Source organism: Mycobacterium sp. Soil_C_30, from assembly GCF_057656995.1.
On record NZ_JBDGJH010000010.1, the window covers coordinates 153119 to 210261 of the forward strand.

The window sequence follows — 57143 nt, forward strand, 5'->3', positions numbered from 1 at the left end:
TCACCCCGCGGGGTTTGACTGCGGGGTTCCTCCTCGGGTCGCGGCTCCGCCGAGCGACCCGCATCGGTCACCCCGCGGGGTTTGACTGCGGGGTTCCTCCTCGGGTCGCGGCTCCGCCGAGCGACCCGCATCGGTCACCCCGCGGACGCGCAGATCGTCAGGCCCGTGCCCGACCTCTCCCGCACCTGAGTGCCATCCACCGATACCGTGCACGTCACCTCGCGGCCCACGTTCAGCACCGTCACGCTCGCGGCGTTCAACGCCGGCGACGACAAGCTCACTTCCTTGGTCCACGGCAACACCACGTTGAACTCCATTTGCAGCACACCACCGGCGTCGACGTAGGTGATGCTGATGGCCCGGCCTTCGCCGGAGACGGTGTACACCACCGGTTCGCTGACGCCCGGTTCGGAGCTGGTGGGCGGAAGCAGCGGTGCCGAGGTCGACGGCGTCGTCGTGGACGGCGACGTACTGGTCGACGGGGTGCTGGTGGTGGTGGGCGTGCGCGAGGTCGTGGTGGGTGGCGCGGTGGTCGCCGGTTCCTGCTGCATCGGCGGCAGCGGCGCCACCACGGTGTCCTGCTTGGCGTTGGTGTCGGCGATCACGAGCGCGATCACCATGCCCACCACCAAGAGCACCGCCGCGGCGGCGGCCAGCCACAACCACCGCGGCGAGCGGGGCGGCTCCGGCGGCTCACCGCCGGGAGGCGGCTGCATCGGTTGTTGGGTCTGCGTCCAGTACGGGGGCAGTTGCTCGGTGGGGTTCGGTGGGGTGTAGCCGGGGTAGCCGTACTGACCTGCATAGGCAGGATCGCTGTAGGGCCCGTTGCGATTGCCCATTTGCTCCGTGGGCTGTGACCAGCCGCGGCGATATGGATCAGACCCGTCGGGTCGGCGTGGATCAGTCATGCCCACCTCATCCCTGCAGGCTACCCGCGCAGGCACGCATCCCAAGCAACACACCCGGGTACAAACCGATACGGTGTCGGCGGACGACCTCGGTTCGGCCGACGGTCATTGAAACGACGAGCAGTTGGAGGAGCGTTCGGTGGGACCGCGAGTGCGCGCGATCTACGGCGCGTCACTGTCACCGGACGCGACGGCATTCGCGCACATCGTCGACGACGGCGGCTACCCCCGCGCCGTTCAGCGATTCCTGCGCGGTTGGCGGGCCAGCTCGTCCCGCGATGTCGAATTGCCGGTTGACGGTCCCGTCACCCGCGTCATCCACTCCGCCGACGGGCATTGGCTGGCGTGCGAAGTGGCACCCGACGGAGCCTCCCGCACCCAGATCTGGGTGGTGACCACCGACCCCGATGACCGTGATGCGCGCCGGATCGACGGCCTCGGCTCCGAGACCGACGACGCGACCGCGGAGTTGATCGGTTGGGACGGCACCCAGGTGGCTGCGATCATCACCGGCCAGGACGGTGTGGGCGAGTCCTGCCTGATCGATCCGGCCACAGGCAATCGTCTTGTGCTGGACCGGCGCTCGGCCGGCCGGCTGGTCGACTCGTGGGCCGGGGCTGCCCTGGTGCGGGTCGGCCCGCGCGGATACCGCGAGCTGCTGATGTTGCGTGGCCTCACCGAGATCTCGTTGCTGCCCTACGATCCCGGATCCGTCACCGACGCCGGCGTGATTCTCGACGATCACGGACCCCGCCGCCTGCGCTCCGGCCCCGAGGGCGAGGACATGAAGCTGTACCAGCCCGCGAGTACCTACGGGCTCAACAGCACCGAGGGATTCGTCCGTGCGCTCATCCGCTCCGACAACGGGGCCGACCACGCCCGGTTGATCGAGGTGACCGTCACCGAGGACGGCGTGTCCTATCACGTGGTAGCCGAGAAACCGGGGTACGAGCTCGACGAGTTCGTGGTCAGCGATGACTTGTCGACGGTGGCGATCCTGTGGAACATCAACGGATGCAGTGAATTACAGATCCTGCAGTACGCCGACAACACGTTGTCGCCGGCCATCCCGCTGCCCGGCCTGGTGGCCAGTGAGCTCTCCATCAGCGCCGGCGGCTCGATGGTCGCCATGACGGTGGAGAGTCCCTGGCAGCCGCGCACCGTGGAGCTCGTCGACACCCGCACCTTGGAATGGGAACCGGTGGATCGCACGCCCATGTCGGGCCCGCTGGCCGCCGCCCCCACCCTGGACACCCTCACCGCCCGCGACGGAATGACGTTCACCGCATGGCGATACTCGCCGCCGCCCGGCGTGGAGGACATCGGCGCGCTGATCTACCTGCACGGCGGGCCGGAAGGCCAGTCGCGCCCCGGTTACAGCGAAGTGTTCCCTCAACTGCTCAATGCCGGTATCACGGTGCTGACCCCCAACGTGCGCGGCTCGGGCGGTTTCGGGCGGTCGTTCATGCACGCCGACGACCGCGAGCGCCGGTTCGCTGCCATCGATGACGTCGCCGACTGTGTCGCACATCTGCTGGACCACGGCTTCGCGTCGCCGGGGTGTATCGCGGTGGGCGGCTGGTCCTACGGTGGCTATCTGACGCTGGCGGCCTTGACCTTCCATCCGGAACTGTTCGCCGCAGGCGTCAGCATCTGCGGTATGAGCGACTTGAGCACGTTCTACCGCAACACCGAAGCCTGGATTGCTGCAGCCGCCTATCCCAAGTACGGCCACCCGATCAGCGACCGGGATCTCCTCGACCAGCTCTCACCCCTGCTGCGGGTGGATTCGCTGACTGCCCCACTGCTTCTGGTGCACGGCGGCAACGACACCAACGTCCCGGTGGGCGAGTCGGATCAAATGGCGCAGGCCCTTCGGGAACGGGGCCGTACGGTGCGCTACCTGGTGTTCGATGACGACGGCCACGAGATCGCCAAGCGGGAGAACCGAGCTGCCCTGGCGAATGCGGTGCGCGACTGGCTCAGCACCGCCTTCGCCACCGCGCGTTAACTGGGCGGTTGTTCGCGGGGCGCTGCCAAAACGCCACCAAAACGTCATGTTTGGGATTTTTGCGCTCGGGTAAACCTGTGCTCGCCAGGTAGTGGGAAGTCGAACGGAGGCTCTAGATGCGACGCGGCGGTCTGATCGGCGTGATTGTTCTGGTCTGGCTTCTGATCGGAGTGTTTGCCGCCTTCCAGCGGGGGTACTTCGAGAACACTGAAACCAACTGCGCAACAGCGGGTTCCATCGCACTCACCGTGGTTGTGGGCCCGTTGAATTACGCAGGCGTCAATCCAACGGTGGAGAGCTGCAACCTGCCGCAACCCAGCGCATAGACCCCTGCAAAAGAGTATTCAGTTCACTGAAAGGTAGGAATCATGATTGTCCTCGGAGCGATCCTGCTCATTCTGGGCTTCGTGTTGAATATCAGCATCCTGTGGACCATCGGCATCATCTTGCTGGTGATCGGCGCGGTCTTCTGGATCCTTGGTGCCGTCGGCCGTCCGGTCGCCGGACGCAAGGCCTGGTATTAACCCAGACCTAGTGGTCTTCGCCAGCCCAGCGTAGTGCGGCGACGGCCATCGCACGAAGTACTGCACGAGAGTGCGGTTTGGAGCCGGCCGGGTTACCCCCGGCCGGCTTCGTGCTGTATGGGGTCGAGTTGATCAACCCGAACGTCGCATGCGCGGTCAAGCGTGCATCGGCCTCGTCGAGCCCGGGATGGACATCGCGCAGCACCGCCACCCATACCTCGACATACTGACGCTGGCTGCGCCGCACCTGCCGCCGTGCGGGCGCCGGCAACTGGTCGAGATCGCGGTCCTGGATTCGGATCAGGTCCGGCTCACCCAAGGCGAAGTCGAGGTGGAAATCCACCAGCCCGGACAGCGCGGCCTCCGCGTCGCCGTCGGCCTTCTCCACCACCGCCCGTCCGCCGTCGTGCAACCGGGTGCTGATGCCCACCAGCAACTCCACCAGCATCGCTTCCTTGTTGGGGAAGTGCCGGTAGATCGCCGGGCCGCTGACATCGGCGGCGGCGCCGATGTCCTCCAGACGCACGGCCAGGTAGCCGCGCTCGGCGAACTGGCGTTCGGCGGCCCGCAGCAGGAGCGAGCGGCGGTCGGACTTGAGCTGACTACGCCGGGTCGACTCGGTGGGCATCTCGCCTCCTCGCCTGGACAATGTCGGTTAATGGCGATTAACATACCATTGTCGCCGTGAACGTCGGCGTAATGCCATCCGTAGGCTACCGTCGATGTGCCGAGAGATGCTGTGGCGCAGCTTCTTCGGGGTCAGAGGTCCAGCGCGCGGCTCCGGGCAGGTGGCGGTCCGACGATGACGACGTCCAGGTCGGCGGTATTGGCGGCCATCCGCTCACGGAACCTCTCCGGGCTGACCAACCCTTCGGTGTACACCAGATCGTCGGTGTGGAAGCCGGTCCTGTCGAAGAACGGTTCGAAGATGTCGGTGGTCAGGATTCCGAGCAGCCGGGTGTCGTGCCGGTCGATCGCGAACGTGTGCACGGTGCCCGCCGGGGCGTGGACGAAGTCGCCGGGAGTCAACAGAACTTCGTCGCCGTTGGCGTACAACCAGACTCGGCCCGCCATGCAGAAGAAATTCTCCGTGTGTTGCTGGTGGAAGTGCCGGATGAAGTAGGGCTGCGGGGCAGCGGTGGTCAGCACCGAGAAGTAGCGGCCGCCGGTGTTGCGGCCACGCGCCTCGTAGGCGTTGATCGCGTCGGGCCATTCCACTCGGTCGCCGGTTCCGGCTCGCAGGAAATACGGCTCGGCACCCGGGGGAAGCGTGTCGTCCCACTGCGCGCTGGGCGAGACGAAGGGAAGGTCATGCCGGTGTGCGCCTCGGGGCAGGAGCAGATCCTCGGTGGCCGCGCCCGCATCGCCTCGGGGGGAGTACATGTGGGCGTCCACCCGGGCATGGGCCACTGCCTCTTCGTCGAGGAGGACGTCCAGCGCTCCGCCCGGTGCCGAGAAGAGCAGCATGCGACTGCCGTGTCCGAGCATCCGGTAAGCGACGGGCACCCCTGGCGGGACGTGTATCGAATCACCCTGCGTCAGAACACGACTCTGCCCCGGCAGCCAGAACTGCACACAGCCGTCGAACACCTGATAGCTGCGCTGGTGTGCGGGCAGGCTGTGAAACGGCGCCTGGGCACCGCGGGGCCCCGAGATGAACGCGGCGTCGAAAGAACCGCCGGTGTCGGCGGGGCGGGCGATGACTGTCCAGAGTTGTCCGCCGATCTCGTACCGCAGGCCCTCACCACTGGCCAGGTAGTACGGCGCAGGCTCTCCGGGGAGTTGGTTCACGAGCGGGCGGGTGCGGTGCATGGACTCGAGATCGATGGTGGTCACGCAGTGGGTCCTTTCAGCAGATGGCGCACGAAGAAGTCGCCGATGTCGTCGAAGGCAAAAGTCGTCGGGGTGTCCGTCAGGTCGGCTCCGCGAACTCGGGCAGACGTGTGCACTTCTCGCTCCAACCGCCCGTCGTCCATGTACCTGCCGAGATCGGCGTCGATGCGCCCGCTGGGGTTGAGGAACCCGTGGCGGTAGCCCTCTACCAGGTAGAGCGTGCTGTCCGCCCCCGCCTCGACGAGCGCGCGGTGAAGCCGTTCACTGTGGTCGCAGCCCACCACCGGGTCGGCGGTTCCATGTGAGATCTGAAACGGCGGCGCCGCGCCGGTCACCTGGTACACCGGGCTGGCTGCGCGGGCGGCAGCGGCCAGATGCGTCGGCGGGCCGCCCAGCAGCGCCGCCTCAGGGCTGGGCCCGCCGCCGCGCCAGGTGGACGGCGCATCGAGCAGATCGGCGGGGCCGTACGACTCGGCGACCGCCGAAACCGAAGCGTCGCCTCGTTCTGACTCTCCGGGCAGCTGGTCCAGGTGGCCGGTCAAGCCGGTCAGTGCGGCCAGGTGCCCGCCCGCCGACGACCCCCACACGCCGATGTGATGCGGGTCCAGGTGCCAGCCGGCGGCCCGGGAGCGCAGGAAGCGGATGGCCGACCGGACGTCGTGCAGTTGGGCCGGGAACGTCGCGACATCACTGAGCCGGTACTCGATAGAGGCCATCGCGATGCCGCGGGCTGCGAACCACCGCCGCAGATCGGGGGCCAGCGTGCGATCACCGGTGAGCCAGGCGCCGCCGTGTAACCAGATGACCACCGGCGTCGGCTTCACCGCCTCCGCGGGCGTGTACAGGTCGAGCAGCAGCGCGCCGGTGGAGCGGTCGGCGAAAACGATGTCACGAGACACCGCGGTGGTGTGGGGCATACACCCGATTCTTCGGCTGAACCGCGCGATCTACCAGCGGGAACATCCGAAGGATCATCCGGTGACGCCGGATGATCCGGCCACCCGGGCGGCGAGTCTGGTGAACCGGCGGATGGCCGCGCTCGATCGTCCCTTGGCCACGCACAGATACGTCATCCGGTCTTCGAGATCGGAGATCGGCACGAACCGCACCCCGGGGCGCTGGTAGATCTCCGCCCCGGAGGCTCCCGCCACGTTGACGCCGACTCCGGCGGCACACAGTTCGAGCACCTCGTCGAAATTGCGCGCGATGGGCAGCGTGCGCGGCGCATCCCGCAGCACCGAGCCCAGCCAGTGCGCCGAGGTCGACGCATCGCCCACGGTGATGAACGTTTCGTCGAGCAACTCAGAGACCCCGACGGCGGTCCGGTCTGCGAGTCGATGAGTCTCCGCCACGATCAGCACGCACGAGTCGGCCCACAGCGGCGTGGCGAGGATGCGACGCGGAAGCGGCGCGGCGGCCGGAATGAGGGCGCAGTCCACGTCGCCGTCCAGGACCGCGCGAAAGGGATCGGCGAAACCCAGCTGGGTGATCTGCCAGTCGATTTCGGGCATACCCTGATGTGCGGCGGCGTAGATGGCGCGAAACTGCGTGCTGAAGACAGCCAGGCCGACGCGGATCGAGGTCCGTTCGGCATCCGACTTCGCCCACGCCACCACCTCGTCCATGGCGCTGACGGCACGTTGCGCCAACGGCAGCAGGCGCACACCGTCTTCGGTCAACGTCACGCTGCGCGACGTCCGGTTGAAGAGGGTCTTGCCGATGCGGTGTTCCAGTGTTGCCAGGTGCTCGCTGATCGACGACGGGCTCACGTGCAATTTCTCGGCAGCGCGGCCGAAGTGCAACTCCTCGGCGACCGCGAGGAAGCTGCGCAGATGCGCTGCCGTCAGGTCCACCACCTGAGGATAGTGGGGGCACATCGGTGCGATGCGCCCTCACTTGTGCGCCCGCCTCTGGACATTTCGGTTAATCACGATTAACGTCTGGCTTCAGTTAGTGCGGATTAACCCAGCGCAGGAGACCCCGTGAAACACGCCGTGTCGCACCGCCACGATCATCTGGCGCTTGTCGAGACCTTGCGTTCGAAATTGGACCGCGCCCGGCTGGGCGGCCCGGAGAAGTCCCGTGAGCGCCACGTGGCGCGCGGCAAGCTGTTGCCGCGCGACCGGGTGGACGGTCTGCTGGATCCGGGCAGCCCACTGCTGGAGGTGGCGCCATTGGCCGCCGACGGCATGTACGACGACGAATGCCCCGGTGCGGGAATGATCGCCGGGATCGGCCGGGTTTCGGGACGCGAGTGCATGATCGTCGCCAACGACGCGACCGTCAAAGGCGGCACCTACTACCCGATCACGGTCAAGAAGCATCTGCGGGCCCAGGAGATCGCCGCCCAGAACCGGCTTCCGTGCATCTATCTCGTCGACTCGGGCGGGGCGTTCCTGCCTCGACAGGACGAGGTGTTCCCGGACCGCGATCACTTCGGTCGTATCTTCTACAACCAGGCGACCCTGAGCGCTCAAGGCATTCCGCAGATCGCGGCGGTACTCGGATCGTGCACCGCGGGCGGGGCATACGTGCCGGCGATGAGCGATGAGGCCGTCATCGTGCGCAACCAGGGCACCATCTTCCTCGGCGGCCCACCGCTGGTGAAGGCCGCCACCGGTGAGGTGGTGACGGCCGAGGAGCTCGGCGGGGGAGACCTGCACTCGAAGACGTCGGGGGTCACCGATCACCTGGCTCACGATGACCGCGACGCCCTGCGGATCGTGCGCCGCATCGTGTCCACCCTCGGACCACGTGAACCGGTGCCCTGGGAGGTGCGACCCACGGTGGAGGCAATCGCCGACCAGTCCGAGCTCTATGACGTCGTACCCACCGACGCGCGGGTGCCCTACGACGTCCACGAGGTGATCACCCGCATCGTCGACGGTGGCGAATTCAGTGAGTTCAAGGCCGAATACGGGTCGACGCTGGTGACGGGTTTTGCGCACATCCATGGTCACCCGGTCGGCATCATCGCCAACAACGGCGTGCTGTTCGCCGAATCCGCCATGAAGGGGGCACATTTCATCGAGTTGTGCGACAAGCGCATGATCCCGCTGGTGTTCCTGCAGAACATCGCCGGTTTCATGGTGGGTCGCGACTACGAGGCCGGTGGCATCGCCAAACACGGCGCCAAGATGGTCACCGCGGTGGCGTGCGCGCGGGTGCCGAAGCTGACGGTGGTTATCGGCGGCTCGTACGGCGCCGGCAACTACTCGATGTGCGGGCGGGCGTATTCGCCTCGGTTCCTGTGGATGTGGCCGAACGCCCGGATCTCGGTGATGGGCGGCGAGCAGGCGGCCTCGGTGCTCGCGACAGTGCGCGGTGACATGACACCGGAGCAGGAGGAACAGTTCAAAGCGCCGATCCGCGAGCAGTACGAGTCGCAGGGCAACCCGTACTATTCGACGGCCCGGCTCTGGGACGACGGGGTGATCGACCCCGCCGACACCAGAACCATTCTGGGGTTGGCTCTTTCAGTGGCAGGGAACGCACCGGTGCAGCCGGTGTCCTACGGCGTCTTCCGGATGTGAGCGTGATGAACTTCCAGACAATTCTCGTCGCCAACCGCGGGGAGATCGCGGTGCGCGTGATCCGCACGTTGCGGTCCCTGGGAATCCGGTCGGTGGCGGTGTACAGCGAGGCCGATGCCGGTGCCCGCCATGTCGCCGAGGCGGATACGGCAGTGTTGATCGGACCGGCACCGGCGCGGGACAGCTACCTCAACATCGCGGCGATCGTCGACGCGGCGCAGCGCACCGGCGCCCAGGCGGTGCACCCCGGTTACGGATTTCTCTCCGAGAATGCGGATTTCGCCGCAGCTTTGGCGGAGGCGGGCATCGTGTTCATCGGGCCGCCGGCCTCGGCGATCGCCACGATGGGCGACAAGATCACCGCCAAGCAGACGGTGTCGCAGTTCGACGTCCCGGTGGTGCCCGGCATCGCCGAGCCCGGCTTGACCGATGAGCAACTGATCGCCGCCGCCGAGGACATCGGCTACCCGGTGCTCGTCAAGCCGTCGGCCGGCGGCGGTGGCAAGGGCATGCGGATGGTCGAGCGACCGGAAGACCTCCCGGCCGCACTCGCCGGTGCCCGCCGCGAGTCGGCGTCGGCCTTCGGCGACGACACCCTGTTCATCGAACGATTCGTCCTGCGTCCCCGGCACATCGAAGTGCAGGTGCTCGCCGACAACCACGGCAACGTCCTGCATCTGGGCGAGCGGGAATGCAGCTTGCAGCGTCGCCATCAGAAGGTGATCGAAGAGGCGCCCTCGCCGCTGCTGGACGCCCAGACGCGGGCCCGCATCGGTGCCGCAGCCTGCGACACGGCGCGCAGCGTGAATTACAGCGGCGCGGGAACAGTGGAATTCATCGTTTCGGCCGACCGTCCCGACGAGTTCTTCTTCATGGAGATGAACACTCGGTTGCAGGTCGAACACCCCGTCACCGAAATGGTCACCGGGTGGGATCTGGTCGAATGGCAGGTCCGAATCGCCGCGGGTGAGAAGCTCACCGCCGCGCAGTCCGATATCGAGCTGCACGGCCACGCCATCGAAGCCCGGGTGTACGCCGAAGATCCCGCGCACGGCTTCCTGCCGACCGGTGGGCAGGTGCTGCTGGCCGAGGAGCCGGTAGGGCCGGGAGTGCGGGTCGATTCGGGCCTGTTCGCCGGCACCACCGTCGGCAGTGATTATGACCCGATGCTGGCCAAGGTCATCGCGCACGGCCCCGACCGGGATGCGGCGCTGCGCGGCCTGGACCGCGCGCTGAACCACACCGCGGTGCTCGGTGTTGTCACCAACATCGACTTCCTGCGGTTCCTGCTGGCCGACGACGACGTGCAAGCCGGCCGGCTGGACACCGGGCTGCTGGACCGCCGGGTGGGTGACTACACCGCCTATGCCGCCGGTGAGGCCGAGCTGGTGGCGGCCGCGGCATATCGGTGGCTGCGCTGTTGGCAGGCGGCCACCGGTGACCTGTGGTCGGTGCCGTCGGGCTGGCGGATCGGGGCTGCAGCGGCCACCGTGGCGCGGCTGCGGGCCGGCGAGCGCACCGACCACGTGCGGATCACCGGTACCCCCGAGGTGTCCGTCGCCGAGGTGGAGAACGGGGAAACCCACACCCTGACAGCTCATCTCGACCGTGATGAGCTGACAGTGGTGCTGGACGGCATCCGGCGGATCTACCGGGTGGCCGATGCCGAGCACCGGATCTGGCTGGCCGGTGACCGCGGTGTCAGCGTGGTCGACGAGGTGCGGGAGGCGCCGGTGCGTCCCGACGACGAACACGCCGGTGACGCGGAACTGACCAGCCCGATGCCCGGGGCGGTCGTCGCGGTCAACGTCGAGGATGGTGCCGCCGTCACCGCGGGCACCGTCGTGGTGGCCGTCGAGGCCATGAAGATGGAACATTCACTCACCGCGCCCGTCGACGGCACCGTGGAACTTCTTGTCGCCGTGGGCGACCAAGTCAAGGTCGGCCAACCACTGGCCAGAATCATTGCAACAGAAAGTGAAAGCCATGACTGATTACCTGTCCACCGGCAACCTGCCCGACGACTACTCGCAGCTGGCCAAGACAGTCCGGGACTTCGCACGCAGTGTCGTGGCACCGGTGGCCGCCAAACACGATGAGGAGCACTCGTTTCCATACGAGGTGGTCTCCGGGATGGCCGAGATGGGCTTGTTCGGTCTGCCGTTCCCTGAAGAGTACGGGGGCATGGGCGGTGACTATTTCGCACTGTGTCTGGCACTCGAGGAACTCGGCAAGGTCGACCAGAGTGTGGCCATCACCCTGGAAGCCGGGGTGTCGCTGGGAGCCATGCCGGTGTACCGGTTCGGCACCGAGGAGCAGAAGCAGGAATGGCTGCCGCTGTTGGCCAGCGGGCAGGCACTCGGCGCCTTCGGCCTGACCGAGGCCGGTGGCGGTAGTGATGCCGGGGCCACCAAGACCACCGCCAAACTCGATGACGGCCACTGGGTGATCAACGGCAACAAGCAGTTCATCACCAACTCCGGTACCGACATCACCCGCCTGGTCACCGTGACCGCGCTGACGGGGGAGAGGGAGATCTCCTCGATCCTGGTGCCGGTGCCCACCGAGGGTTTCACCGCCGAGCCCGCCTACAACAAGGTCGGCTGGAACGCCTCCGACACCCACCCGCTCACCTTCCAGGATGTCCGAGTGCCCGAGGAGAACCTGCTGGGCACCCGGGGCCGCGGTTACGCCAACTTCCTGCGGATCCTCGACGAGGGACGCATCGCCATCGCCGCGCTGTCGGTCGGTGCCGCACAGGGCTGCGTCGACGAAAGCGTGAAGTACGCCAAAGAACGCTCGGCTTTCGGGCAGCCGATCGGCAAGTACCAGGCCATCGAATTCAAGATCGCGCGCATGGAGGCCCGGGCGCAGGCGGCCCGCGCTGCCTACTACGACGCCGCGGCGCTGATGCTGGCCGGCAAACCGTTCAAGAAGGAAGCCGCCATCGCGAAGCTGGTGTCCAGCGAGGCCGCGATGGACAACGCGCGCGACGCCACCCAGATCCATGGCGGGTACGGCTTCATGAACGAGTACCCGGTGGCCCGGCACTACCGCGACTCGAAGATCCTCGAGATCGGGGAGGGCACCACCGAAGTGCAGTACATGGTGATCGCGCGGACGATGGGGCTCTGAAGATGAGCGAATCCAAAGTTGTTGTCCAGCGCGGGCTCTGGTTCGAGGAACTGGAACTCGGCGTCAAATACCTGCACCGGCCCGGCCGCACCATCACCGAGGCCGACAACGTGCTGTTCACCACGCTGACCATGAACACCCAGGCGCTGCACCTGGATGCGGCGTTCTCCGATGCGCTGCCGCCGTTCCATCAGCGGTTGGTGAACTCGATGTTCACGTTGTCCACATTGGTGGGACTGTCGGTGGCGCAGCTGACCCAGGGCACCATCGTCGGCAATCTCGGCTTCTCCGATATCGCGTTCCCGAAGCCGCTGTTCCACGGCGACACCCTGTATGCCGAGACGATCATCAGCGACAAACGCGAATCCAAGAGCCGCCCGGGGGAGGGCATCGTGACCTTCGCGCACACCGGCCGCAACCAGCACGGCGACATCGTGGCCACCGCGTCGCGCAAGACGATGGTCCGCAAGAAACCGGAGGACACCGATGGCGTTGGATAATCCCGGCCCGGCCTGGCTGTTCTGCCCGGCCGACCGTCCCGAGCGGTTCGGAAAAGCCGCTGCGGCAGCCGATGTCGTCATCCTCGATCTCGAGGACGGCGTGGCGGCCAAAGACCGCGACACCGCCCGCCGGGCGCTGCTCGACACACCACTGGAACCCGGTCGCACCGTCGTGCGCGTCAACCCCAGCGGCACACCCGACCACGAACTCGACCTGCAGGCACTGGCCAAGACCGACTACACCACCGTCATGCTCGCCAAAACCGAATCAGCGCAGCAGGTCAGTGCACTGGCACCGCTGGACGTGCTGGTGCTCGTCGAGACCCCGCTCGGCGCGCTGAACGTCGTCGAGTCCACCCGCGCGGACAACGCCTACGCCGTGATGTGGGGCGCCGAGGATCTGTTCGCCGTCACCGGCGGCACCGCCAATCGTCACGCCGACGGCAGCTACCGCGATATCGCCCAGCACGTCCGCTCGCAGTCGCTGCTCGCCGCCAAGGCGTACGGCCGGCTGGCCCTGGACTCGGTGTACATCGACATCAAGGACCTCGACGGGTTACGCGCTGAGTCCGATGACGCCGTGGCCGTCGGCTTCGACGGCAAAGTCGCCATCCATCCGAGCCAGGTGGCGGTGATCCGGGATGCCTACACCCCGACCGACGAGCAGGTTCGTTGGGCCCGACACGTCCTGGCGGAGGTCGCAAACCAGCGGGGCGTGTTCCAGTTCGAGGGCATAATGGTGGATGCCCCAGTATTGCGGCGAGCAGAGCGCATCGTCGGCCTGGCCGCCACACCCCGGCGGTAACTGACAGCCTCTCACCAGTGGTTTTGCTCTGACCGCAGCCGTACTGAGCACCTCAGTCGTCTGACGGCGTCACATGCCGTCAGTGGCCCAAGGAGGCGGTATGGCAGTGACGCTCGAGCCTGTCCAATTGGTGGCGCCCGACGGGAGCCCAACTCCCGAGGCGCGTGCCCGAAGTCAGCTACCGCCCGAAACCTTGTCCTGGCTCTACGAGCTCATGGTCCTCACCCGCGACCTGGACACCGAGTTCGTCAACTTGCAGCGCCAGGGCGAGCTGGCCTTGTTCGCCACCTGCCGCGGTCAGGAAGCCGCCCAGGTGGGTGCCGCGGCGTGTCTGCGCAAGACCGACTGGCTGTTCCCGCAGTACCGGGAACTCGGCGCGTTCCTGGCCCGCGGTATCCACCCCGCGAAGGTGGGTGCGGTGTGGCGCGGCCGGTGGCACGGCGGCTTGGGCTTCACGGAGAAATGCTGCGCGCCGCTGGCCATTCCCATCGGCACCCACGGCCTGCACGCGGTCGGTGCCGCGATGGCGGCGCAACGCCTCGGTGAGGACTCCGTGACGGTTGCCTTCCTGGGTGACGGCGCCACCTCCGAAGGCGATGCCCACGAAGCGTTCAATCTGGCCGCGGTGTACAGGGCGCCTTGTGTGTTCTTCGTGCAGAACAACCAATGGGCCATCTCGGTGCCGGTCAGCCGGCAACTGGCGGCGCCGTCGATCGCCCACAAGGCGATCGGTTACGGCATGCCCGGTGTCAGGGTGGACGGAAACGACGTGCTGGCCTGCTTCGCGGTGATGTCCGAGGCCGCGCAACGGGCCCGGGCCGGTGACGGCCCCACCCTCATCGAAGCGCTGACCTACCGGATGGGGCCGCACACCACCTCCGACGATCCCACTCGCTATCAACCGCCCGAGGAACTGGAGTACTGGCGCGCGCGCGATCCGATCGCGCGGTACCGCACGTATCTGCAGTCCGAAGGGGTGTGGACGGAGCGCTTGGAGGAACATATCGCCGCGCGGTCGGCCCGCCTGCGTGACGAGGTGCGCCACAGCATCATCGGCGATCCGGACTTCGATGTCACCGACGTGTTCGACACCGTGTACCACGACATCACCCCCGACCTCGCCGACCAGCGCGACCGGCTGGTGGCCGAACTGGCGAAGGAGGCTTGAGATGACGCAGATCATCGAACGACCGGCGACATCCGGCGACGACATGCCCGAGCCTCATCCTCTCCACACCCCGGCGGACCTGACCATGGGCAAGGCGATCAACCATGCCCTGCATGACGCGATGGCCGCCGACGACCGGGTGCTGGTGTTCGGTGAGGACGTCGCCCGGCTGGGCGGCGTGTTCCGGGTGACGGAGGGTTTGGCGGAAACCTTCGGCGACGAACGGTGTTTCGACACCCCGCTGGCGGAGTCGGCGATCATCGGGATCGCGATCGGAATGGCCATCCGCGGGTTCATCCCGGTCCCGGAGATCCAGTTCGACGGGTTCTCCTACCCGGCATTCGACCAGATCGTCAGCCATCTGGCCAAGTACCGGATGCGCACCCATGGCGACGTCGACATGCCGGTCACCGTGCGAATCCCGTCGTTCGGCGGAATCGGTGCGGTGGAACATCATTCGGAGTCCACCGAGAGCTACTGGCTGCACACCGCCGGGTTGAAGGTCGTGGTGCCCTCGACCCCGACCGACGCCTACTGGCTGCTGCGGCATTCGATCGCCGCCCGCGATCCGGTGATCTTCCTCGAACCGAAACGGCGGTACTGGGGGCGAGAGTCGGTGGACACCACCACACCGGGTCTGCCGATCGGGCAGGCGGCGATCCGCCGCCCCGGCCGCGACGTCACCGTCATCACCTACGGATCCTCGGTGGGCACCGCGCTCAGTGCGGCCGAGCACTGCGCGTGGGATCTCGAGGTCGTCGATCTGCGATCGCTGAATCCGCTCGACTTCGGTACCGTCGCCGCATCGATCCGGCGCACCGGTCGGGCGGTCGTGATGCACGAAGGGCCGCGCACCCTGGGATTCGGGGCCGAACTCGCCGCCCGGATCCAGGAGGAACTGTTCTACGAACTCGAGGCCCCGGTACTGCGGGCGTGTGGGTTCGACACCCCCTATCCGCCAGCACGTCTGGAGAAGGTCTGGCTACCGGGCCCTGATCGGCTCCTGGACTGCGTGGAACGCGCGATGGGCATGCCATGAGCGAGTTCTTGGTTCCCGATCTGGGGGAGGGGCTCGAAGAAGCGACCGTCGTGGAGTGGAATGTGGCCGTCGGGGACGAGGTCGAACTGAACCAGACGCTGTGCACCCTGGAGACGGCCAAGGCCGCCGTTGAGATCCCCAGCCCGTTCGCCGGCCGGATCGTCTCCCTCGGTGGGCAACCCGGTGAGGTGCTGGCGGTGGGTACTCGGTTGGTTACGTTCGAGACGGCGCCCGATGCCGCCGCCACCCGCACGCCGGTGCTCGTCGGCTACGGCGCCGACGCCGATCTGGACCGAAGCCGACGGGAGCGGCGGCCCAAAGCCAAGCCGGCCGTGCGCAAATTGGCGGCCGACTTGCTGGTGGATCTCGAGGACCTCGAACCAGGATCAGACGGCGTGATCTCACGCGAGGCGGTGCTCGCCGCCGCTGGGCCCGCCACCGATATCGGGTATGACGTGATCCCGGTGCGGGGCGTACAGGCCGAGATGGCCAAACGAATGACTCTGTCGCGCAGCGAGATCCCCGATGCGCATGCCGGTGTGGACGTCGACGGAACCCGGCTGCTCGCGCTGCGGGACCGGCTCGAGGTGACGCCGTTCGTGCTGACGCTGCGGCTGCTGGTGGTCGCGTTGACCCGTCACCGGATCCTGAACTCCACCTGGAGTGACGGTCCCGACGGCGCGCAGATCCGCAGCCATCACGCGGTGCATCTCGGTTTCGGGGTGGCGGCACCGCGGGGCCTGCTGGTGCCGGTGGTGGTCGACGCCCACACCAAGACCACCCGCGAGCTCGCTCTCGAGGTGGCCCGGCTGATCGAGCAGGCGCGTGGTGGCACGCTCAAACCCGCGGAACTGCACGGGTCGACGTTCACCGTGTCCAACTTCGGGGCGTTGGGCCTCGATGACGGTGTGCCGGTGATCAACCATCCCGAGGCGGCCATCCTGGGCATGGGTTCGCTGAAACCCCGGGCCGTGGTGGTGGACGGCGAGGTGGTGTCCCGGCCGACCATGAGGTTGACGTGCGCCTTCGATCACCGCGTTGCCGACGGGGCACAGGTTGCGGCGTTCCTCGGGGAGCTGCGCGATCTACTGGAGGCGCCAGAGCTCGCGCTGCTGGATCTCTAGCTATTTGCGTTGCGCTGCAGCCAGTCTGGCAGCGAACTCCGGGGACTGGATGGACGCTGCCTGCGGGCCGAGTTCGGTGCGCATGGCCGACTGATGGGTGTCGGTGTCGACCGTCCCCGGCGACGCCGTGGCCCGCATGGTGGCCTTCGTGGCGAGCACCACCTCACGTGGAGCCGACGCCGGTCCGCGGGCCAGGTCCAGCGCCGCGGCGACGGGGTCGTCGGCGACGTGCAGCGCCAGACCGTGCGTCACCGCGGTTTCGGCATCGAAACGCATACCGAACAGCAGCGCGGCCCGGGCCACCTGCGGACCAACCGCCCGTTGCAGCATCCAGGTGGCGCCGCCCCCGGGATGGATGCCCAACTTCTGGAAGCGGGGATCGAACACCGCCGACGGCCCGGCGATCCGGACGTCGGCAGCCAGCGCGAGGTTGAGCCCCGCCCCGACGGCGGGGCCGTTGACCGCGGCGATGGTGGGCAGCGTGCAACTCCCCAGCGCCATGAAGCCGTCGTAGATCCGCAGCAGGCCCTCTTCGGCGGCGACGCCGAGAGCACTCAGGTCAGCTCCCGCGCAGAACGCCTTGCCCGCGCCCGTGATCACCACGGCATGGACGCCGGTATCGGCTTCTGCGGTTTCGATGGCCTGCCGCAATTGTGCGGACATCGCCTCGGTGACCGCGTTGCGGCGGTCGGGATCGTTGACGGTGATCAGGGCGACGTGATCGTCGACGTGGTAGAGCACGGGATCTGCACTGGCCATGTCCGGCACGCTACCGCGCCGGCACCGCTTCGCGGCAGAGACTGCGGCGGGACTTGCTCGACCTCGGAAAACCCAACCCGAACTCCGGCGGCCGTTTGGGGGTGGTGACTGGGCCAGCCGGAATCAGTCGTCGTCGTTGCCTGGCCCACGGCCCTCGATGACGAAGAACGCCAACGATGCCAACGCGAGCACGCCGCATCCGATCGCCACGGTGGCCAGTGTCTCGGGGACCGACCTCGCCGGTTCGTGGTCGGCACCGGCCGACTGGACGTCATGGCAGGGCAGCACCGGGATGTCCTGACGGCCCGTCGGCGTCCGCGGAGGCCGCTGAGCCGGCGCCCGCACAGTGCGCACCGCGCACCGAAGTGGGGCAACCCCGACGACGCGGGTCGCGTCCTCATAGGTGGAGATGAGGTGCGGCGGCGTGGAATTCGGTTGTGTGCCGGTGTTACTCGCATCCCGCGCTGACGACGCAGTGATCGGCGACTTCAGCGGCGCGCGGATGAAAGTGGCGCCGGCCGGCGCGGCGCTTCCGCGGTCCCAGCCCCGGGGATCGGCGACCTTGTGGCCGGCCCAATGGCTTTGAACCCTGCCAGTCGCACCGTCCGCGGGAACCACGAAGTAGTGCTCGGATGAAACGACTCCGCCACGGTGGTCCTTGTCGATCGGCTCGGCCGCGGCGTGCGGCATGCCCGTCACGAGGACCGACAGTGTGAGGGCGATCGAGGACAGTGCCCGGGCGCACCGCGCGAGCTTCATGCGAGCCTCCTGTCGGATGCCGCGGGTGCGGCGATGACCGAAGGTTCGAACGTCGACCTTGTCGGATTCTTGTCGGATTCTCCTGACGGGCTTCCGTCGACGAGTCGGTGACGTGCGGTGAGCGCGAGGTCAATGCGACGAGAGGTACTTCTCCAGTTTGTCGAGTTGCGCCTTGTAACCCCACTTCATGCCGAATGCTGCCAGCTTCGCCTTGGGACCGATCTTGCTGATCGTGACGTGCAGTTGCACGGTGGTGGCGCCATCGCGCTCGACCAGGGTGACGTCGTTGGTGTGGTGAATCGTGGTCGCCTCTTCTTCACCCGCCGTCCAGGAGCGCGCGTCGTAGGACAAGCCGGTGCTCTCCTCTACCCGGGTGAACGTGCCTGCCATAGGCCATTGTGTGCCTTGGTATTTGCCCATGGCCTCGCCGGCTTCCATCACGATGTAGATCTCGCCGCCGACGCGCAGGTCGACCCTGCATTCCGGCACAACGGTTTTCTCCGGACCCCACCACTGCCGCAGGATCTCGGGGTCGGTCCAGGCCCGCCACACCGTGTCGATGGGGGCCCGGTAGGTCCGTTCGAAATCGAGGTTCTTGGGCTTGAGTAGTTGCAAGAGCATGCTGTCCTCCGGTCGGTGTTCGGTCAGGGCTTCTCTGCGGTGTCCTCGGTGATCGAGTCGAGATAGCGGCCGAGTGAGTCGAGTCGGACTTCCCACAACTGCTCGAAGGATTCGACCCAGCGGCCGATCTGCTCGAACGGTTCGGCTTCGAGGTGGTAGATCCGGTGGCGAGCCACGGCCTCGCCGGTGACAATCCCCGAATCGCCAAGCACGCGAAGGTGTTTGCTCACCTGCGGCTGACGAATCTCGAGCCGCTCGGCGATCTCGCCGACCGACATGGGACCGGTCCGGAGCAGCTCGACGATCCTCAGGCGACTCGGTTCACTGAGCGCCCCGAAGATCATCGACTGCATGAACTCACCGTAGGACGCCGACATATTCCTGTCAAGGAATATGTCGGTCGATGGGCGTCAGCCGAGGTCGGCGTCCGGGCAGTAGTTGCGCTTGGCTGCTCCGACCAGGACCGGGCCTTGTTCGAGTCCGTATCGGGTGACGACCATCGTCACGGCGTCGACGCCGGTGTTTCCCTGCTCGTTCGCCGTCGTTGCCGCATCGCAGAAGTCATGGGCAGCGGTGATCGCGGTGGCTCTGTCGACGGTTTTCCAGAAGGCGTCGCTGCTCAATTCGGAGATGAACGTGTCATCGGCCGACGCGCGCGCCTGTTCGTCGTTGCCGCAGGCGGCTGCCACCAGGGCGACCGCCACTGCGGCGAGAGCGCCGCATGTCCTCTTCACCGCGTGACCGTACCGCGCGGCTTCGGCCGCGGCGATCAGTCGGGGCCGGCGGATGTCAGGAGGGGAGCACCCGCGGTCCGGTAATGCCGCTGTTGGCGCCCCCGGCAGGGATCGAACCTGCGACCAACCGCTTAGAAGGCGGCTGCTCTATCCGCTGAGCTACGGAGGCAGCGCACATACCCTAGCCCAAGGTCCGAACACCGATCGACCGGTGAAAGCGCACAGCGGCGGACCGTCGGTGCCACGCTTTCCCGGCCGCACGGGCGGGGACATGCCGGTGGAACTTTCCAGGAATCAGGCGCCGCGCTCAGGGGAGCGGGCGGGAGTCCGGCAAACCCGGCGGCGCCACGCTCGACGCCGCTGTTTCTGCTCGCTGTAGGCCACGTTTCCGGCCGCTGCGAGCGGCGTCTTAAACGGCGTGTCGCCGATTCCTCATGTCGGCGTGTCGGACCGTGACCTCTGTGGACATTCATCGATTAATGAATTCACAGGTGTACGCACTGTGTGTTTACGCGCATAACAATTCGGTAACTGACCAGCGGATACGGGTTCAGGCGAACAACCCGCCCAGGAAACAGGTGTTATTGCGATCAAAAATGGCTACCTTTGTGATCCGCGGCACAACTGGGGCTCGCAGGCTCCTTGTCGCGGCGGGCGAAGACGCCCGTACGTGACTGCGAAGGTGCATGTGCGATGAGCATTGCGATGGACATCACCCGGGCCTCGGCCGTGGGTGCTCAGGCCCTGCGGCTGGCTGCCGACCCGCGCGCCTACCGGGGTGCAGCGCTCATCGCGCGGGGCTGCCCGTCGCTGGCGGCCTGGCTGGCGGGTTGGGTCACCACGGAGTTCGCCGCCGCGGCCGTCACCGGGCACGCGCTGTCGGCGGTGCGCGCCACTCCGTTGGACCGCATCAGCGCCAGCATGGCCTCGCAGAAAGCCAACCGGGTCCTCGAAGACGCGCTGACGGACACCTTCGGGGAGCGCAACGACCAGGTGGTCCATCCGCTGGAATTCCAGGCGCACCGGCCCAGCCTCGCCGGCTTCTGGCACGCGACCCAGCACCGCAGGCGCTATGCCAAGGCCACCACCAACATCGCCTACGGCCCGAACGGCCGTGACCACCTGCTCGACATCTGGCGCCTGCCCGAACTGCCCGCGAACCGGCCGGCGCCGGTGCTGCTGCAGATTCCCGGTGGCGCGTGGGCGCTCAGCGAGAAGCGCGGGCAGGCCTATCCGCTGATGAGCCGACTGGTCTCGCTCGGCTGGATCTGCGTGTCCATCAACTACAGTCGCAGCCCCGGCCGCGCGTTCCCGTCGCACATCGTCGACGTCAAACGTGCCATCGCCTGGGTGCGCGAGAACATCGCCGACTACGGCGGCGACCCCGACCACATCGCCCTCACCGGTGGTTCCGCCGGTGGCCACCTGGCGGCGTTGGCGGCACTGACCGCCAACGATCCTGCGCTGCAACCCGGATTCGAGACCGTCGACACCAGCGTGCAGGCGGCGGTGCCCTACTACGGCGCCTACGACCTGACCAATGTGGAGACCATGACCCCGCTGATGGTGCCGTTCCTCGAACAGTTCGTCATGCGTGCGCGCTTCGCCGACCACCGCCCGCAGTACGAAGCGGCCTCGCCGATCTACCACGTGCACCGCGACGCGCCACCGTTCTTCGTGCTGCACGGACGCAACGACGCGGTGATCCCGCACACCCAGGCGCGGGATTTCGTGGCGGCGTTGCGCGGCGCGGGCGCCGAGGTGGTGGCCCATGCCGAACTGCCCAACGCCCATCACGCTTTCGACCATCTGGCGACCGTGCGCTCGCAGCTGGCCGCCGACGCGGTGGCGCAGTTCCTCGGTGTCACCTACGGCAGGCACCTGCAGATGAGGGACAGCGCACTCCGGATGCGCGCCACCCCCGCCAGCTGATCCGCCGCCGGCCACCTGAATTCACCGCGCTGACACGCGCTTTCAGCGTCAGCCGCGGGATCCGCAGAATCAGCTCCCGTCCGCGCGTGCGGCCGACTAGCGTGGTGCAGGCATCGAGGGTGGAACGGGTCTGACAGGAGAGCTGTGTGACGAGCGGATTGTCCGATGAACTCGGGGCGGTCGACCAACTGCTGCATCGCGGTGAGGCCAATCCGCGGACCCGGTCGGGCATCATGGCCCTCGAATTGCTGGACACCACCCCCGACTGGGAGCGGTACCGCACGAACTTCGAGTATGCCTCGCGCACCATCCTCCGGCTGCGCCAGAAGGTCGTCATGCCGACGCTGCCCACGGCGGCGCCCCGCTGGGTCGTCGACCCCGACTTCAACCTGGACTTCCACGTTCGGCGGGTCCGTGTTCCCGAGCCCGGCACCCTGCGTCAGGTGTTCGATCTCGCCGAGATCATCCAGCAGTCGCCGCTGGACATCTCCCGCCCCCTGTGGAGTGCCACCCTCATCGAAGGCCTACCGGAGGGACGCGCCGCCCAGCTGCTGCACCTGAGCCACGCCGTCACCGACGGGGTGGGTGGGGTCGAGATGTTCGCCCAGATCTACGACCTGGAGCGCGACCCGGAACCGCAGCCGGCCCCGCCGCTGCCCATTCCGCAGGACCTCTCGGCCAACGACCTCATGCGCAAGGGGTTCGCGTCGTTGCCCGGTGCTCTGGCCGGGGGACTGCGCGGCGCGGTCACCGGTGCCGTCGGCGCGGTCGGGAAGGCGGTCAGTGACCCGGGTTCGGCGGTCAGCGGGGTGCTGGAGTTCGCCTCGGCTAGCCGGCGGGTGGCGCGCCAGGCCGCCGAACCGTCACCGCTGCTGCGACGGCGCAGCCTGGCCAGCCGCACCGAGGCCATCGACATCAAACTGTCCGATCTGCACCGCGCCGCCAAAGCCGCCGAAGGGTCCATCAACGACGCCTACCTGGCAGGGCTGTGTGCGGCCCTGCGGCGCTACCACCACGCGCTCGGTGTTCCCATCGCCACGCTGCCGATGGCGATCCCGGTGAATCTGCGGGCCGAATCCGACCCGGCCGGCGGCAACCGGTTCACCGGGGTCAATCTCGCCGCGCCCGTCGGCACCGAGGATCCGGCTGAGCGGATCCGCAAGATCCGCTCGCAGATGGCGCACCGCAAGGAGGAGGCGGCCATCGACGTCATCGGGTCGCTGGCACCGGTGCTGTCGCTGCTGCCCGACGCCGTGCTGGAGTCGATCACCGGCTCGGTGATCGCCTCGGACGTCCAGGCCAGCAATGTGCCTGTGTATCAGGGTGATACCTTCATCGCCGGTGCAAAGGTGTTGCGGCAGTACGGTCTTGGTCCGCTGCCCGGTGTCGCCATGATGGTGGTGTTGGTGTCGCGCAGCGGATACTGCACCATCTCCGCGCGGTATGACCGGGCGTCGATCACCGATGAGGCCCTGTTCGCCCGCTGCCTCAAAGAGGGGTTCGACGAGGTGCTGGCTCTGGCCGGTGACCCGCCGCCGACGTCGACGCCGGCTTCCTTTGACGCCGACGAGGCCGAGGAAGGCACCCCGAGTGATCCCTCCAACATCGCGGAGGGACGGTCATGACCAGCCCGCGGGATATGCGGCTGCCCGGTTCGGTGGCCGAGGTCAAGGCCAGCCCCCAGGGTCCGCACATCGGCGCGTTCTTCGATCTCGACGGCACTCTGGTCGCCGGGTTCACCGGCGTCATCCTGACCCAGGAGCAGTTCCTGAGCCGGCAGCTCGGCGTCGCGGACTTCTTCGGCATGATCCAGGCCGGGCTCAACCACAAACTGGGCCGCCGTGAATTCGAGAACCTGATCACCGCCGCGTCCAAGGCGATGCGAGGCCGCCCGCTCAGCGATCTCGACCAACTCGGTGAACGGTTGTTCCGGCAGAAGATCGAAGCGCGAATCTACCCGGAGATGCGCGAGTTGGTGCGCGCGCATCTGGACCGCGGGCACACGGTCTGTCTGAGTTCGTCGGCGCTGACCATCCAGGTGGAGCCGGTGGCCCAGTTCCTCGGAATCCCCAACATTCTGACCAACAAGTTCGTCGTCGACGACGACGGTGTGGTCACCGGCACCATCGTCGAACCGATCCTGTGGGGACCGGGTAAGGCCAACGCGGTGCAGAAGTTCGCCGCCGAACGCAACATCGATCTCAAGGACAGCTACTTCTACGCCGACGGTGACGAGGATGTCGCGTTGATGTACCTGGTGGGCCATCCGCGGCCCACCAATCCCGAGGGCAAGATGGCCGCCGTTGCGCGGCAACGTGGTTGGCCCATTCTGCGGTTCTCCAGCCGCGGCGGTAGCAGCCTCGGCGGGGCGCTGCGGACACTGGCGGGGGTGGGCTCCATGCTGCCCGTCGCCTACGGTGCCCTCGGCTGGGGACTGCTGACCCGCAACCGGCGGCGCGGCGTCAACTTCTTCACCGCCAACTGGACCCAGACACTGCTTGCTGCCAGCGGAGTACAGCTCAACGTCGTCGGCCGTGAGAACCTCACCGCACAGCGGCCGGCGGTGTTCCTGTTCAACCACCGCAACAACTTCGACCCCGTGATCACCTGTTCGCTCGTGCGCGACAACTTCACCGGCGTGGCCAAGAAGGAACTCGAGAACGACCCGCTGGTCGGCTCACTGGGCAGGCTCATCGACGCGGTGTTCATCGACCGCGACGACGCCAAAGCCGCAGTGGAGTCGCTGCACAAGGTGGAAGAGGCGGCTCGCAACGGGCTGTCGATCGTGATCGCCCCCGAAGGCACGCGCCTCGACACCTTCGAGGTCGGGCCGTTCAAGAAGGGGCCGTTCCGGATCGCCATGGCGGCCAACGTGCCCATCGTGCCGGTGGTGATCCGCAACGCCGAGGTGATAGCGGCCAGGGACTCCTCGACGATGAACCCGGGCACCGTCGATATCGCGGTGTTCCCGCCGATCTCGGTGGCCGACTGGAACTCCGAGAACCTGGAGGAGCGCATCGCCGAGGTCCGCCAGCTCTACCTCGACACCCTCAGGAACTGGCCGGATGACGAGTTGCCCACGGCCGCACCGTATCTGCACAAGCCTGCCAAGAAGACCACCAAGAAGGCGGCCAAGAAGGCGCCGGCCAAGAAGACCGCACAGGGGCGGTCATGACCACCGACGACATACCGCTTGTCGAAATCAGCGACGACTCGCTGATCCTGGCTTCGGTGTCGTCGGCCGCCGAGCGCGACATGCTCGATGACTGGCTGCGGCAACAGCGCAGCCAGCATCCCGACCTCGAGGTCGCCGTGGTCCAATTGCCGGGCGACGACGAGGAGCCCCCGGCCGGCGTGATCGCCCAACTGGTCAACGAGCTGGAAATCGGGGACGACCGCTCGGTGGTACCGGTGCGCGTGTTCTGGGCCCCCGGTGGGCTGCCGACCCGGGTCAAGGTGGTGGGTCTGCTGTCGGGCCGTGACACCTACCGACCGCCGGAAATGTTGCAGCGCCGCATTCTTCGGCGTGACCCGGCACGCGCCCGGGTGGTGGCCGGGGAACCGGCCAAGGTGTCCGAACTGCGCCAGCTCTACCAGGAGACCACCGTCGGCGACAGTCCTCGCGACTTCGCGCGGTTCGTGCTGCGCCGTGCCAGCCTGGCCATCGAACGCATCGAATACCGGCTGCTCGGACCGGAATACAAGTCACCGCGGCTGGTCAAACCCGAAATGCTGGCGTCCTCGCGCTTCCGCGCGGGCCTGGAGAAGATTCCCGGTGCCACCGTCGAGGCGGCCGGCGAGATCCTCGACGAACTGGCCACCGGGTGGAGTCGCTTCTCCGTCGACCTCATTCCCAACTTCTCGAAGTTCCTCTACAGCCGCGGGTTCGATCCCAACATCGACTACGACCCGGCGCAGGTCGAGTCGATGCGGCACGCCCTGGAAACCCACCCGGCGGTCATGTTGTGGTCGCACCGGTCCAACCTGGACAGCGCGGTGCTGACGGTGGCGTTGCAGGAGAACCGGTTACCGCGGGCCAACCTGTTCGCCGGCATCAACATGTCGTTCGGCCCCATGGGCCCGCTGCTGCGGCGTTCCGGTGTCATCTTCATCCGCCGCAAACTCGATGACCCGCTGTACAAGTACGTGCTGCGGGAGTTCGTCGGCTACATCGTCGAGAAGCGCTTCAATCTGAGCTGGTCCATCGAGGGCACCCGGTCGCGCACCGGAAAGATGTTGCCGCCCAAGCTCGGTCTGCTGGCCTACGTCGCCGACGCCTATCTCGAGGGCCGCAGCGACGACATCCTGCTGCAGCCGGTGTCGATCAGCTTCGACCAACTGCACGAGACCGCCGAGTACGCCGCTTACGCCCGCGGAGGGGAGAAAGCCCCCGAGGGGATGAGCTGGCTGTACAACTTCATCAAAGCCCAAGGCGAACGCAACTACGGCAAGATCTACGTCCGTTTCCCCGAAGCGGTGTCGATGGCGCAATACCTCGGCGCCCCCGGTGGGGATGGCGCTGACGCCACCGAGGGGGACACGGAAAAGCGGCTGGCCATGCAGAAGATGGCCTTCGAGGTGGCGTGGCGAATCCTGCGGGTGACCCCGATCAACGCCACCGGCCTGGTGGCGGGTCTGTTGCTGACCACCAACGGGATAGCGCTGACCCTGAACCAGGTGCACCACACCGTGCAGGACTCCCTGGACTATCTCGAGCGCAAGCAGACTCCGGTGACCGACAGCGCGCGTCGGCTCCGGACGCCCGACGGGGTGCGCGCTGCCCTCGATGCGCTGTCCGGCGGGCACCCGATCACCCGCGTCGACGGCGGCCGGGAACCGGTCTGGCGTATCACGCCGGACAACCAGCACGAGGCGGCGTTCTACCGGAACACCCTCATCCACGCGTTCCTGGAGACATCGATCGTCGAGCTGGCGCTGGCCTACGCCGGCCGCGCCGACGGCGACCGGCTCGACGCGTTCTGGTCGCAGGCGATGCGGCTGCGCGATCTGTTGAAGTTCGACTTCTACTTCGCCGACTCGGCAGCGTTTCGCGCCAACGTCGCCGAGGAGATGGCGTGGCACGCGGACTGGGAGGCGCACGTCGCCGCCGGCGGCCAGGAGATCGAACAGCTCCTCTACGACAAACGACCACTGATGGCACACGCGATGCTGCGGTCGTTCTTCGAGGCCTATCAGATCGTCGCGGACGTGCTCCGCGATGCGCCGCCCGAGATCGGCGACAAGGAGCTGACCGCCAGAGCGCTGGGGGTGGGGGCCCAGTACGCGGCGCAGAACCGGGTGCGCAGCACCGAGTCGGTGTCGGCCCTGCTGTTTGCCACGGCCCGACAGGTGGTCGCCGACCAGGGGCTGCTGACGGCCGCGCCCGATCTGGCGGAGCGGCGGGTGGCGTTCGTCAAGGAGTTGCGTGCTGTGTTGGCCGATATGGACCGCATCGACGAGATCTCGCGGCGGCAGTTCGTCGAACGCGAGATTCGCTCCCGGCAGAACTCTGACACTGCGTAGTAGTTGGTCGCCAGGGCGCAATACCCTGGATGGGTGAGCGCACCGGCAGTATCGGCTTCCAGCACCACCGCACGTTCGGTGGTCTGGCCGATACTGCTGGGTGTCGCGGTGCTGGCCGGGGTGACGGCCGCGGGTCTGGCGGCGCTGTCGCTGACCGATGCGCTGACGGCCACCGGCCTGCCCGATCCCGGCCCGGTCACCACCCTGGGTCTGCCGTTCGTCCGTGCCGCCGGTGAGATCGCCGCGGTGGTGGCCATCGGGTCGTTCCTGTTCGCGGCGTTCTTCGTGCCACCGCAGTCCTCCGGTGTGCTGGACGCGTCCGGCTACCGGGCGTTGCGCACCGGCAGCGTCGCCTCAGGTGTCTGGGCGGTGAGTGCGGCGCTGTTGGTGCCCCTGACCATCTCGGATGTCTCCGGCCAGCCGTTGCGCGACCACCTCAACCCGCTGACCATGTGGTCGCTGGCCGGCCTGGTCGAGACCGCGGGTGCGTGGCGGTGGACGGCCATCCTGGCGGCGGCGGTGACGCTGGCCAGCATTCCGGTACTGCGCTGGGCGTGGACGCCGGTGCTGTGCGCCGCGGCGCTGAGCACCCTGATCCCGCTGGGTTTGACGGGCCACTCGTCATCCGGTGGCTCCCATGACCTGGCCACCAACAGCCTGCTCATCCACCTCGCCGGCGCGTCGCTGTGGGCCGGTGGCCTGCTGGCTCTGTTGGCGCACGCCCTGCGCCGCGGTGCCCACGCCGACGTGGCCGCGCGCAGGTTCTCCGCGGTGGCGCTGTGGTGCTTCGTCGCGATGGCCATCTCCGGTGTGGTCAACGCGCTGGTGCGGATGTACCCCGGTGACCTGTTCGACACCCGGTACGGGTTGCTGATCCTGGCCAAGATCGCGGCGCTGCTGGCGCTCGGGGTTCTGGGCTGGCGGCAGCGCCGCTCGGGGGTCGCCGCGCTGCAGGCCGACCCGCAGGCACGCGGTGCGCTGATCAGACTGGCGCTCACCGAAGCGGCGATCTTCGGGGTCACGTTCGGGGTCGCCGTCGCGCTGGGACGCACTCCGCCGCCCCCGCCACGGGTGCTCAACCCGTCGACCACCGAGGTCGAGCTGGGTTACAACCTCGACGGACCGCCGACCGTGGCGCGACTGCTCTTCGACTGGCGTTTCGACCTGCTGCTCGGCACCGCTGCGGTGGTGCTGGCCCTGGTGTACCTGGCAGGGGTGCGACGCCTGCGCCGCCGCGGGGACGCCTGGCCGGTGGGACGGACCATCGGCTTCCTGCTGGGCTGCCTGGTGCTGCTGCTGACCACGTCGTCGGGTATCGGCCGGTACATGCCTGCGGTGTTCAGCGTGCACATGGGCGCCCACATGCTGCTGTCGATGCTGGTGCCGATCCTGTTGGTGCTCGGGGCGCCGGTGACGTTGGCGCTGCGGGCCCTGCCTGCCGCGGGCAAAGCCGACCCGCCGGGTCCGCGGGAATGGTTGCTGGCCGCGCTGCACAGCAAGTTCTCCCAGCTGATCACCAACCCGTTCGTCGCCACCGCGCTGTTCGTGGTCGGGTTCTACGGTCTGTACTTCGGAGGCATCTTCGACGCCGCCGCCGGCAGCCACGCCGGGCACGTCGCGATGAACATCCACTTCCTGCTGTCCGGGTATGTCTTCTACTGGGTGGTCATCGGGATCGACCCCACTCCGCGGCCGCTGCCGCCGCTGGGCAAGGTGGCCATGGTGTTCGCCTCGCTGCCGCTGCACGCGTTCTTCGGCGTGGTGCTGATGGGCATGAACTCGGTGATCGCCGAGGGCTTCTACCGTTCCCTGCAGCTGCCGTGGCAGACCGATCTGCTGGCCGATCAGAAGCTGGGCGGCGGCATCGCGTGGTCGGCGGGTGAGGTGCCGCTGGTGGTGGTGATGCTCGCGCTGCTCATCCAGTGGACCCGCAGTGACCGCCGCACCGCCAAACGGCTGGACCGCGCCGCTGACCGCGACGAGGACGCCGAACTGGCGGCTTACAACAACATGCTGGCGGTGCTGGCCCGGCAGGAAGCCAACCGTCAGGACGGGTCGAGGTGACTGCCGAGGCGGGCGAAAGCTATGACCCTGGCGTAGCAGAGGGCGGCGGCGGTTCCAGGTAGCTGACGATCGCGTTGGTCAGACCCCGCCGGGCCAGGTCGTGGTCGTTGAACGACCCCAGCTGGCGTTCCGAGGCCAGGCCGCGCATGGCGCCGGGGATGAAGGCGGCGACCTCGCGAATGCGGTCGGGTTCGACGCCGAGGTCGGCAAAAGCCTTCTGGCAGGAGGCGTTCCAGGCGTGCCCCCAGGACACGAATTCGGCGGCCGTCTGTGGGTACAGCCGGGCCAGCTCGTCTGGGTCGCTCGGTAGTGCGACGCGCAGGTTCTCGATGGCCCGGGAATGCGTCGATGTCAGACCGTCGTAGAGCAGGTCGATGATCGCCGCGACCCGTTGTTGCAGGGGAGCGTCGGCGTCCGACGGGGCCGGCAGTTCACCACGGAGCTCTGCGGTGTGGTGCAGCACCGCCGCCCAGAACCCGTCGACGTCGCCGAACTGGTATTTCACCGCACCCCAGGTGGCGCCGATGTCCTTGGCGATCCGGGCGGCCGACACCGAACCCGGGTCACCGGAGGCCAGTGACCGAATTGCCGCCTCCAGCATGTTCTCTCGGGTCGCCAAGCCACGCCGGTTACTGCGTCTGCCCTGCGTGCCGGCTGTGGTCATACGCCCAAGGGTAGTGGAGCCCCGGAATTTCACAGTGCCCCCTATCAATCTTTCGTAGAGGGCACTACCATTCCGTGGCATGGCGAAACCGCCGCTGTCGATGAAGCCCACCGGGTGGTTCCAGGTGGCGTGGTCGGACGAACTCGCCGTGGGCGATGTCCGTACCATGAAGTACTTCGGGGAAGACCTCATCGCCTGGCGCGCGGAATCCGGTCGCGTCACCGTGATGGGCGCCTACTGCGAACACCTGGGCGCGCACCTGGGATTCGGCGGACACGTCGAAGGCGAGGTCATCCAATGCCCCTTCCACGGGTGGCAGTGGAATGCCGACGGGCGCAACGTGTGCATCCCCTATGAGGACCGCCCCAACCGTGGCAGGCGGATGCGCACCTACCCGGTGGTCGAGCGCAACGAGTCCATCTACATGTGGCACGACGTCGAAGGCCGGGCCCCCTTCTTCGAGGCCCCGGACATCTTCGCCGATTTCGGCGACGGCAGCGGCAATGCCGACTACTACCCGCAGCAGCGCCTGTTTCGTGAAGGCCTGCAACTACATCCGCAGTATGTGCTGGAAAACGGGGTGGACTTCGCCCACTTCAAATACGTACACCAGACCCCCATCGTGCCGGTGTTCACCCGCCACGACTTCGCCGAACCGGTGTCCTATGTCGACTTCACCATCACCTTCGAAGGTGACGAGTTCCAATCGATCGACGACGTGAAAAGCGGTGTCGAAGCCATCAACGGCGGCCTCGGGATCGCCGTCACCAAGAGCTGGGGGATGGTGGACAACCGCACCATCTCGGCGGTCACACCCGTCGACGAGTCGACCTCCGACGTCCGGTTCACGGTGTACATCGGCCGCACTCCCGGCAAGGACGAGCCGCGGCACGCACAGAAGGCCCAGGATTTCGGCAACGAGGTGATCCGGCAGTTCGCCCAGGATGTGCACATCTGGTCGCATCAGCGGTATTCCGACCCGCCGGCCCTGTCCAGTTCGGAGCTGCAGGGGTTCAACGCCATCCGCGCCTGGGCCATGCAGTTCTACCCCGACGGACTGGGTGGCAGCGCCGCCGAGCTACGCGCCAAGTCAGCCAGAGAGGCAATTCGATGACCATACGAGTCTTTCAAGTCGCGACCGGCAACGTCGGGTCCGAGATGATCAAACGCATTGCCGCCGAACCAGATCTGGAGCTGGTGGGTGTGCACTGCTACTCACCGGAGAAGATCGGCAGGGATGTGGGCGAACTCGTGGGCCTGCAGGCCCACGGCGTGATCGCCACCGGGACGGTCGAGGAGATCATCGCCGCCGCACCCGATGTGTTGACCTTCCACGGCGTCTTCCCGGACGAGGACCTCTACGTCCAGATCCTCGAAGCGGGGATCAACATCGTCACCACCGCGGACTGGATCACCGGCTGGCACCGTGACCACAACCATCCGCATCCGTCGGGCAAACCGGTCTCGCAACTGCTGCAGGAGGCTGCCGAGAAAGGTGGCGCGACGTTCTACGGCACGGGAATGAATCCCGGCCTGAATCAGATCCTGGGTGTGGTGTGCTCGGCTGATGTGGCCGAGATCGAGAACGTCACCACCGTCGAATCCGTCGACGTGTCATGCCATCACTCCAAGGAAACCTGGATCGAGGTCGGTTACGGTCTGCCCGTTGATGATCCGTCGATCCCGTCGAAACTGGAGAAGTACACCCGGGTATTCGCCGACAGCGTGCTGATGATGGCCGACTGTTTCGGTCTCGACCTGGACGAGGTGAAGTTCAGCTACGAACTCGGGGCGTGCACCAAAGACGTCGATCTCGGCTGGTACACCCTGCCCAAGGGCTCACTGGGCGGCAACTACATCAAATACCAGGGCATCGTCGACGGCGTGCCGCGCGTGGAAACCCACCTCGAGTGGCAGATGACCCCACACACCGATCCGAGCTGGGATATCAAGGGCTGCTACATCACCCAGATCAAGGGTGATCCGTGCATCTACAACAAGCACATGATCTTCCCGAAGCCCGGAGTGGACCTGTCGGACCCCACCAGCTTCGCCTCGATCGGCATGACCGTCACCGGTATGCCGGCGCTGCACTCGATCAAGTCCGTGGTGGCTGCGCGCCCGGGTCTCATCACCAGCGCCGACCTGCCGCTACGTGGCTTCGCCGGCCGGTTCAAGCTCTAACCGACCGCGCCGGCTTGGATTGCGGCGGGCCAACTCCCGTAGGAACTGATGTCTTTGCCCGCTGCTGCGGCCACGCCGTCGCAGCCGAATGCCGTGCGCCAGCTGCCGTCGGCGAACTCCACCTTGCCCAACTGCATCGGCGCCGGAAGGGCGGCCAGGAACGTGCCGAGCGCGGCGGGGGAGAGCAGCCACCGGTGCCCGAGCAGAGAAGCGCCATCCTCGTCGTCGGGTACCCGCACGATCGCGGGCTTCGGTGGAACGGTGTCCATGGCAGTCATCCGGTACTTGGGAGCCGTCGTCAGCTCGCCGGCCCAGCGGGCACCGAGGTCGGTCAACTGATGCACCAGGACACCCCCGCGCAGGTGCGCACCGAACACGACCAGCTCGAGGGATTCGGCCACCTGGCTGGGCCAGATGTCCTGTGGCGCCTGGTCTTCGGTGAGCGCAGCCGCAATGTCAAAGGCGACCGCATCCTCGAACGCCCGGCCCAGCACGGTGACGCCGAACTGCGCTTCCCCTGCGGTGCCGAACGGCACTGCCACCCCGCACATGTCGAAGAGGTTGCAGAAGTTGGTGTAGGTGCCCAGGCGGGAATTCACCCCGAGCGGGTCGGCGGCCACCTCATCGATACGGGGATGCGTCGGTGCGGTGGGCACCAGCAGCGCGTCGGCGCCGGCCAGTTCGGCCATCGCGACGGCGCGCAGCCGCTCGACCTCTCCGCGGTCGCGGATCAGCCGGTGCGCGGGGATGTCGCGGGCACCCACGACGATGCGGCCAACCGTGGGATCCACGGTGGCGTCCGGGTTGGCATCGATGAATTCCCCTACCGCGGCATATCTTTCGCTGACCAGTGCTCCGTCATAGAGCAGTTTTGCGGCGGCCAGGAACGGAGCGATGTCCACGGTGACGATCCGCACACCCGCTGACTCCAGGTGCGCCACGGCGGCGGCGAATGCGGCGCGCCAGGTGGCGTCCAGTTCGGGGAGTTCGCTCGGCACGGCCACCACCGGGTGCTCCGGGGCGGCCAGTCGCACGTCCGCCGGCCACCGGCGGTGGCGGGCGCCTGCGGCCATGGCGGCCATGGCGCGGTTGGCGGTATCGAGGTCGCGGGCGAAAATGGTGGGGCAGTCGTAGGATTCGCACGCCGGGACCACGCCGTCCGGGCTGAGCACACCGTAGGTGGGTTTGATGCCGATGATGCCCTGGAAGGCGGCGGGGATACGTCCTGACCCCGCGGTGTCGGTGCCGATGGCGATATCGGCGTCACCGAGCGCCACCGCGACCGCCGACCCTGAGCTCGAGCCGCCGCTCACGTAGTCCGGGCGGCGGCTGTCCGGAACCGCGCCGTACGGGGAGCGGGTGCCCACCAGGCCGGTGGCGAACTGGTCCAGATTGGTCTTGCCCACCACCACCGCGCCGGCAGCTCGCAGCCCGGCTACCACCGAAGCGTCAGTGGTTGGGACGTAAGCGAATTCGGGGCAACCCGCAGTGGTGGGCAGCCCCGCGACGTCGACGTTGTCCTTGACCGCGAGCCGTAGACCGGCCAGCGCTCCGGCGCCGGCGCGGCTGGCAGCCAGCTCCGATTCGACGTCGGCCTGCGAGCGGCGGTGGATCCAGACGGGCATGCGGACAAACCTAGCGGCCGACAGGTATTTGTGCGACTCCACAGACGTGACTTCATCCACAGGCCGACCTCGGGGAGGGCGCGGTGGCCGCCGCGTTGTCGGTCGGGCAGCGGTCAATGGCTCCAGCGCGCCACCACGGCGCGGTCACGACAACAACCGAAGGGACCACTGCGATGTTCGAGACACCGTTGACCGTCACCGGGCGGATCGTCACCGATCCCATCCGCCGGCGGGTTGCCGACCAGGAGTTGGTCAAATTCCGCCTGGCGAGCAACGCGCGCCGCAAGACTGCGGAAGGCACCTGGGAGCCGGGAAACTCGCTGTATCTCACCGTCAACTGCTGGGGGAAGCTGGCCACCGGCGTCAGCGGCAGCCTGACCAAAGGCGACGCCGTGATCGTCGTCGGGCACGTCTACACCAGCGAATACGAGGACCGCGAAGGGATCAAACGGTCCTCGGCCGAACTGCGGGCCACCGCAGTGGGCCCGGATCTGTCGCGTTACCTGGTCGAGGTCAAGAAGATCAACCCGGTCGCGGCACCGGCGGCTGCCGGGGAGGAATCGGCGGAGTCCAGCGGCGAATCCGATGAGGGGGCCGTCGACGAGCCGGAGGAGTTGTCGCTGACGGCCTGACAGCGAGCAGTGGCTCGCGACCACCATGCCGGCCGCGGACCTCTCACCCGGGTAGTGCCGGCTGACCGGCACTACCCGGTCAACTTCTGCCACCGCAACGCCAGAGCCAGTTCCACCGCATCCGCGAACCGGGTCAGGTCAATTCCGGTGATCTCGCGGATCCGCTTCACACGGTGGTTCACGGTGTTGACGTGGACGAACAGTTGGCGTGCGACGCGGGACTGGGAAAGATCATTGGCCAGCAGCGCTTCCGCCGTCTCCAGCAGGTGCGGGTATCCGGCCAGCGGGCGGATCCGGGTGGCCACCAGGGTGTCGGCGACAGCGGGGCGGCTGCTCAACAGGATCTCGATCAACGCCTCGTGATAGTCGAGTATCGCCGCCCCGCTGCCGGTGGTGCCCGCCGCGGCCGCTCTGGCGGCCTCCATCGCCTGGCGGCACGATTCGCCGGCAGTGGTCAGACCTGCGCTGAATTGTCCGATGCCGCAGTAGATTCCGACATGCCCGTCGAGTACCGGTAGCGCCTGCTCGAGGATGCGACGTGGTTCGGCGGAAGCTGAGCGCAGGGTGGCGATGGCCACGGTGGCCTGCCCGACGTCGCCGAAGAGCACCTGGCTGGCATGCGGCTGCAGTTGTGCCGCCAACCGGCGACGTGACCGCAGCAGATCCAGCGGATCGGCGTGGCTGTCGCCCAGCAGGGCGAAGGCGAACCACCGCGCGTCGGGGTCGACCTGCAGCACCTGGACCCAGTCCTGCAGCTGTGCCGAGGTCACCGGGTGACCACTGGTCAGCGCGTTCACCAACTCGTTCTCGGTGCGCCGACGCGAGGCTTCGATGGCCGAGGAGGTGTCGCGGTAGGCATTGATCATCTCGTCGGTCAGCAAGTCGAAGGTGGTGATGGCCAGATCGGCACGCCGGTTGGCCTGCTGCTCCGGCCAGGTGCGCGAATGCGCCAGCAGATCCAGCAGCAGCACCCGCTCGGTGGAGCGGTACGCCTGGATCACCGACTCCAGTGGCACCGACTGGCTGGCGCGCCGAGACCCGAGCGTGCGGGCCGATGCCATCTCGGTGGCATTCGGGCCACGGTCGCGGCGCAGGACTTCCACGGCCAGGTCCAGGTTGGCCCGCACCGAGGGCATCAGCTCATCGTGGCCGAACCGGTCCTCGGAATACCCGGGGTAGACGTTCCACATCAGCTCGGCGGCCCGCTCGGTGAGGGCGTCCAGGTCAGGCGCGTAAACAGGGAGCGAGCCGTCGGGTTGTTGTGAAACCATCACAACACCGTACTGCGAACGTTGGGAAAACCAGGGTCGACTTAGAGGATTACACAGAGCAGTGTGATTACCGCCACGACAGAGCGACCAGCAGGAGGCGACGTGACCATGACGGTGATCGACGAGATCGAACGGGATCTCACCACCCCCACCCCGGAACTGGTGGAGGAGATCGCGGGCCTCGACGGAGACATCGCGGTGCTCGGTGTCGGCGGCAAGGTCGGGCCCAGTGTGGCCATCATGGCCCAGCGGGCCATCGAGCAGGCCGGCGTCGACAAGAAGGTCTTCGGGGTGGCGCGGTTCTCCGACCCGGCGGCGCGCGCCTCCCTGGAACGTGCCGGGGTCACCGCGGTGCCCGCCGACCTCACCGACGACCTCGAACTCGATGCGATCCCTGACGCGGCGAACGTCATCTACATGGCCGGCAACAAGTTCGGCACCGTGGGCAACGAGCACTTCACCTGGATGATGAACTCCTATCTGCCCGGGCGCGTCGCACAGCGCTTCCGCGGCTCCCGCATCGTGGTGTTCTCCACCCTTGTCACCTACCCGCTGGCCGATGTCAGCACCGGCGGCTCGCGGGAATCCGATCCGCCGGGCCCGATCGGCGAGTACTCGGCGTCCTGTGTCGGGCGTGAGCGGATGTTCGAGCACTTCTCCCGCAAGCACGGCACCCCGGTGCTGCTGTTCCGGCTCGGCTACTCCATCGAGACGCGGTACGGCGTCCTGCAGGAGATCGCCCAGGCGGTGCACGACGGCACACCGATTCCGCTGGCGATGGGGCACGCGAGCGTCATCTGGCAACGTGACGTGGCCGAGTACGCGATCCGCTCCCTGCGGTTGGCCACCAGCCCGCCTCGCGCGCTGAACATCACCGGTCCGGAGATCGTGTCCATCCGCTGGCTGGCCGAACGATTCGGCGAACGCTTCGGGCGGGCACCGATTTTCGACGGCGAGGAGACCGGAACCGCGTACGTCATGGACGGCTCGCAGCTGCAGGCCGAATTCGGCTACCCGCGCACCACGGTGCCCGAGATGATGGACACGGTGGCCGAGTGGGTGGAATCAGCCAAACCCCTGATCGGCAAGCCGACGAAGTTCCAGCAACGCAACGGTGCCTTCTGATGACGCTGACGCGACCCGCATTCGAGTCGGTGGTCGGCGCCGGTGCCATGATCAACTGGATCACGGTGGCGCGCGAACATCTGCCGATCTACGAGGACTGGTACAACTTCGAGCACCTGCCGGAACGGGTCTCCACGCCCGGGTTCCTGCGCGCTCGCCGATTCATCGCCACCGATCAGCGCGACGCCGACCGGGTCGACTTCCTCACCCTCTACGAGACGGCGGACGTTGCCGTGCTGGCATCGCCGGAGTACCTGCGCCGGCTGGACAACCCCACCGACCTGACACTGGAAGTGGTGCCGTTGTTCGCGGAGTTCCGCCGGGCGGCGTGCCGAGTCACCGTCGTCCGGGGAGACGGATCGTCGGGACGCGTCGTGGTGGTCGAGGTCGAATCCGACCCGGCGTCACTGCGCAACGCACTGGCCGACACGGTGTTTCCGGAGCTGATCAGGGAACACCAACTGGTGGCCGCGTCGCTGTACGAACCGGACATCGCCGTCAGCGATGCCAAGAACGCGACCGCCGAAGGGCGCTCCTCAGCTCAGCAGCAGGCCTCGTCGTCGGTGGTGGTGGCCGAGTTGCACAGCGGGGTGGACCCAGACCGGCTGGTGGCCGACCTCACCGCTCGCGCCACCGGCGCCGGTATCCGCTTCACCCGGCCGGCGCCGGCCCACACCTTCGAGCTGGTGTACGAATTGCGGTCGGCCGCCAGGTCCCTCAGTGTTCACGGCTCGGCCCGAACCGATCAGGAGTCGTCATGCGGATAGCCAACCTCGATGATCGACTGGTGCTGCTGCGCGACGGCGGGGCAGTCGATGTCCACACCGCCAGCGACGGTCGATTCGGCCCGGATCCGCAGACGGTGTTCGATGACTGGCCGGCTTTCCTGTGCTGGGCGCAGTCGGCTTCGGGTGAGGTGAGGTCCTTCTCCGACGCCGAGCTCAAGGCGCCGGTGCCCCGTCCGCGTCAGGTCTTCGCCATCGGGCTCAACTACGTCAGGCACGCCAAGGAGTCGGGACTGCCGTTACCCGAGCAACCCATGGTGTTCACCAAGTTCCCCAGCGCGCTCACCGGGCCGACGGGCCAGATCGTGCTCACCGGCGACACCGTGGACTGGGAGGTGGAGCTGGTGGCCGTCGTCGGGCGCCCGGCCTACCGGGTCGAGGAAACCGACGCCTGGAGCCATATCGCCGGTCTCACGGTGGGACAGGACCTTTCGGACCGGGCGGTGCAGCAGGCGGGCAGCCCGGCCCAGTTCAGCATGGGCAAGTCGTTCCCCGGCTTCGCGCCCATCGGACCCGCGCTGGTGACACTCGACGAATTCGACAACCCCGACGATCTGCGCGTCAGTACCGAACTCAACGGCGTCACCGTGCAGGACTCCCGGACCTCCGATCTGGTGTTCAGCGTGCCCGAACTGGTGGCCTACCTGTCCGGCATCGTCACGCTGCTACCCGGTGACCTGATCTTCACCGGCACCCCCGAAGGGGTCGGCCTCGGTCGCACCCCACCGAGCTACCTCCACGACGGCGACACCATCGTCACCACCATCGAAGGGATCGGATCGATGCGCCACCAGATGATCGCGCCGGCAACGATGCCGTCGTTGTCTGCCTCCCTGTCCCGGAACGGTGTCTCATGACCAAACCTGTTGCTGCCGCGGACACCTCGCGTGATCCCGCCAGCCTCACCGCCGCCACCGCGTACACCCCCAGGGAACGCCGGTTCGTGCTGATCTTCGCGGTGGTGGGCGCACTGATCGAGAGTATGGAGCTCAACCTGCTGAGCTTCCCGATGCGCGACCTCGCCGGATCGTTCGGGGTCACCAACCAACAGGTGGTCGCGGCGATCACCGCCCAGAGCCTGGCGTCCATCGTCGGCGGCTTCCTGTTCGGCTGGATCGCCGACCGGTACGGTCGCAAACCCTCCTACATCCTGTTCACCGCCACCTACTCCATCGCGGCGATCGTGGGCAGCACCCTGACCGACTTCGACGCCTTCGTGATCACCCGGGTGATCGCCGGTGTGGCGATGGGTGGCGCATTCGGCGTGCTGTTCGCGATGTTCGCCGAGAGCTGGAAGTCTCGCAAACGCGGTTTCATGGGCTCGGTACTGCAGGCCATGTTCATCGCCGGTCAGCTGCTCACTCAGCTCATCCTGTTCACCACGTTGTCCACGCTGGGCTCCGACGCCGGCTGGCGGGTCGGGTTCGCCGCGATCGGGGTCGGGTGTCTGGGTATCGCCGTGGCCGCCTACTTCTGGCTGCCGGAGTCCAAGCTGTGGGAGGCCAGTCGCGCCGCCCGCCAGGACACCACCGGGGCCCCGCCCGTCGCGGACACCGGCGACGATCTCCGTGGGAAGCGATTGGCCTGGGGCGCAGTGTTTCTCACCATCTGCACCACGGGCGTCTTCGCCGCCAGCTATTCCTACATCACGTTCGCGCCCACCTATCTGCGCGAAGCGCTCGGGGTGTCGCTGGGCGTCTCGACGCTGGTACTCACCGTCGGCACATTGCTGGGCATCGGAAGTTACATCGTCTTCGGCGCGCTGTCGGATCGGGTGGGACGACGCAGGTCCACGGTGTACGCGTGCCTGGTCGGCGTCGCCGGCTTCGGCGCCTTCGCATTCTGGAGCAGCGGGTCGGTGGCGGTGGGTATCGTCGCGCTGATGGGTACCGCCATCGGGTACGCCGGGTTCGGTGTGCTGGGCACGTGGATCTCGGAGTTCTACCCGACCCGGTTCCGCGCGCTCGGCTCGAACGCCACCTACTACGTCGCACGCGGCCTGGGTTCGGGTCTCTACCCGCTGTTCGCGCTGACCCTCGCCGGTGGCGATCTGCGGCTCGCGCTCGCCCTCGGCGGGATCGGCGCCGCGCTGGGACTGATTGGATGTCTGTTCGTGCCGGACACCGCGGGACGCACCATCACCGCGGAATGACCCGACCTACCGAGAGGATTGCTGAGATGACTGCCGCAGCTGTCGAGACCATGCGCGCCGCCGTTTGGACCGGAGACGGTGCGACCTTGCAGATCGAGCAGATCCCGGTGCCGCAGCCCAAACACGGGGAGGCTCTGGTCAAGGTCACCGCGTGCGGGGTGTGCCACACCGACCTGCACGTCATGAAAAGCGAAGTCGCCTTCCCGTCGCCGGCCGTGCTCGGACACGAGATCTCCGGCACCGTCGTCGCACTGGGACCCGACACCGAGCCGGTCCGCGGTGTCGAGGTCGGGGCCAAGGTGGTCGGCGCGTTCATCATGCCGTGCGGTGAATGCAGGCAGTGCCAACGCGGGCGCGACGACATGTGCCTGCCGTTCTTCGCGATGAACCGCCTCAAGGGCACCCTCTACGACGGCACCACCCGGTTGCATCGCACCGACGGCACACCGCTGGCGATGTATTCGATGGCGGGCCTGGCCGACTACTCGGTGGTTCCCATCAACGCGCTGGCCCCGCTGCACCCGGATGTTCCCGAGGTCGCCGGCGCGGTTCTCGGATGTGCGTTCTTCACCGCCTACGGTGCCGTGCACCAGACCGCGGCGCTGCAGGCCGGCGAGACCGTGGCTGTGGTCGCCACCGGGGGAGTGGGGTCCAGCATCGTGCAGCTGGCCCGTGCCGCCGGCGCCCAGACCATCATCGCCGTCGACATCAGCGACGAGAAGTTGGCTGCGGCAAAGGAATTGGGCGCCCACCATGTGGTGAACTCGTCGACCACCGATGCCGTGGCCGCGGTTCGCGAACTCACCGGCGGCGCCGGCGTGGACGTCGCGTTCGAGGTGCTGGGTCGCCAGCAGACCTTCGAGCAGGCCGTGAAGATGCTGATCGACGGTGGCCGGATGGTGGCCGTCGGCATCGCGGCAGGACAAGCGACAGCCAACGTGGAGATCACTCCGCTGGTGCGGCGTGGGTACCGCATCATGGGGTCCTTCGGCGGGCGGACCCGCCAGGATCTGCCTGCCGTGATCGACCTCGCCGCCACCGGCGTATTCTCGGTCCAGGACACCGTGACACGTACCTACTCACTCGAGCGTGCCGGCGAAGCCTTCGAGGCGCTGGAACGGGGTGAGATCCAGGGCCGCGCGGTGATCTCGATGTCCTCCTGAGGAGCAACGGCGCCAGCGGCGCGTATCTGTGGCCGGCCCGCGCCTTAGGATGATGCGCGAGCATCAACGCCGCAGACCAGAAAGGCAGCACTGCCGCATGGCTGAGTTCATCTACACGATGAAAAAGGTCCGCAAGGCCCACGGTGACAAGGTCATCCTCGATGACGTCACCCTCAACTTCCTCCCCGGCGCCAAGATCGGCGTCGTCGGTCCCAACGGCGCCGGTAAGTCCAGCGTCCTGAAGATCATGGCCGGCCTCGACAAGCCCAACAACGGCGACGCGTTCCTGGCCACCGGCGCCAGCGTCGGCATCCTGATGCAGGAACCGCAACTCGACGAGACCAAGACGGTGCGGGAGAACGTCGAAGAGGGCGTGCCCATCAAAGCCAAGCTGAACCGGTTCAACGAAGTGGCCGAGCTGATGGCCACCGACTACACCGACGAGCTGATGGAGGAGATGGGCCGGCTCCAGGAGGAGCTCGACGCCGCCGACGCCTGGGACATCGACTCGCAGCTGGAACAGGCGATGGACGCACTGCGGTGCCCGCCGCCCGATGAGCCGGTGACCCACCTGTCCGGTGGTGAGAAGCGCCGGGTGGCGCTGTGCAAACTGCTGCTGTCCAAGCCGGACCTGCTGCTGCTCGACGAGCCCACCAACCACCTGGACGCCGAGAGCGTGCTGTGGCTCGAGCAGCACCTCGCGTCGTACCCGGGCGCCATCCTGGCCGTCACCCACGACCGTTACTTCCTGGACAACGTGGCCGAGTGGATCCTCGAACTCGACCGCGGCCGCGCCTACCCCTACGAGGGCAACTACTCGACCTACCTGGAGAAGAAGGCCGAACGCCTGTCGGTGCAGGGCAAGAAGGACCAGAAGCTGCAGAAGCGGCTCAAGGACGAACTGGCCTGGGTGCGTTCCGGCGCAAAGGCCCGGCAGGCCAAGAACAAGGCCCGCCTGCAGCGGTATGAGGAAATGGTCACCGAGGCCGAGAAGACGAGGAAGCTCGACTTCGAGGAGATCCAGATCCCCACCGGTCCCCGGCTGGGCAACACCGTCGTCGAGGTCGAGCACCTGGACAAGGGCTTCGACGGCCGCATCCTGATCAAGGACCTGTCCTTCACGCTGCCACGCAACGGCATCGTCGGCGTGATCGGCCCCAACGGTGTCGGCAAGACCACCCTCTTCAAGACCATCGTGGGCCTCGAAGAGCCCGACAGCGGCACCGTCAAGGTCGGCGAGACGGTCAAGCTGTCCTACGTCGACCAGACCCGCTCGCGCATCGACCCGAAGAAGAACGTCTGGGAGGTCGTCTCCGACGGCCTGGACTACATCGAGGTCGGTCAGAACGAGGTGCCGTCCCGCGCCTACGTCTCCGCGTTCGGCTTCAAAGGACCCGATCAGCAGAAGCCGGCCGGGGTGCTCTCCGGTGGTGAGCGCAACCGCCTCAACCTCGCGCTCACCCTCAAAGAGGGCGGCAACCTGATCCTGCTCGACGAGCCCACCAACGACCTCGACGTCGAGACGCTGAGCTCGCTGGAGAACGCACTGGAGAACTTCCCCGGCTGCGCGGTGGTGATCTCCCACGATCGCTGGTTCCTCGATCGCACCTGCACGCACATCCTGGCGTGGGAGGGCGACGACGACAACGAGGCCAAGTGGTTCTGGTTCGAGGGCAACTTCGGCGGCTACGAGGAGAACAAGATCGAAAGACTCGGTGCCGAAGCCGCTCGTCCCCACCGGGTTACACACCGACGGCTCACGCGCGACTAATGTGGCCGCTGCGTGCCAACGGGGCCACGCAGTGAAGTCAGGAGTGATCCCGCATGACGGTGAATCCGGGTGCCACAGGTGTCGAGCGGGGGTCCGGAACTCCGCTCCAGTGGGCCGAGCTCTCTCCGGATCGGGCCGAGGCGCTGCGACAGGCCTATCTCGTCACGTACCGCGGCCCGCACGGTGACGCACCGGGCACCGGCGTCGACTCCGCGGACACCGGCGCGCTGAGCCGCCTGGGCACCGAGGACCGGCTGTCCGCCGATCTGCTGGCCGCACACCTTGCGCTCGGGCGCACACGCGCTGCGGGCGAGGTGGCCGTCGCCGTGCAACCGGGGGACCGCGGACCGGCGTTGCAGGTGGTCACCGATCAGGCCGGCATGTTGATGGACTCGGTGACGGTCCTGCTGCATCGTCTCGGCGTTGCCTATACGGCGATCATGAACCCCTCGCTGCGGGTCCAGCGGAACGGCTCGGGTGAGCTGGTGGACATCGCGCCGCGCTCGGACGGCGACGCCCCGCCCACCGAGGCCTGGATCCACATCCAGTTGGCGCAGTCGGCGAATCAGGACGCCGTCGCCGAGGCCGCCCGCTCGTTGCCCAGGGTGCTCGCGGACGCCCGGCAGGTGGCCCTCGACGAGGTGCCCTTGGCGTCGGCGCTGCTGAGTCTGGCTGCCTCGGTCGACGCCGACGATGCCGGCCGGTTCCCCGGGCCGGACTCCCACGATGTCGCGGACCTGTTGCGCTGGCTCGCCGACGGGCATTTCGTGCTGCTGGGCTACCAGCGCTGCCCCGTCGAGAACGGCCACGCGACGGTGGACGCCGCGAGCCGGCTGGGTGTGCTCAGATTGCGCGAGGACGTGCTGCCTCAGCTCACCAGAACCGAGGACCTGTTGGTGCTCGCGCAGGCGACCATGCCGAGCTTCCTGCGCTACGGCGCGTACCCGTATATCGTCGTCGTTCGCGAACACTGCGCCGACCAGACCGTCGAACATCGATTCGTCGGGCTGTTCACCGTGGCCGCGATGAGCGCCAACGTGCTGGACATCCCCCTTGTGGCCAAGCGGGTGCGGGCGGCACTCGCGCTGGCCGCCGACGACCCGAGTCACCCCGGCCAACTGCTGCTCGACGTCATCCAGACGGTGCCGCGTTCGGAGCTGTTCGCACTGACAGCCGAGGAACTGCGCGATATGGCGATGGCCGTGATCGACCTCGGATCGCGGCGGCGGGCGTTGCTGTTCCTGCGCGGCGATCAGTTGGGTCACTTCGTGTCCTGCCTGGTGTATCTACCTCGCGACCGCTACACCACGGCCGTGCGGCTCGAGATGCAGGACATCCTGGTCCGCGAGTTCGGCGGCAACAGTATCGACTACGCCGCCCGTGTCAGTGAATCCCCCTGGGCGCTGGTTCATTTCACCGTCAAGATGCCGACCGGCACCGACGGGCAGAGCATCGACGTCTCCGAGGCCAACGAAACCCGGATCCAGAATCTGCTGACCGAGGCCACCCGCACCTGGGGTGACCGGTTGCAGGCTTCGGTGGCCACCGGGTCCATCGACCAGCGGCGCGCCGACTACTACACCAACGCGTTCTCCGAGGTCTACAAGCAGGCCGTCGAGCCGCGGGATGCGATCGCCGACATCAGCATCATCGAAGAGCTGCAGGACAATTCGGTCAGGCTGGTGTTCGAGGGCGCGGGCGACGGCGGCAACGCGCAGCTGAAGTGGTATCTGGGCGGGCGCTCGGCGTCGCTGAGTGAGCTGCTGCCCATGCTGCAGAGCATGGGCGTGATCGTCCTCGATGAACGGCCGTTCAGCGTCACCAGGCCCGACGGTCTCCCGGTGTGGCTCTACCAGTTCCGCATCTCGCCGCATCCGACCATCGCGCCGGCTGCCCCCGAAGAGGTCGCCGACGTCGCCGCCCGGTTCGCCGACACCGTCACGGCCATCTGGCAGGGACGAGTGGAGATCGACCGGTTCAACGAGCTGGTGCTGCGGGCGGGCCTGACCTACCAGCAGGTGGCGATCGTCCGGTCGTACGCGAAATACCTGCGGCAGGCCGGGTTTCCGTACAGCCAGTCGCACATCGAAAGCGTGGTCAACAGCAACGCGCACACGGCCCGCTCCATGGTGGAGCTGTTCGAGGCCATCTTCGATCCCGATCTGCCCGAGGCGGACCGGTCGCAGCGTGCACAGCTGGCGGCGGCCAGCGTCGCCGCCGACATTGACGCGCTGGTGAGCCTGGACACCGACCGGGTGCTGCGTGCCTTCGCATCGTTGATCCAGGCCACCCTGCGCACCAATTACTTCGTCACGCGGGAGAACTCGGCCCGCCGCAGCGGTGTGCTGGCCTTCAAACTCAACCCTGGGCTGATCGACGAGTTGCCGCTGCCCCGGCCGAAATTCGAGATCTTCGTGTACTCGCCGCGCGTCGAGGGGGTGCACCTGCGGTTCGGGTCGGTGGCCCGCGGTGGCCTGCGGTGGTCGGACCGCCGGGAGGACTTCCGCACCGAAGTCCTCGGGCTTGTCAAAGCCCAGGCGGTGAAGAACGCCGTCATCGTGCCGGTGGGCGCCAAAGGCGGTTTCGTCGTGAAGAATCCGCCGTTGCCCACCGGTGACGCCGCCGTCGACCGCGACGCAACCAGGGCCGAAGGCGTCGCGTGCTACCGGTTGTTCATCTCCGGGTTGCTCGACGTCACCGACAACATCGATCGAACCGCGGGCGGGGACCGCGGCCCAGGTGCGGTGACGGCCCCCGACCGGGTGGTGCGCCGTGACGGCGACGACGCCTATCTGGTGGTGGCCGCCGACAAGGGCACCGCGACGTTCAGCGATATCGCCAACGACGTCGCCAAGTCCTACGGGTTCTGGTTGGGTGACGCGTTCGCGTCGGGCGGATCGGTGGGCTACGACCACAAGGCGATGGGCATCACCGCCAAAGGCGCGTGGGAAAGCGTCAAACGCCACTTCCGCGAGATGGGGGTGGACACCCAGGCGCAAGATTTCACCGTCGTCGGCATCGGCGACATGAGCGGTGACGTGTTCGGCAACGGCATGCTGCTCTCGGAGCACATCCAGCTGGTGGCGGCCTTCAACCACCTGCACATCTTCCTGGATCCCACACCGGATGCCGCGCGCAGTTTCGCCGAGCGCCGGCGACTGTTCGACCTGCCCCGGTCCAGCTGGGAGGACTACGACAGGTCCCTGATCTCCGCCGGCGGCGGCATCTACAGCCGCGAGCAGAAATCGATCCCGATCAGCCCCGAGGTGCGCGCCGCGCTCGGACTGGGCGAGGTCGCCGAACTGACCCCACCCGCGCTGGTGAAGGCGATCCTGCAGGCCCCCGTCGACCTGCTGTGGAACGGCGGCATCGGGACCTACATCAAGGCCGAGAGCCAGTCCGACGCCGACGTCGGCGACCGGGCCAACGACCCGGTGCGCGTCAACGGAAACCAGGTGCGCGCCAAGGTGATCGGCGAAGGCGGCAACCTGGGCGTCACCTCACTGGGCCGGATTGAGTTCGACCTGGCCGGTGGCCGGATCAACACCGACGCCCTGGACAACTCCGCAGGAGTCGACTGCTCCGACCACGAAGTGAACATCAAGATCCTGGTCGATTCGCTGGTCACACAGGGCAAGGTCGAGGCCGGCGAGCGCACCGCCCTGCTGGAATCGATGACCGATGAGGTGGGCGAGCTGGTGCTGGCCGACAACATCGAACAGAACGACCTGATGGGCACCAGCCGTGCCAATGCGGCCAGTCTGCTCAATGTGCATGCGCGCCAGATCAAAGAGCTGGAGGCCCGCCGTGGGCTCAACCGTGAACTGGAAGCGCTGCCGTCGGACAAGGAGATCCGCCGGCGCACCGACGCGGGCCTGGGGCTGACCTCACCAGAGCTCGCCACGCTGATGGCGCATGTGAAGCTGGCGCTCAAAGACGAGGTGCTGGCCAGCGAGCTGCCCGATCAGGACGTCTTCGCCGCCCGGCTGCCCTCGTATTTCCCTGCGCCACTGCGTGATCGGTTCGCAACCGAGATCCGCAGTCACCAGCTCAGGCGCGAGATCGTGACCACCATGCTGGTCAACGACCTCGTCGACACCGCGGGTATCAGCTTCGCCTACCGGATCACCGAGGACGTGGGTGTCGGGCCGGTGGATGCCGTGCGCACCTACGTGGCCACCGATGCGATCTTCGGTGTCGGCGAGGTGTGGCGGCGTCTGCGCGCCGTAAGCCTGGAAAACCATGTGCCCGTTCATGTCTCGGACCGCATGACGCTCGACCTGCGCCGTCTCATCGATCGCGCCGGCCGGTGGCTGCTGAACAACCGGCCGCAGCCGCTGGCTGTCGGCGCGGAGATCAACCGGTTCGCCGCCAAGGTCGCCGCGCTCACGCCGCGGATGGGGGAGTGGCTGCGCGGTGACGACAAGGCGATCGTGGCCAAGGAGGCCGCGGAGTTCGCCTCGCACGGGGTGCCCGAGGACTTGGCCTACATGGTCTCCAGCGGTCTGTACCAGTACAGCCTGCTCGACATCATCGACGTCGCCGACATCGTGGACCGCGACGAGGTGGAGGTCGCCGACACCTACTTCGCGCTGATGGACCATCTCGGTACCGACGGACTGCTGACCGCGGTGTCCGGGCTGCCAAGGGATGACCGTTGGCATTCCCTGGCTCGCTTGGCGATTCGGGACGACATCTACAGTTCCATCCGTTCGCTCACCTTCGATGTGCTGGCCGTCGGTGAACCGGATGAAAGCGGTGAGGAGAAGATCGCCGAGTGGCATCACACCAACGGTTCCCGGCTGGAACGCGCGCAGGGCACTCTCGACGAGATCTATGCCGATGACGAGCGCGACCTCGCCACGCTGTCGGTGGCGGCCCGGCAGATCCGCAACATGACCCGCTCGCAGGGGGCGGGGTCCTCCACGTGAGCCAGCCGTATGTGACTCCCGTCGGCGTGCGCTGGTCGGACATCGACATGTACCAGCACGTCAACCACGCCACCATGGTGACGATCCTGGAGGAGGCCCGCGTCCCCTTCCTGTCGCCGGCGTTCGGGCCCACCATCGCAGAAGTCGGTCTGCTGATCGCCGAGGTCAAGGTGTCCTACAAGGGTCAGCTGCGGCTGATCGACTCACCCCTGCAGGTCAGCATCTGGGTGAACCGTTTGCGGGCAGTCGATTTCACGCTCGGCTATGAGGTGCGCTCGGTCAACGCCGAGCCCGACTCCAAGCCCGCCGTGATCGCCGAGAGCCAGCTGGCGGCCTTCGACATCGACGAGCAGAAGCTGGTCCGGTTGTCGCCGGCGCATCGTGAATACCTGGAGAAATGGGTCCGGTAGGCGAGCGGGGGCTGTGGCTGCCCGACCCCGCCCACCGCGCCGACCTGACGATGTTCGCCGAGCGGGCGCACCGCCTGGACGACGCGGCCGTGATCCGGATCAGGGCCCGCGCCAACGGACTGCTGGGGGCGTGGGTGGCGACCAACTTCGATGTCCTGGCGGGCCGGGCGCTCGCCGGGACTGTGCGGCCCGACGACCTGTCCGCCGGGGCCGATGCGCTGCTGCAGGGGCTGCGAGCCGTCGACCGTGTCGGCTTCGTGGACCCGGGCTGGTCGATGGATTCGGCCTGGCGTGGGGCTCTGCCGCCGGAACAGGGGTTCGCGCACCTCGATGACGTTCCCGCCAGGGTGATGCTCGACCTCGCCCAGCGCGGCGTGGCGTTGGCCCGCGAGCACGGCAGCAGTCAGGGCCCGCCGGTGTCGCTGCTGGATCAGGAAGTGATCAGCGTCAGCGCCGACGGGGTGACCGTCGGAATCCCGATGCGGTGTGTGTTCGCGCTGACCGCCATGCGTTTCCTGCCGCAGTCGGGCAAAGGTGACGACGAGTTCGCGCCGGAGTCGGTGGCGGCCGACGAGATCGTGCGGGTGCGGGTGTTGCCGGCGTGGCTGCGGATCGATGCCCGGTTCGGGTCGGTGTACCGCCGCCGCGGCGACCCGGCCCTCGTTCTTCGGTGATTTGGGCGCGTTCATAACCGCTGAGCGGTTATGAACGCGCCCAAATCACTCAGAAAGGCGAGTTCATCATCGAGTGGGCCGCCATCTCCAGGTAGTCCAGCAGCGCCTTGCGGTGCTCGTCGTCGAGGGTGTCGCAGTCGATCTCGGCGACAGCGGTGTGCATGCACCGCAGCCACGCGTCACGCTCCAGCGGGCCGATCCGAAACGGGTGATGACGCATCCGCAGCCTCGGATGCCCCCGCTGCTCGGAGTAGGTGCGCGGCCCGCCCCAGTACTGCTCGAGGAACATCCGCAGGCGGACCTCGGCGCCGGGCAGGTCGTCGTCGGGGTAGAGGGGCCGCAGGATCTCGTCCTCGGCGACCTGCTCGTAGAACCGCGACACGATTTTGTGGAAGGTGGCGGCACCGCCGACGGCGTCGTAGAAGGTCTGGGGGTCCTCGGGCACACCCCCATTGTTCACTTTCCGGCCCCGGTGCCCGTCCCGGCCCGGGGGCATTTCGACACGTCACGCGATGTTCACCGGATTGACCTGCGAACACGGCCGAAATTGTCGTGCGGCGGCCGCGGATCCATGGTGGACTGTCCGCGGAGGGACCAATGGCCCAGCGCAAGCGAAACCAACTGAATAGGGTTGGACACCGCGTCGCGGTGGGCCGTTCCGGGTCCACTGTCGGGGCGTCTCTGCACAGTGTCGAGACCGTCGTACCGCCGACCGATGGCAATTCGGTATGGGGCCGGCGTCGGGTGCTGCTGTTGAACTCCACCTACGAGCCGTTGACCGCACTGCCGATGCGGCGGGCCATCGTGATGCTGCTGTGCGGCAAGGCCGACGTCGTACACGACGACCCGTCCGGACCGGTGATCCACTCGGCGTCGCGCACCATCGTGGTTCCCTCGGTGATCCGGCTGCGCACCTTCGTCCGGGTGCCGTACCGCGCCCGGATCCCGATGACCCGTGCCGCGCTGATGCACCGCGACCGGTTCCGCTGCGCGTACTGCGGGGCGAAGGCCGACACCGTGGATCACGTGGTCCCACGCAGCCTCGGCGGCGAGCACACCTGGGAGAACTGCGTGGCCTGCTGCTCCACCTGTAACCACCGCAAGGCCGACAAACTGCTCTCGGAACTGGGCTGGACACTGCGGGTGACCCCCACCCCGCCCAAGGGTCAGCACTGGCGGCTGCTGTCGACGGTCAAGGAGCTCGACCCCGCGTGGGTGCGCTATCTGGGCGAGGGCGCGGCCTGAAATCCGTGGCTCACTCCGACAGCGTGTAGTGGGTGGGATAAATTTGCGTCGTGACCGAAACCGCTATCGCCCACTCCGTGATGGGAGGGGTGCCGCTGCTGCTGGCCGCGGTGCTCGCTCTGCTGATCTGGCGCAAGCCCGGCCCGCACCCGAAGTCCTACAAGCTCTCTGAGCAGTGGACCCACGAGCCCATCCTGTGGGCGGCCACCGGTGAGGTCATCGGCGACGCGCATGGACATGGTTCGCACGAATTCACGGTTGGAGGTGGCGCAAGTGGCAAGTGGTGAACACCACGACACCGAGGTGCTGAAGCGCGAGTCCGAGAACCTGCCCTACGGGTGGGCAGTCACCTACAGCGGCCGGCTGTCGGGCGTCACCGAGCCGGGCCACCTGTCGGAGACCTATCCGTTCTCCATTCAGGAGCGGGTGGAGCTCGACGAGGCGCTGAAGTTCGGTTCCCGGGCCTCCAAGGCCCGGTTCGCCGTCTACATCGGTGAGCTGGGTGCACCCACCGCCGCCGCGGCGCGGGCCATCCTGGCCAAGGTGCCCACCCCCAACGAGGCCGTACTGATCGCCGTGTCACCGAATCAGAAGGTCATCGAGGTGGTCTACGGCGCCGGACTGCAGGGCCGAGGTGCCGAGTCCGCCGCGCCCCTCGGAGTGGCCGCCGCGACGTCGGCGTTCCGCGAGGGCAATCTCATCGACGGTCTCGTCAGCGCCATTCGCGTCCTGTCGGCAGGGATCTCCCGCCCTTAGCCCGGGGCCCCAACGGGGGTCTGGCGATCCCTGGCACGTCGCTGCGTCCATCGCGACACTGAGGGGATGGACCAAGGACAGCTCGCCGACTTCCTGCGCACCCGCCGCGAGACGTTGACACCCGGCGACGTCGGGCTGCCCGTCGGTCCGCGCCGGCGCACCGCGGGTCTACGCCGCGAGGAGGTCGCCGCCTTGGCGGTGATCTCGACCGACTACTACACCAGGATGGAACAGCAACGTGCGCCGCAACCGTCGGTGGAGGTGCTGGCATCCCTGGCCAGGGCGCTGCGCCTGACGATCGACGAACGCGATCACCTCTTCCGGTTGGCCGGGCACAATGCGCCGGCACGCACTCTCGGCGGCGAGCATGTCAGCCCGGCTACGCTGCGGATCCTCGACCGCCTGCACGACACCCCGGCCCAGGTGATGTCGGCGCTGGGGGAGACGCTGGTCCAGACGCCGGCTGCGCGCGCACTGATGGGTGACGAGACGGTCTACCGAGGTTTCGCGCGAAGCGTGGTGTATCGCTGGTTCACCGATGACGACGCCCGTGGGCTGTACCCGGCCGAGGATCACCCCACGATCGGGCGGGACTTCACCGCCGGTGCCCGGGTGGCCTATACCCGCGACGGTGCCGGTTCGAGGGCAGCGCAGATCGTCGAGGATCTCCTGGAGCGCAGCGCCGAGTTCGCCGATCTGTGGAAACGGCACGATGTCTCGGGCAACACCGCGCGCACCAAGCGGCTGGTGCACCCGAAGCTCGGGGTGCTCCACGTGCATTGCCAGATCCTCTACGACGCCGTGCAACTGCACACCTTGCTGGTGTTCACCGCCGACCCGGGAACGCCGAGCTACGCCAAGCTCGCCGCCTTGGGAGCCGATCCCGAGTCCCATCAGCGCGACAACCGGGTAAGCCAGGGACTGCCGGTCGGTGGATGACTCCACTCTGAATGTGATCGGCGCGCTCCGGAAATCTCGGTACTGCCAGCACAGCGACGAGTATTCGAGGAGTTTCACATGGTAGGCAGATTCACGGTGGACGTTCCGGACCTGAGCGGCAGGTTGGCGGTGATCACCGGCGGCAGCGACGGTATCGGCTTCGGCTTGGCAGGCCGGCTCGCCGCGGCGGGGGCAGAGGTGATCCTGCCGGTGCGCAACGCCGACAAGGGCAAAGCGGCGGCAGACCGTGTTCGGTCCGCCGCGCGGGAGGCCGTCGTCGACGTCCGTCGTCTCGACCTGTCGTCACTGCAGTCGGTCGCCGACTTCGCCGGTGAGCTGGTCGGCGAGGGCAGGCCGGTCCACATCCTGATCAACAACGCCGGAGTGATGAACCCGCCGAGCCGCCAGACCACGGCCGATGGCTTCGAATTGCAGTGGGGCACCAACCATCTCGGCCATTTTGCGCTCACCGCGCGACTGCTGCCTCTGCTGCGGGCCGGCCGGGCGCGGGTCACCACGCAGTCGAGTATCTCGGCTGCCGGCAACGAGATCAATTGGGACGACCTCAACTTCGAGCAGTCCTACTCTGCGGGCCGGGCGTACAGCCAGTCGAAGATCGCCAATCTGATGTTCGCCCTCGAACTCCACCGCCGCAGTCAGCGGGCCCGGTGGGGGATCACCAGCAATGCCTCACATCCCGGGGTGACCGCCACCAATCTGCTTGCCGCCCAGCCCCATCTGGGCCGCACCAGCGACACGATGAGCGTCCGGATCATCCGGTTGCTGGCCCGGCTGGGAGTGTTGCAGACCGTCGAGCAGGGTTTGTCGACCGCGTTGTACGCCGCTACCAACCCGTCCGCCGACGGGGGGAAGCTCTACGGTCCCAGCGGGTTCAGGAATCTGGCGGGACCGCCGGCCGAGCAGCAGGTGTACCGGCCTGCCCGGGACGCCGCCGACGCCGCCCGCTTGTGGGAGAGGTCCGAAGCGCTGGTCGGTGTGCAGTTCGCGACGGCGAGCTGAGCCCCGCGAGGGCGCGTGTTTGTACGCCTCACACGGAGTGTCGGTGTACAAACACGCGCCCTCGCGGTGAGGTGGTCAGCTGACGTCGAAGGTGCGGGCGCGCAGCGAACGCTCCACTCCCGCACGGCCTTCGAGCACCAGCCGGCGCAGTGCCGGCGGGACCTCCGGGTCGGCCAGGAACCGGTCGGCGGCGTCGAGTGCGGCCTGGCTGATGTCCCACGACGGGTATAGCCCGACGACCACCGTCTGGGCCACCTCGCTGGACCGCCGCTCCCACACCGAGCTGATGGTCTCGAAATAGCGCTCGGTGAACGGCAGCAGCAGCTCGCTCTGACCGGGTCGGACGATGCCGCCGATGATGGCGCGGCCGGTGATGTTGGCCAGCGTGTCGTCCTCGATGACCTGCGTCCAGGCGGCGTTCTTGACCTCGGCCTGGGGGCGCGCGGCGGCGGCCGCGGCGGCATTGCGCCGTCCTGCCGCGGTGGGGTCGGTGGCCGCCTCCCTGTCGATGAACGGCGTCTCCGTACCGTCGGCGTCGATATCGCCGCTGGCGGCCAGGGCGGTCACGATCCGCCAGCGCAGATCGGTGTCGATCACCAGGCCGGACAGATTCACCGCGGCGGGCTCGTTGTCCAGCAAGGTGGCCAGCACCGCGACGTGGTTGCGCGACAGCACCGACGTGCACAGCGCGTTGACGAATGCCAGCTGGTGGTCCGAGCCCGGCTGCGATTCGCGGGCCAGGTCCAGCAGCTTGTCGGCGAACGCCGGCCAGCCGGTGGTGGTGGCCCAGCCCGGGTCGGCGTAGGAGCCCAGCGCGGTCTGCGCCTGCAGGACCAGCCGTTGCGCGACACCGACCTCGGTCTCGGCGTGCAGCCCGCTCATCACCAACGCCACGAAGTCACGCGCCTTCAGCTCGGCTTCGCGGGTCATCTCCCAGGCGGCCGACCACACCAGGGTGCGGGGCAGCGGCTCGCTGATGTCGGCGATCCGGCTCAGCGCCGTCTTCAGCGACTCGGCATCGAGTCGCGAGGCGCAGTACGTCAGGTCGTCATCGTTGACCAGGATCAACTTGCCCCGCGAAACACCCTGCAAGGCAGCAACTTCGGTGGACTCGCCCTCGATGTCGAGTTCCTCGCGGTGCACCCGTACCAACTTGCCGGAGCCGTCGTCGTCATAGATGCCCACTGCCAGCCGGTGCACGCGGGTTTCGCCGGCGCCCGGCGCAGCCCCGCTCTGCGTGATGGCGAACCGGGTGAACGTGCCGTCATCGTCGACGTCGAAGTCGGCGCGCAGCGTGTTGAGGCCAGTGGTCTTCAGCCACTGCCGGCCCCAGCCGGACAGATCCCGGCCGGAGGACTTTTCCAGCGCCCCGAGCAGATCGCCGAACGTGGCGTTGGCGAACGCGTGGTCACGGAAGTAGTCCCGCAGCCCCGCGAGGAAGGACTCCAACCCGACGTAGGCCACCAGCTGCTTGAGCACGCTGGCGCCCTTGGCGTAGGTGATGCCGTCGAAGTTTACCTCGACGGCATGCAGGTCGGGGATCTCGGCGGCCACCGGGTGAGTGGAGGGCAGCTGGTCCTGCCGGTAGGCCCAGGACTTCTCGACATTGGCGAAGGTGGTCCAGGCCTCGGTGTACTCGGTGGCCTCGGCCTGGCACAGCACCGAGGCGAAGGTCGCGAAGGACTCGTTGAGCCACAGGTCGTCCCACCACTGCATGGTGACCAGATCGCCGAACCACATGTGCGCCATCTCGTGCAGGACAGTCTCGGCACGGCGCTCGTAGGACGCCCGGGTGACCTTGCTGCGGAACACGTAATCCTCGAGGAATGTCACCGCGCCGGCATTCTCCATGGCGCCGGCGTTGAATTCCGGCACGAACAGCTGGTCGTACTTGCCGAACGCGTACGGCGTCCCGAAGTTGTTGTGGTAGAACGCGAAACCCTGCTTGGTTTCGGTGAACAGGCGTTCTTCGTCCATGAACTCGGCCAGCGAGGCGCGGCAGAAGATACCCAGCGGGATCTCGCCGTGCTCGTCGCTGTAGGTGTCGTCCCAGCGGGCGTACGGACCGGCGATCAACGCGGCCAGGTAGGTGCTCATCCGCGGCGTGGTGGCGAAGGTGTGGATCTTCGCGCCGTCGGCGTCCTCGACCAGGGTGGTGGCGCCGTTGGAGATCACCTGCCAATGTGCGGGCGCGGTGACCGTGACGTCGAAGGCGGCCTTGAGGTCGGGCTGGTCGAAGCAGGCGAACATCCGCTTGGCGTCGGCGGTCTCGAACTGCGAGTACAGGTACACCTCGCCGTCCACCGGGTCGACGAAGCGATGCAGCCCCTCCCCGGTGTTGGAGTAGAGGCAGTCGGCGTCGACGACGACGACGTTGTGCTCGGCCAGGCCGGACAAGGCGATGCCGGTGGACTCGTCATAGCCGGAGACGTCCAGTTCGTGGCCGTTGAGGGTGGCGCTTCGCACGGTATCGGCTGCGATGTCGAGGTAAGTGTCCGCGCCGGCGAGCGCGTCGAATTCGATGGTCGTCACCGATCGGAACGTGCGTTCCCCCGGTGCGCCGCTGCCGTCGGTGAGGTCCAACGAGATGCGGTAGCTGTCGACGGTCACCAGCGCCGCGCGCTCGGCCGCCTGATCCTGAGTCAGATTGGGAAGTGCCACGCCCGCCAACACTAATGGCCGTGACACCAGGTGCGCGCTACTGACGGAGAATCTTGGTCTACTGGCTTGTGTCGGGCCGCGGCCGGGAACACAACGCCGGACCGACAGGTTGTGCTGAACGAAAATCTGACCATCGAGAGGAAGTCCTAATGGCAGACGCATCTGCCGGCAGCAGCGCCGGAAAAGACACCGCCGGGTTCTGGTTCGATCCGTTGTGCCCGTGGTGCTGGATCACCTCGCGTTGGATCCTCGAAGTCGAGAAGGTCCGCGACATCAACGTGGAGTTCCACGTGATGAGCCTGGCGGTGCTCAACGAGGGGCGTGACCTTCCCGAGGAGTACCAGGAGATGATGAAGAAGGCCTGGGGCCCGGTGCGGGTGGCCATCGCCGCCGAACAGGCGCACGGCTCCGAGGTGCTGTCACCGCTCTACACCGCGATGGGCACGCTGATCCACAACGAGGACAACAAAGACTTTGACGACGTGATCCCCAAAGCCCTGGCGCAGGCCGGGTTGCCCGCCGAATTGGCCGAGGCGGCCAAGACCGACAAATACGACGACGCGCTGCGCAAGAGCCACCACGCCGGCATGGACGCCGTCGGCGAGGACGTCGGCACCCCCACCATCCACGTCAACGGTGTCGCCTTCTTCGGCCCGGTGCTCTCACGTATCCCGCGCGGCGAGGAAGCCGGCAAGCTGTGGGATGCCTCGGTGACGTTCGCGTCGTACCCGCACTTCTGGGAGCTCAAGCGCAGCCGTACCGAGCGTCCCGAGTTCGACTGAGCCGACGGGGGAGTTGCCGGTGCGGAGCCGGCGACTCCTCCGGAGCCGGGGCGCCGGTTCGATTGACCCGCAGGTCATTTCGTCTCTGCTGTTGCACCCCAGCGGATCGAAGGCCACGGTGTATCCCATGACACCCGCGGAGATGCTCGATGTGGCGTATGCAGAAGCACAAAAAGGTCTGGACGAGGGCGGGATACCGATCGGTGCCGCGTTGTTCAGCGCCGACGGCGTGCTTCTGGGCAGCGGCCACAACCGGCGCGTACAGCAGGACGACCCCTCTGTGCATGCCGAGACGGACGCGTTCCGGGCCGCCGGGCGGCAGCGAGACTACCGCTCCACCGTCATGGTCACCACGCTGTCGCCCTGCTGGTACTGCAGCGGTCTGGTGCGTCAGTTCAACATCGGCGCGGTGGTGATCGGGGAGAGTCGCACGTTCACCGGCGGGCACGATTGGCTGGCCGAGCACGGAGTGAGCGTCACCGTGCTCGACGACGAACGCTGCGTCGCCATGATGACGGAGTTCATCGCCGCGGAGCCCGCGCTGTGGAACGAGGACATCGGCGTCGGTCCCTGACTCCGGTGGATCGTCGGAGAGACCCGACATACGTGAAGCGGGTGCGGACCCCGGCTGGTGAGCCGGGACCCGCACCCGCTTTTTCGCGACGATCCGTGGAACTCTAGCTGTCGGTCGAGCTGCTGCTCGGCGGGCCGTCGTTGCCGTCGTTGCCCTGGTTGCCGTTGTCGCCGCCGAGGCCGCCCTGGCCGCCGGTGCCGCCGTTGCCACCGGTACCGCGGTTGGGCTGGCCGGAGGAGTTCAGGCCACCCGGAGTGGCGCTGCCGCCGTTGCCGCCCTGGCCACCGTTGCCGGTGCCCTCGCCGACCGAGATACCGCCGTCGCCGCCGGTGCCGCCGTTGCCGCCGCGCGCAGCTCCACCGGTGGCGCTGCCACCGTTGCGACCCACGCCGCCGGAGCCGCCGATGAGACCGCCGTCGCCGCCGTTACCGCCGCGGCCGCCGGTGGTGTTGCCGCCGGTGGAGGTTGCGTTACCGCCGACGCCGCCACGGCCGCCGAGGCCGGATGCGACGGCGTTGCCGCCGGTTCCGGCGTTGCCGCCGGTGGCGCTGCCGGCCTCCGAATTGGCCGCACCGCCGTTACCGGCGTTGGTGCCGCGACCGACCAGGCGGTCGCCGCCGTTTCCGCCGTTTCCGCCGACTGCGTTCGCGCTGCCGTATGCCGTGGCCGCGCCGCCGCTGCCGCCGGAGCGACCCTGGATCTCGGGGGTGGAGCCGCCGCTGATGGTGCCGTGCCCGGCGTATCCGCCGTTACCGCCGGTGGCGGTCTGCGTGCTGGAGCCGCCGCCGGCAGCGCTGCCGACAGTTG

The 57143-nt window shown here is 67.5% G+C and carries 51 protein-coding genes and 1 tRNA gene (1 of these 52 cut by a window edge); 35 read left to right on the forward strand and 17 right to left on the reverse strand.

Annotated features, from left to right (window positions below; all coding sequences use genetic code 11):
• Positions 1-134: 134 nt before the first annotated feature.
• Positions 135-908, reverse strand: a complete 774-nt coding sequence (locus AC3A6P_RS19885) for an MmpS family transport accessory protein (RefSeq protein WP_487693414.1) — start codon at positions 906-908, stop codon at positions 135-137.
• A gap of 139 nt (positions 909-1047) precedes the next feature.
• Here AC3A6P_RS19885 and AC3A6P_RS19890 point away from each other — a divergent pair, with 139 nt between their 5' ends.
• The 3 genes from AC3A6P_RS19890 to AC3A6P_RS19900 all read left to right on the forward strand — a co-directional run bounded on the left by AC3A6P_RS19890 (position 1048) and on the right by AC3A6P_RS19900 (position 3443).
• Positions 1048-2919, forward strand: coding sequence for an alpha/beta hydrolase family protein (locus tag AC3A6P_RS19890; RefSeq protein ID WP_487693415.1), 1872 nt, complete (start codon positions 1048-1050; stop codon positions 2917-2919).
• 116 nt (positions 2920-3035) lie between these two features.
• A complete protein-coding gene (locus tag AC3A6P_RS19895; protein WP_487693416.1) occupies positions 3036-3245 on the forward strand; it encodes a hypothetical protein in 210 nt (69 codons plus the stop codon).
• Between the two features lie 42 nt (positions 3246-3287).
• On the forward strand, positions 3288-3443 hold the full coding sequence (locus AC3A6P_RS19900; RefSeq protein ID WP_147289407.1) for a zinc metallopeptidase: 156 nt from the start codon (positions 3288-3290) through the stop codon (positions 3441-3443).
• Positions 3444-3450: 7 nt separating this feature from the next.
• On the opposite strand, the gene AC3A6P_RS19905 is transcribed toward AC3A6P_RS19900, so the two are convergent.
• From AC3A6P_RS19905 to AC3A6P_RS19920, 4 genes are all read right to left on the reverse strand, one after another.
• Positions 3451-4071, reverse strand: a complete 621-nt coding sequence (locus AC3A6P_RS19905; protein ID WP_487693417.1) for an SACE_7040 family transcriptional regulator — start codon at positions 4069-4071, stop codon at positions 3451-3453.
• A gap of 131 nt (positions 4072-4202) precedes the next feature.
• Positions 4203-5279, reverse strand: coding sequence for a quercetin 2,3-dioxygenase (locus AC3A6P_RS19910; protein WP_487693418.1), 1077 nt, complete (start codon positions 5277-5279; stop codon positions 4203-4205).
• Positions 5276-6193 (reverse strand): alpha/beta hydrolase fold domain-containing protein, encoded by a 918-nt coding sequence (locus AC3A6P_RS19915; protein WP_487693419.1) that lies wholly within the window; start codon positions 6191-6193, stop codon positions 5276-5278. The genes AC3A6P_RS19910 and AC3A6P_RS19915 overlap by 4 nt, the downstream gene beginning before the upstream one ends.
• Positions 6194-6247: 54 nt before the next feature.
• The gene (locus tag AC3A6P_RS19920; RefSeq protein ID WP_487693421.1) at positions 6248-7129 is read right to left on the reverse strand and encodes a LysR family transcriptional regulator; all 882 of its coding nucleotides are present in this window, start codon (positions 7127-7129) and stop codon (positions 6248-6250) included.
• A gap of 129 nt (positions 7130-7258) precedes the next feature.
• On the opposite strand from AC3A6P_RS19920, the gene AC3A6P_RS19925 reads away from it, so the two are divergent.
• The 8 genes from AC3A6P_RS19925 to AC3A6P_RS19960 all read left to right on the forward strand — a co-directional run bounded on the left by AC3A6P_RS19925 (position 7259) and on the right by AC3A6P_RS19960 (position 16580).
• On the forward strand, positions 7259-8809 hold the full coding sequence (locus AC3A6P_RS19925; RefSeq protein WP_487693422.1) for a carboxyl transferase domain-containing protein: 1551 nt from the start codon (positions 7259-7261) through the stop codon (positions 8807-8809).
• A 5-nt stretch (positions 8810-8814) separates the two neighbouring features.
• Complete coding sequence (locus AC3A6P_RS19930) at positions 8815-10803, forward strand: acetyl/propionyl/methylcrotonyl-CoA carboxylase subunit alpha (RefSeq protein ID WP_487693423.1); 1989 nt, start codon at positions 8815-8817, stop codon at positions 10801-10803.
• Positions 10796-11944: an acyl-CoA dehydrogenase family protein gene (locus tag AC3A6P_RS19935; RefSeq protein ID WP_487693424.1), complete on the forward strand. Its 1149-nt coding sequence runs from the start codon at positions 10796-10798 to the stop codon at positions 11942-11944. Before AC3A6P_RS19930 ends, AC3A6P_RS19935 begins: the two co-directional genes overlap by 8 nt.
• Positions 11945-11946: 2 nt before the next feature.
• Positions 11947-12444, forward strand: coding sequence for a MaoC family dehydratase (locus AC3A6P_RS19940; RefSeq protein ID WP_487693425.1), 498 nt, complete (start codon positions 11947-11949; stop codon positions 12442-12444).
• The gene (locus AC3A6P_RS19945) at positions 12431-13249 is read left to right on the forward strand and encodes an HpcH/HpaI aldolase/citrate lyase family protein (protein WP_487693426.1); all 819 of its coding nucleotides are present in this window, start codon (positions 12431-12433) and stop codon (positions 13247-13249) included. Before AC3A6P_RS19940 ends, AC3A6P_RS19945 begins: the two co-directional genes overlap by 14 nt.
• Before the next feature lie 100 nt (positions 13250-13349).
• Entirely contained in the window at positions 13350-14417 is a 1068-nt protein-coding gene (gene pdhA / locus AC3A6P_RS19950) for a pyruvate dehydrogenase (acetyl-transferring) E1 component subunit alpha (protein ID WP_487693428.1), read from the forward strand.
• A gap of 1 nt (position 14418) precedes the next feature.
• Complete coding sequence (locus AC3A6P_RS19955; protein WP_487693429.1) at positions 14419-15456, forward strand: alpha-ketoacid dehydrogenase subunit beta; 1038 nt, start codon at positions 14419-14421, stop codon at positions 15454-15456.
• A complete protein-coding gene (locus AC3A6P_RS19960; protein WP_487693430.1) occupies positions 15453-16580 on the forward strand; it encodes a dihydrolipoamide acetyltransferase family protein in 1128 nt (375 codons plus the stop codon). Before AC3A6P_RS19955 ends, AC3A6P_RS19960 begins: the two co-directional genes overlap by 4 nt.
• Here AC3A6P_RS19960 and AC3A6P_RS19965 read toward each other — a convergent pair whose 3' ends face one another.
• The 6 genes from AC3A6P_RS19965 to AC3A6P_RS19990 form a co-directional block, all read right to left on the reverse strand.
• Positions 16581-17339, reverse strand: coding sequence for an enoyl-CoA hydratase (locus tag AC3A6P_RS19965; RefSeq protein WP_487693431.1), 759 nt, complete (start codon positions 17337-17339; stop codon positions 16581-16583).
• Positions 17340-17462: 123 nt separating this feature from the next.
• Positions 17463-18098 (reverse strand): hypothetical protein, encoded by a 636-nt coding sequence (locus AC3A6P_RS19970; protein ID WP_487693433.1) that lies wholly within the window; start codon positions 18096-18098, stop codon positions 17463-17465.
• Between the two features lie 129 nt (positions 18099-18227).
• Positions 18228-18719 carry an SRPBCC family protein gene (locus tag AC3A6P_RS19975; protein WP_487693434.1) on the reverse strand — a complete coding sequence of 164 codons (492 nt, stop codon included), beginning with the start codon at positions 18717-18719 and terminating at the stop codon, positions 18228-18230.
• Positions 18720-18742: 23 nt separating this feature from the next.
• Positions 18743-19072, reverse strand: coding sequence for an ArsR/SmtB family transcription factor (locus tag AC3A6P_RS19980; protein ID WP_487693435.1), 330 nt, complete (start codon positions 19070-19072; stop codon positions 18743-18745).
• A 57-nt stretch (positions 19073-19129) separates the two neighbouring features.
• The gene (locus AC3A6P_RS19985) at positions 19130-19453 is read right to left on the reverse strand and encodes a DUF732 domain-containing protein (protein ID WP_487693436.1); all 324 of its coding nucleotides are present in this window, start codon (positions 19451-19453) and stop codon (positions 19130-19132) included.
• Positions 19454-19546: 93 nt separating this feature from the next.
• Positions 19547-19622 (reverse strand) — tRNA-Arg (locus tag AC3A6P_RS19990).
• A gap of 524 nt (positions 19623-20146) precedes the next feature.
• Here AC3A6P_RS19990 and AC3A6P_RS19995 point away from each other — a divergent pair.
• From AC3A6P_RS19995 to AC3A6P_RS20015, 5 genes are all read left to right on the forward strand, one after another.
• Positions 20147-21385: an alpha/beta hydrolase fold domain-containing protein gene (locus tag AC3A6P_RS19995; RefSeq protein ID WP_487693437.1), complete on the forward strand. Its 1239-nt coding sequence runs from the start codon at positions 20147-20149 to the stop codon at positions 21383-21385.
• Between the two features lie 146 nt (positions 21386-21531).
• Entirely contained in the window at positions 21532-23010 is a 1479-nt protein-coding gene (locus tag AC3A6P_RS20000; protein WP_487693438.1) for a wax ester/triacylglycerol synthase family O-acyltransferase, read from the forward strand.
• A complete protein-coding gene (locus AC3A6P_RS20005) occupies positions 23007-24560 on the forward strand; it encodes an HAD-IB family hydrolase (RefSeq protein ID WP_487693439.1) in 1554 nt (517 codons plus the stop codon). The genes AC3A6P_RS20000 and AC3A6P_RS20005 overlap by 4 nt, the downstream gene beginning before the upstream one ends.
• On the forward strand, positions 24557-26908 hold the full coding sequence (locus tag AC3A6P_RS20010) for a glycerol-3-phosphate 1-O-acyltransferase (protein WP_487693440.1): 2352 nt from the start codon (positions 24557-24559) through the stop codon (positions 26906-26908). The genes AC3A6P_RS20005 and AC3A6P_RS20010 overlap by 4 nt, the downstream gene beginning before the upstream one ends.
• 33 nt (positions 26909-26941) lie before the next feature.
• Positions 26942-28972: a bifunctional copper resistance protein CopD/cytochrome c oxidase assembly protein gene (locus tag AC3A6P_RS20015; RefSeq protein WP_487693441.1), complete on the forward strand. Its 2031-nt coding sequence runs from the start codon at positions 26942-26944 to the stop codon at positions 28970-28972.
• 19 nt (positions 28973-28991) lie between these two features.
• Here AC3A6P_RS20015 and AC3A6P_RS20020 read toward each other — a convergent pair whose 3' ends face one another.
• A complete protein-coding gene (locus AC3A6P_RS20020) occupies positions 28992-29636 on the reverse strand; it encodes a TetR/AcrR family transcriptional regulator (protein WP_487693443.1) in 645 nt (214 codons plus the stop codon).
• Positions 29637-29715: 79 nt separating this feature from the next.
• On the opposite strand from AC3A6P_RS20020, the gene AC3A6P_RS20025 reads away from it, so the two are divergent.
• Both AC3A6P_RS20025 and AC3A6P_RS20030 read left to right on the forward strand, forming a co-directional pair.
• Positions 29716-30750, forward strand: a complete 1035-nt coding sequence (locus AC3A6P_RS20025) for an aromatic ring-hydroxylating dioxygenase subunit alpha (protein ID WP_487693444.1) — start codon at positions 29716-29718, stop codon at positions 30748-30750.
• Complete coding sequence (locus tag AC3A6P_RS20030) at positions 30747-31820, forward strand: NAD(P)H-dependent amine dehydrogenase family protein (protein ID WP_487693445.1); 1074 nt, start codon at positions 30747-30749, stop codon at positions 31818-31820. Before AC3A6P_RS20025 ends, AC3A6P_RS20030 begins: the two co-directional genes overlap by 4 nt.
• On the opposite strand, the gene atzF is transcribed toward AC3A6P_RS20030, so the two are convergent.
• On the reverse strand, positions 31817-33487 hold the full coding sequence (gene atzF, locus AC3A6P_RS20035) for an allophanate hydrolase (protein ID WP_487693507.1): 1671 nt from the start codon (positions 33485-33487) through the stop codon (positions 31817-31819). The genes AC3A6P_RS20030 and atzF overlap by 4 nt on opposite strands.
• 131 nt (positions 33488-33618) lie before the next feature.
• On the opposite strand from atzF, the gene AC3A6P_RS20040 reads away from it, so the two are divergent.
• Positions 33619-34077, forward strand: a complete 459-nt coding sequence (locus AC3A6P_RS20040) for a single-stranded DNA-binding protein (RefSeq protein WP_487693446.1) — start codon at positions 33619-33621, stop codon at positions 34075-34077.
• A gap of 71 nt (positions 34078-34148) precedes the next feature.
• On the opposite strand, the gene AC3A6P_RS20045 is transcribed toward AC3A6P_RS20040, so the two are convergent.
• Positions 34149-35348, reverse strand: a complete 1200-nt coding sequence (locus tag AC3A6P_RS20045) for a PucR family transcriptional regulator (RefSeq protein WP_487693447.1) — start codon at positions 35346-35348, stop codon at positions 34149-34151.
• A gap of 108 nt (positions 35349-35456) precedes the next feature.
• Between AC3A6P_RS20045 and AC3A6P_RS20050 the strand changes: the two genes are divergently transcribed.
• The 9 genes from AC3A6P_RS20050 to AC3A6P_RS20090 all read left to right on the forward strand — a co-directional run bounded on the left by AC3A6P_RS20050 (position 35457) and on the right by AC3A6P_RS20090 (position 48359).
• On the forward strand, positions 35457-36473 hold the full coding sequence (locus AC3A6P_RS20050; RefSeq protein WP_487693508.1) for an NAD-dependent epimerase/dehydratase family protein: 1017 nt from the start codon (positions 35457-35459) through the stop codon (positions 36471-36473).
• Positions 36473-37240 (forward strand): hypothetical protein, encoded by a 768-nt coding sequence (locus tag AC3A6P_RS20055; RefSeq protein ID WP_487693448.1) that lies wholly within the window; start codon positions 36473-36475, stop codon positions 37238-37240. Before AC3A6P_RS20050 ends, AC3A6P_RS20055 begins: the two co-directional genes overlap by 1 nt.
• Positions 37231-38115: a fumarylacetoacetate hydrolase family protein gene (locus AC3A6P_RS20060; RefSeq protein WP_487693449.1), complete on the forward strand. Its 885-nt coding sequence runs from the start codon at positions 37231-37233 to the stop codon at positions 38113-38115. Before AC3A6P_RS20055 ends, AC3A6P_RS20060 begins: the two co-directional genes overlap by 10 nt.
• Positions 38112-39410, forward strand: a complete 1299-nt coding sequence (locus AC3A6P_RS20065) for an MFS transporter (RefSeq protein ID WP_487693450.1) — start codon at positions 38112-38114, stop codon at positions 39408-39410. The genes AC3A6P_RS20060 and AC3A6P_RS20065 overlap by 4 nt, the downstream gene beginning before the upstream one ends.
• A gap of 26 nt (positions 39411-39436) precedes the next feature.
• Positions 39437-40573, forward strand: coding sequence for a zinc-binding dehydrogenase (locus AC3A6P_RS20070; protein WP_487693451.1), 1137 nt, complete (start codon positions 39437-39439; stop codon positions 40571-40573).
• Positions 40574-40670: 97 nt separating this feature from the next.
• Positions 40671-42344 carry an energy-dependent translational throttle protein EttA gene (gene ettA, locus AC3A6P_RS20075; RefSeq protein ID WP_487693452.1) on the forward strand — a complete coding sequence of 558 codons (1674 nt, stop codon included), beginning with the start codon at positions 40671-40673 and terminating at the stop codon, positions 42342-42344.
• Between the two features lie 53 nt (positions 42345-42397).
• Entirely contained in the window at positions 42398-47275 is a 4878-nt protein-coding gene (locus AC3A6P_RS20080) for an NAD-glutamate dehydrogenase (RefSeq protein ID WP_487693454.1), read from the forward strand.
• Positions 47272-47685: an acyl-CoA thioesterase gene (locus AC3A6P_RS20085; protein WP_487693455.1), complete on the forward strand. Its 414-nt coding sequence runs from the start codon at positions 47272-47274 to the stop codon at positions 47683-47685. The genes AC3A6P_RS20080 and AC3A6P_RS20085 overlap by 4 nt, the downstream gene beginning before the upstream one ends.
• A complete protein-coding gene (locus tag AC3A6P_RS20090) occupies positions 47673-48359 on the forward strand; it encodes a DUF8010 domain-containing protein (protein ID WP_487693456.1) in 687 nt (228 codons plus the stop codon). Before AC3A6P_RS20085 ends, AC3A6P_RS20090 begins: the two co-directional genes overlap by 13 nt.
• Positions 48360-48408: 49 nt before the next feature.
• Here AC3A6P_RS20090 and AC3A6P_RS20095 read toward each other — a convergent pair whose 3' ends face one another.
• Positions 48409-48855 (reverse strand): globin, encoded by a 447-nt coding sequence (locus AC3A6P_RS20095; protein ID WP_487693457.1) that lies wholly within the window; start codon positions 48853-48855, stop codon positions 48409-48411.
• Positions 48856-48956: 101 nt separating this feature from the next.
• Here AC3A6P_RS20095 and AC3A6P_RS20100 point away from each other — a divergent pair, with 101 nt between their 5' ends.
• The 5 genes from AC3A6P_RS20100 to AC3A6P_RS20120 all read left to right on the forward strand — a co-directional run bounded on the left by AC3A6P_RS20100 (position 48957) and on the right by AC3A6P_RS20120 (position 52319).
• The gene (locus AC3A6P_RS20100) at positions 48957-49604 is read left to right on the forward strand and encodes an HNH endonuclease (protein WP_487693458.1); all 648 of its coding nucleotides are present in this window, start codon (positions 48957-48959) and stop codon (positions 49602-49604) included.
• A gap of 80 nt (positions 49605-49684) precedes the next feature.
• Positions 49685-49891, forward strand: a complete 207-nt coding sequence (gene ctaJ, locus AC3A6P_RS20105) for an aa3-type cytochrome oxidase subunit CtaJ (RefSeq protein WP_487693509.1) — start codon at positions 49685-49687, stop codon at positions 49889-49891.
• Positions 49878-50360 carry a DUF5130 domain-containing protein gene (locus AC3A6P_RS20110; protein ID WP_487693459.1) on the forward strand — a complete coding sequence of 161 codons (483 nt, stop codon included), beginning with the start codon at positions 49878-49880 and terminating at the stop codon, positions 50358-50360. The genes ctaJ and AC3A6P_RS20110 overlap by 14 nt, the downstream gene beginning before the upstream one ends.
• Positions 50361-50426: 66 nt before the next feature.
• Positions 50427-51299: a helix-turn-helix transcriptional regulator gene (locus AC3A6P_RS20115; RefSeq protein WP_487693460.1), complete on the forward strand. Its 873-nt coding sequence runs from the start codon at positions 50427-50429 to the stop codon at positions 51297-51299.
• A 78-nt stretch (positions 51300-51377) separates the two neighbouring features.
• Positions 51378-52319: an SDR family oxidoreductase gene (locus AC3A6P_RS20120; protein WP_487693461.1), complete on the forward strand. Its 942-nt coding sequence runs from the start codon at positions 51378-51380 to the stop codon at positions 52317-52319.
• Between the two features lie 75 nt (positions 52320-52394).
• On the opposite strand, the gene pepN is transcribed toward AC3A6P_RS20120, so the two are convergent.
• A complete protein-coding gene (gene pepN, locus AC3A6P_RS20125; protein ID WP_487693462.1) occupies positions 52395-54980 on the reverse strand; it encodes an aminopeptidase N in 2586 nt (861 codons plus the stop codon).
• A gap of 149 nt (positions 54981-55129) precedes the next feature.
• Between pepN and AC3A6P_RS20130 the strand changes: the two genes are divergently transcribed.
• On the forward strand, positions 55130-55762 hold the full coding sequence (locus AC3A6P_RS20130; RefSeq protein ID WP_487693463.1) for a mycothiol-dependent nitroreductase Rv2466c family protein: 633 nt from the start codon (positions 55130-55132) through the stop codon (positions 55760-55762).
• A 127-nt stretch (positions 55763-55889) separates the two neighbouring features.
• On the forward strand, positions 55890-56336 hold the full coding sequence (locus AC3A6P_RS20135; RefSeq protein WP_487693464.1) for a nucleoside deaminase: 447 nt from the start codon (positions 55890-55892) through the stop codon (positions 56334-56336).
• Positions 56337-56439: 103 nt separating this feature from the next.
• On the opposite strand, the gene AC3A6P_RS20140 is transcribed toward AC3A6P_RS20135, so the two are convergent.
• A protein-coding gene (locus tag AC3A6P_RS20140) for a hypothetical protein (protein ID WP_487693465.1) crosses the window boundary here: on the reverse strand, positions 56440-57143 show its final stretch. Its footprint extends 772 nt past the window's final position; the window shows 704 of its 1476 coding nt (coding positions 773-1476); its start codon lies off the right edge, out of view; its stop codon occupies positions 56440-56442.

Excerpts from the sequence above, each read along its gene's own strand:
- AC3A6P_RS19885 (WP_487693414.1), bottom strand. The coding sequence starts at position 908 with ATGACTGATCCACGCCGACCCGACGGGTCTGATCCATATCGCCGCGGC.
- AC3A6P_RS19895 (WP_487693416.1), top strand. The coding sequence starts at position 3,036 with ATGCGACGCGGCGGTCTGATCGGCGTGATTGTTCTGGTCTGGCTTCTG.
- AC3A6P_RS19900 (WP_147289407.1), top strand. The coding sequence starts at position 3,288 with ATGATTGTCCTCGGAGCGATCCTGCTCATTCTGGGCTTCGTGTTGAAT.
- AC3A6P_RS19905 (WP_487693417.1), bottom strand. The coding sequence starts at position 4,071 with ATGCCCACCGAGTCGACCCGGCGTAGTCAGCTCAAGTCCGACCGCCGC.
- AC3A6P_RS19915 (WP_487693419.1), bottom strand. The coding sequence starts at position 6,193 with ATGCCCCACACCACCGCGGTGTCTCGTGACATCGTTTTCGCCGACCGC.
- AC3A6P_RS19930 (WP_487693423.1), top strand. The coding sequence starts at position 8,815 with ATGAACTTCCAGACAATTCTCGTCGCCAACCGCGGGGAGATCGCGGTG.
- AC3A6P_RS19935 (WP_487693424.1), top strand. The coding sequence starts at position 10,796 with ATGACTGATTACCTGTCCACCGGCAACCTGCCCGACGACTACTCGCAG.
- AC3A6P_RS19940 (WP_487693425.1), top strand. The coding sequence starts at position 11,947 with ATGAGCGAATCCAAAGTTGTTGTCCAGCGCGGGCTCTGGTTCGAGGAA.
- AC3A6P_RS19945 (WP_487693426.1), top strand. The coding sequence starts at position 12,431 with ATGGCGTTGGATAATCCCGGCCCGGCCTGGCTGTTCTGCCCGGCCGAC.
- pdhA (WP_487693428.1), top strand. The coding sequence starts at position 13,350 with ATGGCAGTGACGCTCGAGCCTGTCCAATTGGTGGCGCCCGACGGGAGC.
- AC3A6P_RS19955 (WP_487693429.1), top strand. The coding sequence starts at position 14,419 with ATGACGCAGATCATCGAACGACCGGCGACATCCGGCGACGACATGCCC.
- AC3A6P_RS19960 (WP_487693430.1), top strand. The coding sequence starts at position 15,453 with ATGAGCGAGTTCTTGGTTCCCGATCTGGGGGAGGGGCTCGAAGAAGCG.
- AC3A6P_RS19965 (WP_487693431.1), bottom strand. The coding sequence starts at position 17,339 with ATGGCCAGTGCAGATCCCGTGCTCTACCACGTCGACGATCACGTCGCC.
- AC3A6P_RS19970 (WP_487693433.1), bottom strand. The coding sequence starts at position 18,098 with ATGAAGCTCGCGCGGTGCGCCCGGGCACTGTCCTCGATCGCCCTCACA.
- AC3A6P_RS19975 (WP_487693434.1), bottom strand. The coding sequence starts at position 18,719 with ATGCTCTTGCAACTACTCAAGCCCAAGAACCTCGATTTCGAACGGACC.
- AC3A6P_RS19980 (WP_487693435.1), bottom strand. The coding sequence starts at position 19,072 with ATGCAGTCGATGATCTTCGGGGCGCTCAGTGAACCGAGTCGCCTGAGG.
- AC3A6P_RS19995 (WP_487693437.1), top strand. The coding sequence starts at position 20,147 with ATGAGCATTGCGATGGACATCACCCGGGCCTCGGCCGTGGGTGCTCAG.
- AC3A6P_RS20005 (WP_487693439.1), top strand. The coding sequence starts at position 23,007 with ATGACCAGCCCGCGGGATATGCGGCTGCCCGGTTCGGTGGCCGAGGTC.
- AC3A6P_RS20010 (WP_487693440.1), top strand. The coding sequence starts at position 24,557 with ATGACCACCGACGACATACCGCTTGTCGAAATCAGCGACGACTCGCTG.
- AC3A6P_RS20020 (WP_487693443.1), bottom strand. The coding sequence starts at position 29,636 with ATGACCACAGCCGGCACGCAGGGCAGACGCAGTAACCGGCGTGGCTTG.
- AC3A6P_RS20025 (WP_487693444.1), top strand. The coding sequence starts at position 29,716 with ATGGCGAAACCGCCGCTGTCGATGAAGCCCACCGGGTGGTTCCAGGTG.
- AC3A6P_RS20030 (WP_487693445.1), top strand. The coding sequence starts at position 30,747 with ATGACCATACGAGTCTTTCAAGTCGCGACCGGCAACGTCGGGTCCGAG.
- AC3A6P_RS20040 (WP_487693446.1), top strand. The coding sequence starts at position 33,619 with ATGTTCGAGACACCGTTGACCGTCACCGGGCGGATCGTCACCGATCCC.
- AC3A6P_RS20045 (WP_487693447.1), bottom strand. The coding sequence starts at position 35,348 with ATGGTTTCACAACAACCCGACGGCTCGCTCCCTGTTTACGCGCCTGAC.
- AC3A6P_RS20050 (WP_487693508.1), top strand. The coding sequence starts at position 35,457 with ATGACGGTGATCGACGAGATCGAACGGGATCTCACCACCCCCACCCCG.
- AC3A6P_RS20055 (WP_487693448.1), top strand. The coding sequence starts at position 36,473 with ATGACGCTGACGCGACCCGCATTCGAGTCGGTGGTCGGCGCCGGTGCC.
- AC3A6P_RS20060 (WP_487693449.1), top strand. The coding sequence starts at position 37,231 with ATGCGGATAGCCAACCTCGATGATCGACTGGTGCTGCTGCGCGACGGC.
- AC3A6P_RS20065 (WP_487693450.1), top strand. The coding sequence starts at position 38,112 with ATGACCAAACCTGTTGCTGCCGCGGACACCTCGCGTGATCCCGCCAGC.
- AC3A6P_RS20070 (WP_487693451.1), top strand. The coding sequence starts at position 39,437 with ATGACTGCCGCAGCTGTCGAGACCATGCGCGCCGCCGTTTGGACCGGA.
- ettA (WP_487693452.1), top strand. The coding sequence starts at position 40,671 with ATGGCTGAGTTCATCTACACGATGAAAAAGGTCCGCAAGGCCCACGGT.
- AC3A6P_RS20080 (WP_487693454.1), top strand. The coding sequence starts at position 42,398 with ATGACGGTGAATCCGGGTGCCACAGGTGTCGAGCGGGGGTCCGGAACT.
- AC3A6P_RS20090 (WP_487693456.1), top strand. The coding sequence starts at position 47,673 with ATGGGTCCGGTAGGCGAGCGGGGGCTGTGGCTGCCCGACCCCGCCCAC.
- AC3A6P_RS20095 (WP_487693457.1), bottom strand. The coding sequence starts at position 48,855 with ATGCCCCCGGGCCGGGACGGGCACCGGGGCCGGAAAGTGAACAATGGG.
- AC3A6P_RS20100 (WP_487693458.1), top strand. The coding sequence starts at position 48,957 with ATGGCCCAGCGCAAGCGAAACCAACTGAATAGGGTTGGACACCGCGTC.
- ctaJ (WP_487693509.1), top strand. The coding sequence starts at position 49,685 with ATGGGAGGGGTGCCGCTGCTGCTGGCCGCGGTGCTCGCTCTGCTGATC.
- AC3A6P_RS20115 (WP_487693460.1), top strand. The coding sequence starts at position 50,427 with ATGGACCAAGGACAGCTCGCCGACTTCCTGCGCACCCGCCGCGAGACG.
- AC3A6P_RS20120 (WP_487693461.1), top strand. The coding sequence starts at position 51,378 with ATGGTAGGCAGATTCACGGTGGACGTTCCGGACCTGAGCGGCAGGTTG.
- AC3A6P_RS20130 (WP_487693463.1), top strand. The coding sequence starts at position 55,130 with ATGGCAGACGCATCTGCCGGCAGCAGCGCCGGAAAAGACACCGCCGGG.
- AC3A6P_RS20135 (WP_487693464.1), top strand. The coding sequence starts at position 55,890 with ATGACACCCGCGGAGATGCTCGATGTGGCGTATGCAGAAGCACAAAAA.